The 57,671-nt window shown below is 51.2% G+C and carries 45 protein-coding genes and 6 tRNA genes (1 of these 51 cut by a window edge); 38 read left to right on the top strand and 13 right to left on the bottom strand.

Translation table 11 applies throughout. From position 1 onward, the window contains the following. The first annotated feature begins 272 nt into the window (after positions 1 to 272). From B036_RS0115515 to rplI, 4 genes are all read left to right on the top strand, one after another. On the top strand, positions 273 to 791 hold the full coding sequence (locus B036_RS0115515; RefSeq protein ID WP_020569652.1) for a hypothetical protein: 519 nt from the start codon (positions 273 to 275) through the stop codon (positions 789 to 791). Positions 792 to 1,122: 331 nt separating this feature from the next. After that, positions 1,123 to 1,593, top strand: coding sequence for a 30S ribosomal protein S6 (gene rpsF / locus B036_RS0115520; protein ID WP_020569653.1), 471 nt, complete (start codon positions 1,123 to 1,125; stop codon positions 1,591 to 1,593). Positions 1,594 to 1,629: 36 nt separating this feature from the next. Continuing rightward, positions 1,630 to 1,896: a 30S ribosomal protein S18 gene (rpsR, locus tag B036_RS0115525; RefSeq protein WP_020569654.1), complete on the top strand. Its 267-nt coding sequence runs from the start codon at positions 1,630 to 1,632 to the stop codon at positions 1,894 to 1,896. A gap of 142 nt (positions 1,897 to 2,038) precedes the next feature. Further along, on the top strand, positions 2,039 to 2,485 hold the full coding sequence (rplI, locus tag B036_RS0115530; RefSeq protein WP_020569655.1) for a 50S ribosomal protein L9: 447 nt from the start codon (positions 2,039 to 2,041) through the stop codon (positions 2,483 to 2,485). 309 nt (positions 2,486 to 2,794) lie between these two features. On the opposite strand, the gene B036_RS0115535 is transcribed toward rplI, so the two are convergent. After that, positions 2,795 to 4,045, bottom strand: coding sequence for an ABC transporter permease (locus tag B036_RS0115535; RefSeq protein ID WP_026232030.1), 1,251 nt, complete (start codon positions 4,043 to 4,045; stop codon positions 2,795 to 2,797). A gap of 223 nt (positions 4,046 to 4,268) precedes the next feature. On the opposite strand from B036_RS0115535, the gene queA reads away from it, so the two are divergent. After that, positions 4,269 to 5,333 (top strand): tRNA preQ1(34) S-adenosylmethionine ribosyltransferase-isomerase QueA, encoded by a 1,065-nt coding sequence (gene queA / locus B036_RS0115540; protein WP_020569657.1) that lies wholly within the window; start codon positions 4,269 to 4,271, stop codon positions 5,331 to 5,333. A gap of 94 nt (positions 5,334 to 5,427) precedes the next feature. Here queA and B036_RS0115545 read toward each other — a convergent pair. After that, positions 5,428 to 5,499: transfer RNA gene (locus tag B036_RS0115545), tRNA-Phe, on the bottom strand. A gap of 378 nt (positions 5,500 to 5,877) precedes the next feature. Between B036_RS0115545 and B036_RS0115550 the strand changes: the two genes are divergently transcribed. After that, positions 5,878 to 7,548, top strand: coding sequence for a long-chain-fatty-acid--CoA ligase (locus tag B036_RS0115550; protein ID WP_020569658.1), 1,671 nt, complete (start codon positions 5,878 to 5,880; stop codon positions 7,546 to 7,548). 290 nt (positions 7,549 to 7,838) lie between these two features. Here the strand turns inward: B036_RS0115550 and rplS are convergent, their stop codons facing one another. After that, entirely contained in the window at positions 7,839 to 8,189 is a 351-nt protein-coding gene (rplS, locus tag B036_RS0115555; RefSeq protein ID WP_020569659.1) for a 50S ribosomal protein L19, read from the bottom strand. A gap of 427 nt (positions 8,190 to 8,616) precedes the next feature. Between rplS and B036_RS0115560 the strand changes: the two genes are divergently transcribed. Then, positions 8,617 to 10,557: a tetratricopeptide repeat-containing sensor histidine kinase gene (locus B036_RS0115560; protein ID WP_083926220.1), complete on the top strand. Its 1,941-nt coding sequence runs from the start codon at positions 8,617 to 8,619 to the stop codon at positions 10,555 to 10,557. Continuing rightward, on the top strand, positions 10,554 to 11,201 hold the full coding sequence (locus tag B036_RS0115565) for a response regulator (protein ID WP_020569661.1): 648 nt from the start codon (positions 10,554 to 10,556) through the stop codon (positions 11,199 to 11,201). The genes B036_RS0115560 and B036_RS0115565 overlap by 4 nt, the downstream gene beginning before the upstream one ends. Before the next feature lie 28 nt (positions 11,202 to 11,229). On the opposite strand, the gene B036_RS0115570 is transcribed toward B036_RS0115565, so the two are convergent. After that, entirely contained in the window at positions 11,230 to 12,696 is a 1,467-nt protein-coding gene (locus tag B036_RS0115570) for a DUF92 domain-containing protein (RefSeq protein ID WP_169435070.1), read from the bottom strand. Positions 12,697 to 12,801: 105 nt separating this feature from the next. Between B036_RS0115570 and B036_RS0115575 the strand changes: the two genes are divergently transcribed. Further along, complete coding sequence (locus tag B036_RS0115575; protein ID WP_020569663.1) at positions 12,802 to 13,470, top strand: GDSL-type esterase/lipase family protein; 669 nt, start codon at positions 12,802 to 12,804, stop codon at positions 13,468 to 13,470. Positions 13,471 to 13,628: 158 nt separating this feature from the next. On the opposite strand, the gene B036_RS0115580 is transcribed toward B036_RS0115575, so the two are convergent. Beyond that, the gene (locus B036_RS0115580; RefSeq protein WP_020569664.1) at positions 13,629 to 14,315 is read right to left on the bottom strand and encodes a hypothetical protein; all 687 of its coding nucleotides are present in this window, start codon (positions 14,313 to 14,315) and stop codon (positions 13,629 to 13,631) included. Positions 14,316 to 14,575: 260 nt separating this feature from the next. On the opposite strand from B036_RS0115580, the gene B036_RS0115585 reads away from it, so the two are divergent. The 7 genes from B036_RS0115585 to B036_RS32215 all read left to right on the top strand — a co-directional run bounded on the left by B036_RS0115585 (position 14,576) and on the right by B036_RS32215 (position 27,562). Then, a complete protein-coding gene (locus B036_RS0115585) occupies positions 14,576 to 17,182 on the top strand; it encodes a T9SS type A sorting domain-containing protein (protein WP_020569665.1) in 2,607 nt (868 codons plus the stop codon). Positions 17,183 to 17,461: 279 nt separating this feature from the next. Continuing rightward, positions 17,462 to 18,742 (top strand): hypothetical protein, encoded by a 1,281-nt coding sequence (locus B036_RS0115590; RefSeq protein WP_020569666.1) that lies wholly within the window; start codon positions 17,462 to 17,464, stop codon positions 18,740 to 18,742. A gap of 165 nt (positions 18,743 to 18,907) precedes the next feature. Then, on the top strand, positions 18,908 to 19,735 hold the full coding sequence (locus tag B036_RS0115595; RefSeq protein WP_020569667.1) for a mechanosensitive ion channel family protein: 828 nt from the start codon (positions 18,908 to 18,910) through the stop codon (positions 19,733 to 19,735). 355 nt (positions 19,736 to 20,090) lie between these two features. Next, a complete protein-coding gene (locus B036_RS32210; protein ID WP_020569668.1) occupies positions 20,091 to 23,957 on the top strand; it encodes a DUF5060 domain-containing protein in 3,867 nt (1,288 codons plus the stop codon). Positions 23,958 to 24,335: 378 nt separating this feature from the next. Then, a complete protein-coding gene (locus B036_RS0115605) occupies positions 24,336 to 25,631 on the top strand; it encodes a ThuA domain-containing protein (RefSeq protein WP_020569669.1) in 1,296 nt (431 codons plus the stop codon). Between the two features lie 75 nt (positions 25,632 to 25,706). Further along, complete coding sequence (locus B036_RS0115610) at positions 25,707 to 26,846, top strand: S1C family serine protease (RefSeq protein ID WP_245557479.1); 1,140 nt, start codon at positions 25,707 to 25,709, stop codon at positions 26,844 to 26,846. A gap of 257 nt (positions 26,847 to 27,103) precedes the next feature. Further along, on the top strand, positions 27,104 to 27,562 hold the full coding sequence (locus tag B036_RS32215) for a YbjN domain-containing protein (RefSeq protein ID WP_052333966.1): 459 nt from the start codon (positions 27,104 to 27,106) through the stop codon (positions 27,560 to 27,562). A gap of 81 nt (positions 27,563 to 27,643) precedes the next feature. On the opposite strand, the gene B036_RS0115620 is transcribed toward B036_RS32215, so the two are convergent. Continuing rightward, positions 27,644 to 29,266: a M28 family metallopeptidase gene (locus B036_RS0115620; protein ID WP_020569672.1), complete on the bottom strand. Its 1,623-nt coding sequence runs from the start codon at positions 29,264 to 29,266 to the stop codon at positions 27,644 to 27,646. Between the two features lie 139 nt (positions 29,267 to 29,405). On the opposite strand from B036_RS0115620, the gene B036_RS0115625 reads away from it, so the two are divergent. Then, positions 29,406 to 30,521 carry a peroxiredoxin family protein gene (locus B036_RS0115625; RefSeq protein WP_020569673.1) on the top strand — a complete coding sequence of 372 codons (1,116 nt, stop codon included), beginning with the start codon at positions 29,406 to 29,408 and terminating at the stop codon, positions 30,519 to 30,521. A gap of 267 nt (positions 30,522 to 30,788) precedes the next feature. Here B036_RS0115625 and B036_RS0115630 read toward each other — a convergent pair whose 3' ends face one another. From B036_RS0115630 to B036_RS0115640, 3 genes are all read right to left on the bottom strand, one after another. Then, positions 30,789 to 31,307 carry a GNAT family N-acetyltransferase gene (locus tag B036_RS0115630; protein WP_020569674.1) on the bottom strand — a complete coding sequence of 173 codons (519 nt, stop codon included), beginning with the start codon at positions 31,305 to 31,307 and terminating at the stop codon, positions 30,789 to 30,791. Between the two features lie 101 nt (positions 31,308 to 31,408). Continuing rightward, complete coding sequence (locus B036_RS29605) at positions 31,409 to 31,678, bottom strand: chaperone modulator CbpM (protein ID WP_020569675.1); 270 nt, start codon at positions 31,676 to 31,678, stop codon at positions 31,409 to 31,411. Positions 31,679 to 31,683: 5 nt separating this feature from the next. Then, positions 31,684 to 32,607 (bottom strand): J domain-containing protein, encoded by a 924-nt coding sequence (locus B036_RS0115640; protein ID WP_020569676.1) that lies wholly within the window; start codon positions 32,605 to 32,607, stop codon positions 31,684 to 31,686. A 325-nt stretch (positions 32,608 to 32,932) separates the two neighbouring features. Between B036_RS0115640 and B036_RS0115645 the strand changes: the two genes are divergently transcribed. The 4 genes from B036_RS0115645 (at position 32,933) to B036_RS32220 (ending at position 37,718) form a co-directional block, all read left to right on the top strand. Next, positions 32,933 to 33,301, top strand: coding sequence for a hypothetical protein (locus B036_RS0115645; RefSeq protein WP_157472176.1), 369 nt, complete (start codon positions 32,933 to 32,935; stop codon positions 33,299 to 33,301). Between the two features lie 152 nt (positions 33,302 to 33,453). Further along, positions 33,454 to 33,822, top strand: a complete 369-nt coding sequence (locus B036_RS0115650) for a hypothetical protein (RefSeq protein ID WP_020569678.1) — start codon at positions 33,454 to 33,456, stop codon at positions 33,820 to 33,822. Positions 33,823 to 33,894: 72 nt separating this feature from the next. Beyond that, positions 33,895 to 34,959, top strand: coding sequence for an isoaspartyl peptidase/L-asparaginase family protein (locus B036_RS0115655; RefSeq protein WP_020569679.1), 1,065 nt, complete (start codon positions 33,895 to 33,897; stop codon positions 34,957 to 34,959). Positions 34,960 to 35,258: 299 nt separating this feature from the next. Next, on the top strand, positions 35,259 to 37,718 hold the full coding sequence (locus B036_RS32220; RefSeq protein ID WP_020569680.1) for a zinc-dependent metalloprotease: 2,460 nt from the start codon (positions 35,259 to 35,261) through the stop codon (positions 37,716 to 37,718). Here B036_RS32220 and B036_RS0115665 read toward each other — a convergent pair. Then, entirely contained in the window at positions 37,715 to 38,071 is a 357-nt protein-coding gene (locus B036_RS0115665; RefSeq protein WP_020569681.1) for an MmcQ/YjbR family DNA-binding protein, read from the bottom strand. The two genes, B036_RS32220 and B036_RS0115665, sit on opposite strands and share 4 nt — an antisense overlap. 311 nt (positions 38,072 to 38,382) lie before the next feature. After that, a complete protein-coding gene (locus tag B036_RS0115675) occupies positions 38,383 to 38,730 on the bottom strand; it encodes a hypothetical protein (RefSeq protein ID WP_020569682.1) in 348 nt (115 codons plus the stop codon). A 302-nt stretch (positions 38,731 to 39,032) separates the two neighbouring features. On the opposite strand from B036_RS0115675, the gene B036_RS0115680 reads away from it, so the two are divergent. Continuing rightward, complete coding sequence (locus B036_RS0115680) at positions 39,033 to 40,316, top strand: metal-dependent hydrolase family protein (protein WP_026232034.1); 1,284 nt, start codon at positions 39,033 to 39,035, stop codon at positions 40,314 to 40,316. Positions 40,317 to 40,498: 182 nt separating this feature from the next. Here B036_RS0115680 and B036_RS29615 read toward each other — a convergent pair whose 3' ends face one another. Next, positions 40,499 to 40,975: an ankyrin repeat domain-containing protein gene (locus tag B036_RS29615; RefSeq protein WP_020569684.1), complete on the bottom strand. Its 477-nt coding sequence runs from the start codon at positions 40,973 to 40,975 to the stop codon at positions 40,499 to 40,501. Positions 40,976 to 41,393: 418 nt separating this feature from the next. Here B036_RS29615 and B036_RS0115690 point away from each other — a divergent pair, with 418 nt between their 5' ends. After that, positions 41,394 to 44,948, top strand: a complete 3,555-nt coding sequence (locus B036_RS0115690) for a hypothetical protein (RefSeq protein WP_020569685.1) — start codon at positions 41,394 to 41,396, stop codon at positions 44,946 to 44,948. Positions 44,949 to 45,079: 131 nt separating this feature from the next. On the opposite strand, the gene ftcD is transcribed toward B036_RS0115690, so the two are convergent. Further along, positions 45,080 to 46,069 carry a glutamate formimidoyltransferase gene (gene ftcD / locus B036_RS29620; RefSeq protein WP_020569686.1) on the bottom strand — a complete coding sequence of 330 codons (990 nt, stop codon included), beginning with the start codon at positions 46,067 to 46,069 and terminating at the stop codon, positions 45,080 to 45,082. 320 nt (positions 46,070 to 46,389) lie between these two features. On the opposite strand from ftcD, the gene B036_RS0115700 reads away from it, so the two are divergent. From B036_RS0115700 to rpoB, 15 genes are all read left to right on the top strand, one after another. Continuing rightward, complete coding sequence (locus tag B036_RS0115700) at positions 46,390 to 47,457, top strand: tetratricopeptide repeat protein (protein WP_020569688.1); 1,068 nt, start codon at positions 46,390 to 46,392, stop codon at positions 47,455 to 47,457. A gap of 238 nt (positions 47,458 to 47,695) precedes the next feature. Next, positions 47,696 to 48,616, top strand: a complete 921-nt coding sequence (locus tag B036_RS0115705; protein ID WP_020569689.1) for a tyrosine-type recombinase/integrase — start codon at positions 47,696 to 47,698, stop codon at positions 48,614 to 48,616. 193 nt (positions 48,617 to 48,809) lie between these two features. Beyond that, positions 48,810 to 48,883, top strand: a tRNA-Thr gene (locus tag B036_RS0115710). A 47-nt stretch (positions 48,884 to 48,930) separates the two neighbouring features. Next, positions 48,931 to 49,012 (top strand) — tRNA-Tyr (locus B036_RS0115715). An 81-nt stretch (positions 49,013 to 49,093) separates the two neighbouring features. After that, a tRNA-Gly gene (locus B036_RS0115720) sits at positions 49,094 to 49,169 on the top strand. 48 nt (positions 49,170 to 49,217) lie between these two features. After that, positions 49,218 to 49,289: transfer RNA gene (locus tag B036_RS0115725), tRNA-Thr, on the top strand. A 179-nt stretch (positions 49,290 to 49,468) separates the two neighbouring features. Continuing rightward, a complete protein-coding gene (gene tuf / locus B036_RS0115730) occupies positions 49,469 to 50,662 on the top strand; it encodes an elongation factor Tu (protein ID WP_020569690.1) in 1,194 nt (397 codons plus the stop codon). A gap of 286 nt (positions 50,663 to 50,948) precedes the next feature. Continuing rightward, positions 50,949 to 51,021 (top strand) — tRNA-Trp (locus tag B036_RS0115735). An 86-nt stretch (positions 51,022 to 51,107) separates the two neighbouring features. Further along, positions 51,108 to 51,299: a preprotein translocase subunit SecE gene (gene secE / locus B036_RS0115740; protein ID WP_020569691.1), complete on the top strand. Its 192-nt coding sequence runs from the start codon at positions 51,108 to 51,110 to the stop codon at positions 51,297 to 51,299. 13 nt (positions 51,300 to 51,312) lie between these two features. Further along, positions 51,313 to 51,858 (top strand): transcription termination/antitermination protein NusG, encoded by a 546-nt coding sequence (nusG, locus tag B036_RS0115745; protein ID WP_020569692.1) that lies wholly within the window; start codon positions 51,313 to 51,315, stop codon positions 51,856 to 51,858. Positions 51,859 to 51,937: 79 nt separating this feature from the next. Continuing rightward, positions 51,938 to 52,384 carry a 50S ribosomal protein L11 gene (rplK, locus tag B036_RS0115750; protein ID WP_020569693.1) on the top strand — a complete coding sequence of 149 codons (447 nt, stop codon included), beginning with the start codon at positions 51,938 to 51,940 and terminating at the stop codon, positions 52,382 to 52,384. A 171-nt stretch (positions 52,385 to 52,555) separates the two neighbouring features. Further along, on the top strand, positions 52,556 to 53,248 hold the full coding sequence (rplA, locus tag B036_RS0115755) for a 50S ribosomal protein L1 (RefSeq protein WP_020569694.1): 693 nt from the start codon (positions 52,556 to 52,558) through the stop codon (positions 53,246 to 53,248). Positions 53,249 to 53,270: 22 nt separating this feature from the next. Beyond that, on the top strand, positions 53,271 to 53,801 hold the full coding sequence (rplJ, locus tag B036_RS0115760; RefSeq protein ID WP_020569695.1) for a 50S ribosomal protein L10: 531 nt from the start codon (positions 53,271 to 53,273) through the stop codon (positions 53,799 to 53,801). A 148-nt stretch (positions 53,802 to 53,949) separates the two neighbouring features. Continuing rightward, entirely contained in the window at positions 53,950 to 54,327 is a 378-nt protein-coding gene (gene rplL, locus B036_RS0115765) for a 50S ribosomal protein L7/L12 (RefSeq protein ID WP_020569696.1), read from the top strand. A gap of 302 nt (positions 54,328 to 54,629) precedes the next feature. Beyond that, a protein-coding gene (gene rpoB, locus B036_RS0115770; RefSeq protein ID WP_044102840.1) for a DNA-directed RNA polymerase subunit beta crosses the window boundary here: on the top strand, positions 54,630 to 57,671 show its 5' portion. It continues 783 nt past the right edge of the window; the window shows 3,042 of its 3,825 coding nt (coding positions 1–3,042); the start codon lies at positions 54,630 to 54,632; its stop codon lies off the right edge, out of view.

A 57,671-nucleotide genomic window follows, 5' to 3' on the forward strand; every position in this document is an offset into this window, starting at 1 on the left:
GGTCGCTTAGGCTCCCGTTGCAGGTTGCAGCNAGTCGCTTCGCTCCTTGTTGCAGAGGTCGCTTAGGCTCCCGTTNCAGNTTGCAGCCAGTCGCTTCGCTCGTTTTGGCGATGCTTGAAAATAAAACATAATAAATTTGGCAAAACAGTCTGTGGCAATTTTCTTGTGCAACCTGCAACCTGCAACCTGCAACCTGCAACCTGCAACCTGCAACCTGCAACCTGCAACCTGCAACCTGCAACCTGCAACCTGCAACCTGCAACCTGCCTGCCATGAACTACCGCGATCAACTCCTCTCCGAACATTCCCGCGCTAATGCCGACCTGGTACTGAACCATGTTCTCAAGGATCGCCAGCGGGTGGCGAATCTGATGGATGTCTTTTTGAGCGATGAGTACCGGGCGGTACAGCGTTCTGCTATGGTGGTGGGAGATTTGGGGCGTTTGCGGCCCGCCTGGCTGCAACCTTGGCATAAACATATGATCCTGGCGGCTAAGGAGCCAGAGCACGACTCGGTGGTGCGCAACGTGATGCGATACTTTTCGGAATTACCGCTGGAACAGGTTGGCGAAGACGACCAGGGAGCATTACTGGAGTTGGCTTTTCGACTTACGGAAAGTCCGTTGCAGGCAGTGGCCATCCGGGTATTTTCTATGACGGTGGCGGCTAATTTTTGTCAGTTGTACCCAGAGCTTAAGGAGGAGTTGCGGGGCATCATCGAATTGTCGCTAGCGGAGGGGGCGACGGCCGGGTTTCGGAGCCGGGGGAATAAGATTTTACGGAAGCTGTAGCAGGCGCGGCCGCAGGTGCAGTGTTTAGGAGCCAGGAACAAGAAATTAGGAGTTATGGAACCGGGCTGGTGCATGGACTACCTGGTGCGCTCCACTTCCTGGCTTCGGGTGAGCAAGCGAAGCGTTGTGAACGGTACTGCGTCGTCCTGGTTGCTAGTTCATTAGCTCGTGGCTCTTAGTTTTTAGCTCCTTCTCCCTGCCCCTTGAAAAGCAACGACAGAAAATGCTGTTATTTCCCAGAATAAACCATATCTTTGCACCCGCTTAGGACTGACCTGTTTGGTGCTAAGCGATTCACCCCTCTTTTTAACCATCAGTACGACTGATCCATATGAGAAATTACGAGACTACTTTCATCGTAGATCCAGTGCTGTCGACCGAAGATATCAAGGCGACGGCTCAGGCGTATGTAGAGAACCTCCGCAAGGAAGGTTGCGAAATCGTCTTTGTTGACGAGATGGGCTTGCGCACGCTTGCCTATGACATCAACCGACGCAGCAACGGTATCTACTACAGCATTGAATATACTTCGCCCAACGGCGCTTTCCTTAACACGTACGAGTTGGCCCTGCGCCGCGACGAGCGTATCCTTCGGTTCCTGACCGTTGCTCTCGATAAGTACGGTGTGCAGTACAACGCAGATAAGCGTGCCGGCAAAATCGGCAAGGCTAAGCGTAAGAAGCAAGAGAAGCCAGCCAAGAGCGAACCGGCAGCCCACGGCATCAGCCGTAAGAAGGCCGATTCTCCTTCCCTTTCTGGTGTGCCTTCTGGCGACGCCGAAAGCTTCAAGGAAGAAGAGTAACCCCAACCATTCAATCACCGTTAAAAAGACCATACTATGGCCTCTAGAGACGATATCAAGTTCCTTTCCAATCCTAAGATTGGTGGACGCAAAAAGAAGTACTGCCGTTTTAAGCGTTACGGCATCAAGTACATCGATTACAAAGATCCTGACTTCCTCCTCACTTTCGTGAACGAGCAGGGCAAGATCCTCCCACGCCGGATCACCGGTAACTCCCTCAAGTACCAGCGTAAGATGGGCACAGCCATCAAGCGTGCTCGCCACCTGGCGATGCTGCCGTACCTGACGGACCTTTTGAAATAAGTCAACCAGTCGATAGTCAAGTAGTCAGATAGTCATAGGAGTCCGCTCTTTGACTACCTGACTCTTTGGCTATTTGACTTTTATTCCTAACCACTCACCGAACGGGGCACTGCCCCAAAAGGGTGGGACAACATAAATTACCATGAAAGTAATTATGCTGAAAGATGTCGACAAAGTCGGCGACAAGCACGAAGTAATCACTGTAAAGAACGGTTTCGGCCGCAATTACCTTCTTCCCCGTGGCCTGGCCATCATCGGCAACGATTCCAATATGGGACGTTTGAACGAGATGATCCGTCGCGAAGAAGCACAAGAGCAGAAGAAGCTCGATGTGTACCGGGTAATCGCCAAGCAACTGGAAGGTAAGACGCTGAAGATTGGCGCCAAAGCCGGTACTAGCGGTCGTATCTTCGGTTCTATTACAGAACTCTCCGTTAAGCAGCAGCTGCAGGAGCAGTTTGGTGTAGAAATCGAGCGTAAGAAAATCAACTTACCTGAAGATGCCAAAGAACTTGGCACCTACACCCTTATTCTCAAGCTCCACCCCGAGGTGACGCACGAGATGCAGATGGAGGTAGCGCAGGACTAAAAACTCCAGCACTGTTTTTAAAGACTCAGGAGGTCGCCGTGATTTGGTTCGCGGCGGCCTTTTTTTGTCGCTTCGCTCCTTGTTGCAGAGCGCCTTCGGCGCGTTGCAGGTTGCAGCTATCGCATCAGGCAGCTCGCTCCGATCATTTTGGATGTTTCTTTTGAAATAATGCCGGAAAATTTGGCCGAATTGCCTGCGGCAATTTTCTTACCTGAATCCTGAATCCTGAATCCTGAATCCTGAATCCTGAATCCTGAATCCTGAATCCTGAATCCTGAATCCTGAATCCTGAATCCTGAATCCTGAATTTTAACTCCGCATCGCCTCCACCGGATCCATCTTGGCTGCCAGTCCGGCGGGGACGGCACCGGCAAGGATACCGACAACGGCCGAGAGTACAACACCGATGACGGCATACTTTAAGCTGAGGTTAATGGCAAAGCTTTCAAAGGACATGTTGATGATGGAGGTTACCCCCACGACAAGGCCGAGACCGATAACGCCACCGATGATACAGAGTATCACCGATTCCGTAAGGAACTCGAGTAGGATGACGAACTGCCGGGCACCGAGAGCCTTTTTCACTCCAATCAGGCTCGTACGTTCCTTCACGGAGACAAACATGATGTTGGCCACGCTGATGGCACCTACGATCATGGAGAAAAGGCCAATGAGACCGCCGACCATGTTCAAAACACCGAAGAAGCCACCTATAGAGTCGGCGATCATGGTGAGTTGATTTAGGGAGAAATTGTCTTCCTCGCGTGGCCTGAGTCCGCGACCGGAACGTAAAATTCCCCGGATATCGTCTTCAAGTTGCTGCAACGGTACGCCTTCTTTAGCCTTTACGGCTAAGCGGCCGCCGAAGCGCCTACTATTTTTCAGGTTCATGAAGCGCGCCGCATTGGTATAGGTAATGGCCACGGTATAATCATAGTCAATAATATTAATGAGGTCTCCGCCCGTTTTATCAAAGACGCCGATCACCTCATACTTTTGGCTGCCCATTTTCATAGTTTTTCCTACTGGTGGGATGGCGCCAAACAGCTCTGCCGCTACTTCGTGGCCGATAATCGCCTTGTCTGCTCCGGATGAATATTCTGAAGGTGTCCAATAACGCCCCCTTTGAATCTCGACATTGTACATTCGATCCAGTTCGTAAGTCGTCACCAATACAGAGGCGCCCTCAACTGCCGAGCGGTTGTACTTGACTACCTTTCGCCCCGCTTCGGTAGAATAATTAATGACGGAGGCAGTCGGCATGCGCTCTTTTAATCTTTCGTAATCGTCATGATCAGGGTGAGGCCGCTGAAAATATTCCCACCAGTCGCCGCTGTTATCTTTCCATGGCCATTTGTCAACGTAAACCACGTCTTCTCCCAGTTTAGCGAAACTGCCCTGAACACTACTTTCCAAAGACTCGACGGCCGATAGCACCCCGATGATACAGAAGATGCCGATAGATATACCGAGAAGAGAAAGGAACGTCCTCAGTTTATTGCCAATGAGCTGAGCCATGGCCTGACGGATACTTTCGGAGAAAACTTTGAGAAATAGCATGCGGAAATATTGGGTCATTAAAGGTAGCAAAACACACCGCTTAGAACCTCTGAGATAGACTAAAGGCAGGGAATGATGGACAAACGGACGTTTTTAGGGCCAGAGAATCAACTTTAGCTCGCTGAACGACTTCTTAAAGGTGTGGTATTATATGATTTCTTAAAATACCCCTACCTTTGCGCGCTGTTTCGTAATTAACACGACACTAAAATTAGTACCGGGAATGAGGACAAAGCTGTCACAATTTAAGTTCGAACTAAATGAAAAACTCATCGCTAAAACGCCTAGTAAGCGTAGGGATGATAGTCGGCTAATGGTCGTTAACCGGGCAACTGGTGAGATCGAGCACAAGATGTTTACTGACTTACTCGATTTCTATGACGAAGGAGATACCCTCGTTTTCAACAACACTAAGGTTTTTCCCGCCCGCCTCTACGGGTTGAAGGAAAAGACCCAGGCACGAATCGAGGTTTTCCTTCTGCGGGAACTCAATACCCAAGCTCGTCTCTGGGACGTCCTGGTGGACCCCGCCCGTAAGATCCGGGTTGGAAACAAACTTTACTTCAATGATAAGCGTGGTGTCACCCGCCTGGTTGCTGAAGTAGTGGATAATACGACCAGTCGTGGACGTACCATCCGTTTCCTTTTTGATGGCCCCAACGACGAATTCCTCAAGGAGCTCCACAGCCTCGGTAATACCCCATTACCAAAACTGCTGGAACGTGAGGCCGATGCCCGCGATGCTGAGCGCTATCAAACGGTATTCGCCAGCGAAATAGGTGCGGTTGCAGCTCCTACCGCCGGACTCCATTTCAGTCGGGAGACCCTGATGCGAATGGAACTCAAAGGTGTTAAGAAAGCAGACATCACTCTACACTTAGGTTTGGGAACCTTCCGGGACATTGAAGTGGAAGACCTCTCCAAGCATAAAATGGACGCGGAGTATTTCCGGGTGGAACAGGCCGCCTGTGACATCGTCAATGCTACCAAGGTCGACGGAGGTAAAATCTGTGCAATTGGCACTACTGCCATCCGGGCCTGTGAAAACAGCGTAAGCGCCGAGCGTCTGCTGGCACCGAATGAAGGATGGACCAATAAATTCATTTTCCCGCCTTACGACTTCCACATTCCTGATCACCTGCTGACCAATTTCCATCTGCCGAAGAGCAGTCTCTTCATCACTACCTGTGCCTTTGGTGGTATTGACCTGATCCTGGAAGCTTACGCTATCGCCCAGAAAGAGAAGTATCGCTTTTTCGCCTATGGCGATGCGATGCTGGTAGTCTGATAAACCTACTGGTCTTAAAGCTACTAAGCGCAATGAGCCCCGAATCGTCTGATGATGATTCGGGGCTTTTGCTCTGGTAAAGGGATGAAAATAGTGTGGACAAAAGGGCTCGAACCTCTATCTCCGGCGTTTCAAACCGGCGCTCTGCCTGTTGAGCTATGTCCGCAGTGGGTAGAAAAAAACTCGCATTACGCGCTTCGTCGGTAACCTATTCCCTGAGCGCAGTGAATTATTGCACCGTCGGAGTTGTGAGTTTCAGGTTATGGCCTGCAGGGATATAATGGGAGGAGGAGGGAAGTAAGTTGCAAGGCCGGTTAACTTAACGGGTGTTTTCTTTGGCGGGGCCGCAGGTGCAAGGATAGTAGCTGGGAGCCAGAGGCCAGGTAACTGGTTCCCCTGCTTCCAGTTCCTGAACACTGCACCTGCGGCCCCGCCCCGAAAAGAATGTTGAAATTCGTAGATATTCCCTTTCTTTCTTTGCTACTTTTTTCTCCCTTACTTTTTCGTACTTTGCGCAGTAACGCAAGCTCTTAAAATATAGACTATGTCCGCCGACCAGCGCCCCTGGCTAGCTCAGTACCCCTCCGGAATCCCCGCTAATGTTGATACGGAAGTTTTTTCTACGTTAAAAGACCTCCTTGGGGAGGCCATGAAAAAGTTTGCCAAACATCCGGCTTACGCTTGTATGGGTAAAGAAATCACCTATGCGGAGCTGGATCGTCAAAGCACAGCTTTCGGCGCCTACCTCCATTACCGGGGCCTGCAACCGGGAGACCGGGTAGCACTGATGATGCCAAATATGTTGCAATACCCGATTGCATTATACGGCCTGCTAAAGGCGGGGTTGGTCATTGTTAATACCAACCCGCTTTATACGCCCCGGGAGATGAAGCACCAGTTCAATGACGCTGAGGTTTCTGCGGTGGTGATCTGCGAAAATTTTGCCAATAACCTGGAAGAAATCATTGGAGAGACTGGCGTTAAAACCGTCATCACTACCTCTATAGGTGAGCTGCTTGGTACGGTGAAGGGGGCAATTACCAATTTCGTGGTCCGTAAGATCAAGAAAATGGTACCGGCTTATAACCTGCCCGGTACTGTAAACTTCAAGACTGCCCTGTCTGAAGGAGCTAAGTATAAGTTGCCAGAGTTTATCGGTCAAAAGGACGACACCATTGCCCTACAGTACACCGGCGGAACTACCGGTGTTTCTAAAGGTGCTATGCTGACCAACGGCAACCTGGTCGCCAACGCCCTTCAGTCTAAAGCCTGGATGACCCAGAAATTGGAAGAGGGCGGTGATCTCCGGATGCTTTGCCCATTGCCGTTGTACCACATTTTTGCCTTTACGGTCAATGCAGTCGCCATCTTTGGGCACGGGATATGTAATGTTCTGATCACGAATCCTCGTGACCTCAAAACGATAGTTGATGCCTTTAAGGACAATAAAATCGGCGGGCTCACGGGGGTTAACACGTTATACAATGCCCTGACTAATAATCCTGGCTTCAAAGCGCTAGACTTCCGCCACCTGGAAATCGCCGTGGGCGGCGGAATGGCCGTACAACGTCCGGTAGCAGAGGCATGGCAGAAGCTGACTGGTGTCCCCCTGAGTGAAGGCTACGGCCTGACGGAAAGTAGCCCTTCGGCCAGCATGAACCCCCTCAACGATAACCTCCGTATTGGCACCATTGGCGTTCCACTGCCCAGCACCTTGATGCGGGTGTGGAATGAGGATGAAAACCGGTTGGCGACTCCTGAGGAGCGCGGAGAAATACAGATCAAAGGCCCCCAGGTAATGAAAGGGTACCTGAACCGGCCAGAAGAAACCGCAGAAGTCATGCTCGACGGCTGGCTGCGTACCGGAGACATCGGTATGATGAGTGAAGACGGCTTCTTCCGAATCGTAGACAGGAAGAAGGACATGATTCTTGTTTCTGGGTTCAATGTGTTTCCTAATGAGGTGGAAGACGTAATTGCCGGTCACCCGATGGTCCTTGAAGTTGCGGCCATCGGTATACCCAGTGAGAAATCCGGGGAAGTCGTCAAGGTCTTCGTAGTAAAGAAGGATAAGTCACTCACCGAAGAAGAAGTAATTACCTACGCACGGGAGAACCTGACGGGGTATAAAGTCCCTAAGGCAGTAGAATTCCGGGAAGATTTACCAAAGAGTAACGTTGGTAAGATCATCCGGAGGCATTTGCGGGAAGAATAATGAGGTAGTCAGAGAGTCGCTGCCGCAAGTACTTTTCGCGGAGCGGTGCTTGCTCGCCTGCTTGTAGCCTGATTTGAGGATCTGCTATAATCAGGCGGGCATAGTTGCTGTATGCAGGTTTAGGGTAATCCAGTAGCGGGGAAGGCATTAGCCGGTTACTCTCCCATCCATTAATCCTCCCAATTACTCAAAATAGAACAACCCGACCACTCCGCAGGGGAGTGATCGGGTTGCCAGGTGCAATGATTTTGCCACTGTTTGCTTTCCTGAAACAGGAAAACGAACAAGTTTTACTTGATGCGACGCTCCTTGATACGGGCCTTCTTACCAACGCGGTCACGCAGGTAGAACAGGCGGCTGCGACGAACCTTACCGTGCTTGACGATAGCAATACCGTCGATGGCAGGAGAGGATAATGGGAAGATACGCTCAACACCAATACCGTTGGAGATTTTGCGAACCGTGAAGGTCTTGGTCAGGCCTTCACCTTTGATCTGGATTACGTCACCACGGAATTGCTGGATCCGGGACTTCTCGCCCTCGGTAATTCTGTAGTCTACCACAACGGTGTCGCCGGCGCGGAAGGCTGGAAGATCGGTCTTGTTGCTAACTTGCTCGTGAATGAAGGAAATAGCGTCCATGGCTGTAATAATTTTTGAACTCGCTTCTTGCGGCCCGCAAAGGTAACGCTTTCTTTTTGGTTGGACAAGAGTCCGGGGGAAATAGACGAAAAATTGCTTCGCTCGTGGGGTATTGATGTGCGATATCTGATGTGATATAGGTGATTGGCTGCCGTATTTGGTAGCTCACCTCGTTTGTGTTAGGGTGTTTTTTTTAAAAAAGGTCCAAGAAAAACTTTGCTGAATTGCCTGCGGCAATTTTCTTACCTGATACCTGATACCTGATACCTGATACCTGATACCTGATACCTGATACCTGATACCTGATACCTGATACCTGATACCTGATACCTGTATGAATTCATAGAGTAAACCAATACCCCCGCTTTCGGGTAGGTTAACCCGAAAAAAAAAGCTAACTTTTGCTTTTACTTAGAGCTAAAATGCCATGCGTCTATCATGTTTCTTCCTGATTTGCCTTTTAGGCTGCTTGTCGCCTCAAGGAATGGTGTTCGGGCAAGCTGACAGCTTAAGGATGGTAGTGGCCAACCCACCGAATGATACGGCGGACTTGGCGGCACTGTATGCCTTGGTCCGCGTTAACCTACGCAAAGCTCCTGCTGCTTCGATGCAAAATGCCCGGGACCTTGCCCGCCTTGCCAGGGCAAGAGAGAAAACTCACTGGGCGGCCCTTGGCTATCGGACCGTAGGGACCTTACATTGGTTGAACAATACACCGGACTCTTCCAGGTATTACAATGAACTTGCCCTGAAAGCCCTGGGTGACCCTGCCAACGATCCGCGCGTTGGGGTTGGCATTTTGGTGAACCTGGGCAGCTACTACACACTACACGAAAAATATGATGAGGCCGCCGGCTATTTTTCCGGAGCATATGAACTGGCTATCGAGAGTGGCTACGACCGGGACCTTCCCAAAATTCTGAACAACCTCGGTGTGCTGTTTAAGCGGCTCGGCAGAAACCGCTCTGCCCTGCGGACCTACGAAAAAGCCTTACGTCTCAAAGAACAGGAAGCAGACACCATCGGAGTCGCTAATACCTTACTCAACCTGGGGAGGCTTCGCCTGGAGTTAGACCAAGTGGAAGCGGCGTTGACAGATTTTGAGCGGGCGTCAGCGCTTTACCGGGCCGTTGGTCGGGAAGGGGAGGTCGCTGGCGTGGAGTTAAGCCGGGGAGTGGCGTATTATGATCGTGATGAATTTGACCTGGCCGAAAGAACCATAAAGGCCGCTATGGCCTTGCCCGAAGTAGAGATGGAAGATTACGTCAGGGCGAATGCGCTCCTGGTCCTGGCCGATTTGGCCAGAAGGAAGGAAGACGCTACAGCATCCCTAGCCTACCTCCGGGAAGGTTACCCGCTGGCCAAAGCTTCAGAGATCAGCAGTTTACTGACAAATTACGAACGCTCCTTTGGACATACCTACCGCCTACTGGACCGGGAAAAAGAGGCCTCTGCACACTTTGCGGTATTTGCACAGTCCATTGACGGAGTACATGAGAAGCAGAAGTTGGATGTTTACCAGGAAACCGTCAATGAATTTCAGGCCCAGCTGCGGGAGGCGGAGATTGAGCGGCAGGAATTGACCATTGCCCGGCAACGACAACGGCAACAACTGATGGGACTTGGACTGGCTTGCCTGGGCTTGCTGGCAACGGGTATTTGGTTGCTCCTGCGTTCGCGCCTGAACGTACAGAGGAGTGAAGCGCTACGCCTGGAATCTGAAAGAAAAGCAGAAGTAGATGCGCTCAACCGGCAAGCCGAATTGAATGGCCTGCGATCAATGATTGAAGGGCAGGAGGTGGAACGTAAACGCGTAGCTAAAGACCTGCACGACGGCCTGGGTGGGCTCCTGGCTACGGTAAAAGCCCGTCTGTCTATGGAAGCTCCAACGGCCGCCGCTGCTAATCAGTTGATCGACCGGGCCTGTACGGAAGTACGCCGTATCGCCCACAACATGATGCCCCAAACCCTGGCCCTTTCCGGTCTTTCCGGTTCAGTCCGGGACATTGTCGCCCAATTGAACCAACGTGGCATCGACACTGAACTGGAGATCATCGGCCAGCCTGATCTGCGCCTTAATGAAGATGGCCAGGCCATGCTGCTGCGCATCCTGCAGGAACTTACCCATAACGTGGTAAAACACGCGGGGGCCGAAAAGCTTTTCATCCAGTTACTCGATCAGCCGAACCAGTTGTTACTCACCGTTGAAGACGACGGGAAGGGCTTTAATGCCGACTACGTCCGCTCGGCGAAAAAGGGCATCGGCCTGGAAAATATAGACAGTCGGGTAGCCTATTTGCGCGGCGATATTCAGTACGACAGTAGTCCGGGCCACGGTACCACGGTTACCTTAACTTTACCACTATGACCCACCTAGCCATCGTTGACGACCACTCCATCGTACTCCAGGGACTAGAGCTAATGCTTCGAGATGCTCCAGACCTGACGCTCGCGGGTTTATACCAAAACGGAGATCAACTGCTTTCAGCGCTTCAGCAAGGCGAAACCATTAACACCATACTAATGGATATCCACATGCCCAGCATTAACGGTGTGGAACTGTGTAAAATGGTGAAGCGGGATTACCCCTCGGTGGCAGTAATTGGCCTTTCTATGGTAAGTGAAATGAGTCTGGTGCGGCTCATGATCAAAAACGGGGCGAGTGGTTACCTGCACAAAAATGCCGGTAAAGATGAGGTGCTGAAGGCGCTGGAGAAAGTGCGTCGAGGAAAGCGATATTTCAGCGAGGAGATCAATGACATGCTGATTGAAGGAAAGAGCCGGGGAGAAAAAACCGTGCGAAAAAGCCCATTCCCACGGTTGAGCCGACGAGAGAAAGAGGTGCTGGGGTTGATTGTGGATGAGCATACCACCCAGGAGATTGCCGATAAATTGTTTATCAGTTTTGGCACCGTAGAGACGCATCGACGGAATATTCTATCCAAGCTTGGTGCACGAAATACCGCGGGGTTAGTCCGGATTGCCCTGGAATATAGGCTGCTGGAAGATTAGCCTTCGGATTAGTACCCAAAGGGCTTATTCAAACTATGGTGAGAAGAGCGTCAACTATTGTTACGCCAACCAAAATTGCGATAAAATTAACCAGGTCGTTCGTTGCCCAGCTAAAGCCACTGGCGAGTTCGGTATTGGGTCCGGGAGTATCGGACAGGGCTCCGGTTTTAAGGTCGCGGTATTTTGCCTGAAACAGGGAGCCGATGACGCTGTCAATCAACATACCCAAAAAACCGCCGGCAACGATTATCCCTAGAAGATTGGGGTTTTGGTAAGGGATCACCCAAAAGCAACTGATCACGATGAAGCAACTACCTAAGAATCCTGCTAAGGTCCCTGGCCAGCTTATGCCTCCACTCAACCCTGGGGAGACTTTGCGCCATTTAATCAGGTCATAAGTCGGCCACTTGAAATACTGGCCGATTTCGGAGGACCAGGTATCGGCTGTGGCGATGGCCATGGCAGTGATAAGCCAAACTTCGGTGGTCGGCATTATGAGATACAAAAGGTCTTCCGAAGGCCAGGAAAACATAGCCAGGTATCCAAAATACCCCCCATTTGCCAAGACCTGTGTGGCATCCCGTGGTAACTTCTGCTTAGCATCTCCGGCAGCCGTGGTTGCCGGGAACAGCCGGCCGATGAGGGAACTGGAGAAAAGGAATAAAAAAAGTGGTAATAGCCAAAGAAAAGAATGGCTGCCGATGACGACTGCAATACCAAGCAAAGATGCCGTCAGTGCGCCACCTGCCGTCAGGCTCCCCCTGCTCACCATCCACCACGAAAACAGGGCGCCCCCGAGAATCAGGGGTAATAGCAGGGCGTACTGTCCGGCATCTACGCCCAGCCACAGCCAGGCGGTCAGAAGAGGAACGATCAGGTTGTCGAGTCCTTTAGAGCCCAGGCTTTCTCCGGTAGCCAGAATTACCGCCATTCCAAGAATCCCCGGCCAGCCGATGAGCTGGACAACGGAAAAATAATCATGCGCATCCTCAGGAGCTACGGAGAATTGGACGGGAAGGAAAAAAAGAAGGGACAGCAGCAGGAAGCTCCCCGCAAAAGCGAGGCTACCGATCAGCGACTTTTCATCACCCGTTAAATTGTAAGTCTTACGGGCGCAAAGCTTTCCGACAATTGTCGCTGCTGGATCACATAAAGCCAACACCCACATCGAAAAAGCAATTACTGGCCGAGGAGTCGGACTGATAAGCAGGACCAGGAAGGCCAGGGGAAACCAGATGATTCCCCACGCTCTCCTGCCGGACTCCTCCCGCATGAGTTGATTGGTCAAAATCAGTACCAGTAGCAGTACTTCAGCACCGGCCACAATCCAGGTAAGCAGCTCCCGGTCAATGTGAAAGGTGGCGACTGCGCAGGCACCTACCGCAATGATGTGTAAGATCTTTCGGGTTTGCCAATAGGGGAGCCAATCCTGTCGGGCGGCTAATTCGGTAATCAGCGTCGTGATGAGGACAATGGAGACTAGAATTAAATGCACGGCGGCAAGATAGGACATGGAAACGTTTACCATTGGCAATGGCCGCATTTTGTCCTCCTGTCTTTAACCACTCATACCTTAACTTACCTCCCTGAATTATTTACTATGCGCTTCCTATTCTTACTCCTGTTACTTGGAACCCTCCAGGCCCACGCTCAGAATGCCGATGATCCCGCGCGCTGGGAGTCCACCATTCAGCAATTTGAAATGGCGGACAAAAAGGAAGCGCCGGTTACTGATGCCATCTTATTTGTCGGTAGTTCCTCCATCGTTAAGTGGGACACTATGGCAGAAGATTTGGCCGGTCACGCAACCATAAACCGGGGATTTGGCGGGTCGACTTTTCATGACCTCATTTACTACGCCGATCGCGTTATCTATCCTTATCAGCCCAAAGTGGTTTTCGTGTACGAGGGGGATAACGATATTTTCGCCGGAGATACGCCTGAAGAAGTACTCAAGTCGGCTAAGAAACTTAGGAAAATGATCGCTAAAAACCTGGGGAAAGATGTTCCGGTGGTCTTTATCTCCCCTAAGCCCAGCGTCGCACGCTGGGAGCTGAAGGCAGAATATGAAGTTACCAATGCTTTGCTTCGGTCCTTTACGGAAAGTAAGAAAAGCACCTATTTTGTTGATGTCTGGACACCGGCTTTACAGCAAAACGGAGCGGTAAGGGACGACATTTTTGTTGGTGACAACCTTCACCTCAACGCCGCCGGCTACGATATCTGGGAGGCTGCGATCAAGCCGGTGGTGGAGCGGCTAGAGGATTAGTTTGTAGTTCATAGTCTAGTAGTTCATAGTGCTGCCGCAAAGCGATGCTCGCTATCGCTCGTGGCATTATTGCTTGGATTAAATCGCCTACGGGCGTAGGGAGCAGAAATCAGCGGCAGCAACTACGAACTACCGACTGTGAAGGCGCTGTGCACCGGCTACTTCTTCGCAATAAGCTTTTGCTCATTATTAGAGTCATAGATGCAGTAAGCATCGTACTTGGTCCGATCGGTTTCGGCCCAGATGTCTTTACCGATGTCGCAGACCTTGATCATCTCGTCGTAAAGAATATTACCGATATCGATGCGGTTTTCGACGGCAATGTCGCGGTCCGCGACCTTGTCTTGCTGCACGTTCATGGCCAGTTCGAATTTCTGACAGGCATCGGCCAGTTTTTTCAGGTGGCTTTCATTGAGGCCGGTGTCTGACAGGAAGTCCCACTGGGCGCGGGCAACGCGGATGACGCGGCGGCCGCAGAAGAGGAGCTGGGCGTCGGTCATGTCACCGATTTTGGCGGTGCCAAACTTACGGTAGCGACCGGTCCGGTTACTAAAAACCATGCGCACGCGGGTCATGATACTGCGGATGGCGTGCCTGACTTTTTCGGAGGCCTCGTACTTCTTGTCGGTCACCACCATCTGATCCCCGAGTAGCTCATCATCATCGGGAACGGACATGAATTTCTGGCACCGGTCGTGAAAGCCCTTCAGACGTCGCCCGTCATATTCGTAGCCATTGAATTTAGCCAGGTCGCGTTTGGCCAGCCGGATGGCGTCCATACACATTTGGTAAAGATCAGCATCAGGAAAATTGTACTTGCGGTTAACCTTTTGTTTCTTCTTCATGGCCGGTAAGTGGAGAGGTAGACAAATGTAGGTGTTTTTGACTAATAACACAAATTGTGTGCATTGGGCGGGGCCGCAGGTGCAAGCGTAAGGGGTAAAAGGAGCAAAGGAAAAAAGGGCGGTAATCCCCTGGCCCTTTCCCCTGCTCCTTTCCGCCTTGATTTTGCACCTGCGGCCCCGCCTACCCGAATACCTGAATGTGCCCGGCCCGACAATTGGAAAGCTCTGTCTTAAAGTATCTTAGCCGCAAAGCCCCCGGAATGAGAATTTTTACCCTGTTGTTTGCCCTTTCCGTTTTGATTCTTGGTTGTGAACCAGTTGTAAAGGAGGTGCCGCGTCTGCTGCCCATCGAAATTGGTGCAGATGGAGAGGCCGACGGAGAGGAGAAAGAAAATGCTCGTGAGCGTTGGGAGGCCGCCATTCACCGGGCTGCGCCCGGCACCGATTGGCGTAAACTCGAAGCCCGTAACGCCATGGCCCGGCACCGTAAACGTCGTAATGCTCCCGGCCGAAAAGCTGTAGAAACCTTTGCCGACGGCCTCTTACTCGGAGAATGGTTTGAACGTGGTAGTAAATATACTGCCGGGAGCATCCATGATGTGGTGCAGGATCCGACGGACCCGAATAACCTTTTCATCATGTCCGCCGGCGGTGCCATCTGGCAAATGGATTACGATAAGGAGGAATTTGCCCTTGTGAATCACGACATCTACTTCAGCGAGGAATACCTCGGTCTGGTGCCGACAATGGCTGGTCGCAACCTGATTGCTTTTACCGAAAACCGGCCGATGTATTCTACCGATGATGGCGATAACTGGGAGTACGCTACCGTTCGGCGGGGGAATGACCGGATAAGTGGCGATCAACTCACCAATTTTTTCAGCCCGCTGGTTGCTGACAGTACCATGCTTACTACCCTGCAGATCGATAACGGGCGCTATGAGATTTTCCGTTCGAGAAACGGAGGTACTAGCTACAGCTTCATTAAACAACCGCCGTTTACAACCGCTGCCGGCGACCAGACCATCACCCACTTGTACCGCCCACCCGGCGTGGAACGGACCTTTGTTCTGATGAAAAAAATGTTCGATGATCCGCAGATCACTCTTTATGAAATGAAGGAGGATGCAGCGGGTATTCGTTACGATTCGGTAGCTAACCTAGCTATTGCTACTACGGGCAGTTTCAGGGCACGCCTCTCCGCCGCAAAGCAGCCCGGAACGGATAGTTTACGAATTTTCATGCAAGCCGACGATCAGTTGTTTCGGAGCGACGACGATGGTGTCAGCTGGCGGGAAATGCCGATGCTGGAAAAGAAACCGTGGCGAAATCAGGCGATCTATGTCCGTCCTTCCGATCCTGACTTTGTTGCCTACGGCGCCGTCGAACTCTGGGTAAGCCGGGATGGCGGAGAGACCTTTACTCCACCAAATTTCTGGTGGGAATATTACGACGACATCACCAAATACTTACACGCCGATATCATGCGTCTCACTGAGATCACCGATTCTGAAGGTGCAAAGCAAATGCTGGTGAGCAGCCACGGTGGACTCAATCGCCTGGACCCATCGGATGGTATGTGGTATAATGTCGCTAATGAGGGTTTAAACGTGGCACAATACTACGACGTAAGAACCAACCCGGGTGACCCTGACATCATCTACGCTGGTTCTCAGGATCAGGGCTTCCAGATATTGGAGGAGGATGAAACCAGTCGGCGCGACATTCTGGGCGGTTTCCAGGACTTTAGTGGTGATTACGGGCACCTGGCTTTTGCCGAGAGGGGTAATGTATTCTTTACCGCCTACCCCTTTGGCAGCATCTATGCTTTTTATGACGTGTTGTCTTTTGGCGGCTTCAACGAGGGATGGAGTAATTACCGCATTGAAAGCCCCGACGAGTTTACCTGGATCACGCCGATGATGTCGCCCCCGACCATAGGAGGAAACGTAGAACTGTACGTAGCCGGGGGAAGTGCCGATACCGCGAAAAGCGGTTCTTACCTCGTGCAGGTCACCCTTGACCGGGATATAGACAGTGGTAACTTCGGGAAGATGACTGGCCAGGATAAACCTTTCGACTTCATCGACGCCGGAGCGGGTAATCTTTCCGCCATGACCTATTCTCCCATCAACCCGGACCGCTTTTACGTGGCGACCACGGAGGGCAGGTTCTTTACTTCTACGGACCGGGGGGACAGCTGGACGGAAACGCTCAACTTCCTTCCCGATGGCTGGTACTTATACGGACAGGCGATCCACGCGTCTAAAACCGAAGAAGAAACGGTTTGGCTGGGCGGCTCCGGTTACAGTAATCCTCCGGTCTGGCGGTCAACCGACGGCGGTGAAAATTTCTTCCCAGCCAGTGAGGGGTTGCCACCGACCATCGTGCATGGTCTGACGGCCAATGCTACGGAGACACTTTTGTTTGCCGCTACCGAGGCGGGGCCGTTCGTATACGTTGTCGATGAAGAGCGCTGGTATGATCTGGCCGGCCAGTTTGCTCCCACGATGCGGTACTACTCGGTCGAATTCCTCGATGACCGGAACCTTGCACGTTTCGGGACCTATGGTCGTGGTGCCTGGGACTTTCAGGTAGAAGAACTGGTGCCGACCGATGAGCCATTCGCGGTATCAGAGCAACTGAAAATATATCCTAATCCGGCCAGTGTCGCTGCTACGATTGAAGGCGCCGCAGTTGGGTATCGGGTGTACGACATTGCCGGAAGGGAGGTGGTGAGGGTGAAAGCTTCGCCGGATCGGACAAGATTGTCGTTGGCGGGGGTCCGGCCGGGACTTTACTTTGTCCAACCCCTTGATGCGGATGGACGGGCAGCGGGACTGGGGCAACGATTGATAGTCAACTAACGCGGATCAAGAGCTAAAGTGAGTTCCCCTACTTCAAAAGTAGCTTGGGATTCACCGTTTGATTGCCGTCGCGACTGTTTCAACAGATAAATACTCATTTTAGCTCTTGATTCGTGTAACGAGTCAAAGCGTAAACGAACGCAGCGAGTAATACCATGCGGTAGCAACTATTTGACTCTTGGACTATTTATCTACCTGACTGTTTGACTTACTGACGATGGCACTATTTGCCTTCCCCAAACGTTATCTTTACCCTACAAGAATTTTACCGCCCCAAATATGTCGTTAAGTAAACTATCTCTTATCCTGTTGCTCCTTTGCGGCAGCGCCGCGCTGCAGGCGAGTACCATGCTCATCCCGATGGATGAAAAGCAATCTGATCACCTTAAAGCTTATGGCATCGCCTATTGGGTGCTCGAAAACCAGGTGGACGCCTGGTGGTTGCTCAATTACCGGGGCGGAAGTTTCGCCTTTACCCACAGCCGGGCTTTTGAGCGTGAGTGTCTGACCCGGGGAGTAAAATATGAAGTGATCCCCGACGCAAAATTCAACGCCATTCTGGAGGACATAGCGAACCCTGAAAAGAATATGGACGCGATGAAGTTGGAGAAGGCTCCGAAGATCGCGGTTTATACGCCGGAGTACAATTTTAAAAAAGGAACCAAAGTCCAGCCCTGGGACGATGCGGTGACGCTGGTGCTCGCTTATGCCGAAATCCCCTACGAAACGGTCTACGATAATGAAGTTCTTGGCGATAGACTTGCCGAATACGACTGGCTGCACCTGCATCACGAAGATTTTACTGGCCAGTTCGGTCGGTTTTACCGCAGTTTTCATACCGCACCCTGGTATCGCCGACAGGTAGAGTACCAGGAAGCATTAGCTGCGGAGAATGGTTACGAAAAGGTTAGCCAACTGAAACTTGGTGTGGTGAAGAAAGTACGCGAATTTGTCGGTGGCGGCGGCTTTATGTTTGCCATGTGCTCTGCAACAGATAGCTATGATATTGCCCTGGCGGCCGAAGGAGTGGACATCTGTGCACAGTATTATGATGGTGACCCGATTGATCCCAATGCCCAGGAGAAACTGGACTTTAGTAAGACATTTGTTTTTGAGAATTTCAAACTGCAGCGCAATCCACTGGAGTACGAATTCAGCAGCATCGATCATAATCCTCGTCGCGTTGGAGAGAAGGAGGACTACTTCTCCCTCTTTGAGTTTAGTGCCAAGTGGGATCCGGTACCGACAATGCTTACCCAAAATCATACCCGTACGGTGAAGGGATTTATGGGGCAAACGACAGCCTTCCGTAAGGAGCACATCAAATCTAGTGCCCTGATTCTCGGAGAAAACAAAGCCGCAGGTGAAGCCCGTTACCTGCATGGCAATTTCGGGGAAGGCTTCTTCAGCTTCTACGCCGGTCATGACCCTGCCGACTACCGACACTTGGTCAATGATCCGGAAACCGACCTCAGCCTTCATCCAAATAGTGCTGGCTACCGCCTTATTTTGAACAATATCTTGTTCCCTGCGGCTAAGAAACAGAAGCGGAAAACGTAGCCTTCTAGTCAAACAGGCAGATAGTCAAACAGTCAGAGAGCAGCTACCGTAAGGGGTTGCTCTTTGCGTTCGTTTTAGGAGGTGATTACTACCTGACGGCTTGATTACCTGACCATCCAACTGTTTGACTCCTTAACTTTCTGACGCTTTCACTACTTTCGCGGTATGGAAACAGAACAGTTTAACTCCTACCTGGAAACCGCCACCACTATGGTCATCGAATACGCCCCGAAGGTGGTGATGGCTATTATAATTCTGTTCATCGGCATTCGGATCATCAATAAGTTGGTCAGTATTGCCATTAAGACCATGCAACGCAATGGCCTGGGGGCGGACCTTGCTCCTTTTTTGGGCTCTATAGCCGGCATCGGGTTGAAGATTCTTTTGATGTTCACGGTGGCGGGTGTCCTTGGCATTGATGTCGCAGCTTTTGTAGGGGTTCTTGCGGCAGCGAGCTTTGCCGTAGGGCTGGCCTTGCAGGGGAGCCTGAGTAATTTCGCCGCAGGAATTCTGATCATTCTCTTCAAACCATATAAGGTTGGAGACTGGATTAAAATACCCGACGAGTTCTTCGGACAAGTCGAATCAATCCAGATATTCAACACCATCCTGGTAACCCCCGGTAAAAAGACATTGATTGTGCCCAACGGCGAAGTGATCAGCGGAGTGGTAACAAACTTTAGCGATAAAGGGCATATTCGCCTCGAACTAACGCTTATGCTTGGGTATGAAGAAAGCTTTCCCAAAATAAAAAAAGTCATTCATGACGCGCTGCAGGACGTCAACGGCATCCTGCACGACCCGGAACCAGAGATCGGTATTGAATCATTTGATACGCACAATGTGGTGATTGCCGTACGGCCTTACGTTTCCCCCGATGCTTACTGGGAAGGGACCTTCGCAGTACACGAGCGGATAAAGTCAGCGCTTTCCGCCGCCGGCATTAAGATGGCCTATAGCGAAGGGGTAGAACTTGGTCCGATTGGGGAGTAGCGGGCTCGATCATTTATTTCAAATCCGCCCATTATTACCCTTTCTGTGGAACCAAACTAGCCGGTATGGTCCTGGCCGGATATTTGGTCAAGCCTCCAAACGAAGCTACGTTGGCTGGTGTTCCCAACTTTAGCAAAATTGAATACTCAGCATTTTAAATAATAAATCTCACTTATTTTTATAAAAAATATGTTTTTTGGGCATAACTTTGAATTCACTATCTACGGTATGGATTTATATCCTGCCAGTCGGTAGCCAAACTCAGTTGAAACAACACCCCAGTTATTTTCATTTGCCGGCAGTAAGCCTTCCTTAAGGGAATGCTTATGAGATGGCGATTTAAATAACTCCCTTAGTGAACTTCATTCGTACTGCTTCTCTTCTGTTTGCTTTTTGCAGCAGCTTATTTCTATTTCCCGGGTGGGCTAAAGCCCAGTCTGCCTACCTCGAACAAAACGGCCTGGTCGTTATCGAGCCTGAAAATGTGGCCGCTTTGAATGGCTGGGAAATTTCCAATGCCATCTCCGGAGCTACTGGCCCGGGATACATCCACTGGACGGGCAGCCAATTTTTCAACCAGACTGGAAACGGAGTACTTCGCTACTACGTAAACATCTCTACCGTCGGGACCTACCGTTTCGAGTGGCGGGTGGCCGTTGGCTTTGGCACCAACGGTACGGAACACAATGACTCCTGGCTGAAGATCGGAGCCGGCAATTTCTACGGCGAAAAAACCAACTCCAGGGTCAAACCCAAGCCAGCCTGTAATAACGACCCGGACTACAACTGCCCGGCCGGATCAAGCCTAAACGGCTTTTTCAAGATCTATGGGGGAGGAGTGAACCAGTTTCAGTGGGCCGCCCGCACCAGCGACAACGACGCGCACAACGTCTTCGCCACTTTTGACGCACCGGGCGTTTACGAGATCGAGGTCAATGCCCGTTCTTCTTACCACAGCATCGACCGACTGGTCATGTATCACTCAAGCGTCACCGGCAATACGGCTCGCGCGCTGTCTAACCCAGAGTCTCCACAAGAGAACGTAACGACGGGTGTTGCCGAACTAACGGGGGAACTCAAGACCTGGCACGACGTGCAGCTGACTTTCGATGGCCCCGCGACTTCGGAGGAGGCCAGCCCTAACCCATTTGCCGATTACCGGCTCGACGTCACCTTCACCAACGGGGAGAAATCTTACGTCGTGCCCGGTTATTATGCCGCCGACGGTAACGCGGCTGAAACCAGTGCCACTGCTGGAAATAAATGGCGGGTCCACTTCGCTCCGGATACCGTCGGCGACTGGTCCTGGTCTGCGGCCTTTACCACGGGCAATGACGTAGCCGTCAATGAAGGTGGTACTCCCGCTGGATTTTTTGATGGAGCCACCGGTTCCTTCACCGTAACGGCAACCGACAAAACTGGGCGGGATCACCGGGGGAAAGGCCGTTTACAGTATGTTGGGCAGCATTACCTCCAGTATGCCGAAACCGGAGAGTGGTTCGTCAAAGCCGGCGCGGACGCGCCGGAAAATACCCTCGCCTACGAGGACTTTGACGAGGTGCCCAATCAGGGCAATCGTCGTAAAACCTGGCAACCCCATCAGCAAGATTACCTCGCTGCCGAGGCAGCGCCATACACCTGGCAAAACGGTAAGGGCTCCGAGCTGCTCGGCGTTGTCAATTACCTTTCAACCGTAGGCGTCAACGCCTTCAGTTTTCTTACCTTCAATACGCAGGGAGACGACAACAATGTCTTCCCTCACCTACTCATCGCAGGGCAAAACTACGGTGGTAATAACAGCTGGCAGGAACTCCACCACGACCGCTTTGATGTTAGTCGTACGGCTCAGTGGGAGCGCATCTTCAGCTATGCTGACGTGAAGGGGATGTACCTCCATTTCAAGCTTCAAGAAACGGAGAACGACCAGCTGATGGACGGTGGTAACGTGGGCCGCGAACGCAAACTATACTATCGCGAACTCATTGCCCGCTTTAGCCATCACCTTGCGCTGAATTGGAATATGGGCGAGGAAAATACCCAGACCACCCAGCAACGGAAAGATATGGCGGCGTACTTCGCCCAAACCGACCCCTACAATCACCTTCGCGTTCTTCATACCTATCCTGGTCAGAAAGACCAGGTGTACACTCCCTTACTGGATACTGCCTCGCAATATACGGGCCTGTCTCTGCAAACCTCCAGCAACGCGCAGTCCCAGAACTTCGGTGATACCAAAACCTGGGTGGAGAAATCCGCTAACGCCGGTAAGAAATGGGTAGTGGCCGTTGATGAACCCGGCAGTGCGAACATCGGCGTGGATAGTGACCCCCGAGACCGTAAACTTACCCGCCACCGGGTAGTCTGGGCCAACTTTATGGCTGGTGGGGCAGGCACCGAATTCTATTATGGCTACCAAAGCGGTTGCGGAGATCTCGAATGTCAGGACCATCGTAGCCGCGAGGAGAAATATACCGACGCAGCGATCGCCCTTCGGTTCTTCCAGACCTACTTCCAGGCCTATCTGCCCAATGTCATAAATGATGATGAGCTGACTTCAGCCAACGATGACTGGGTCCTTAACGCCAATAATCAGGCTTACGCTGTTTACCTGCCTGACGGTGGCAGTACCGACATAACCCTGCCAACTACCGGTGGCGATACGGTATGGCAGGTGCGCTGGTACAACCCCCGAGACGGTTCCCTCTCCGGCCCAATCGACATCACCAATAGTATCACCGCTCCGGATAATAACGACTGGGCAGCCCTCATCGAAATAAATGCTTGTATTCTTGGTACTGCGTGTGACGACGGAGACAGTTGCACGACCAATGACCTGATTGACGCAGACTGTAATTGTGTGGGCACCTTCGCTGACGCTGATGCCGATACGGTCTGTGATGCCGAAGACCAATGCCCCGGCGAAAATGACCTCGCTGATGCCGATAACGACGATGTTCCCGACACCTGCGACGATTGTGACAATAGGACTTCCGGAATGCCTTGTGATGACAGTAACCCTGACACCACTAACGACGTCATCGACGTTAACTGTAACTGTGTAGGTACCCCAGTTCCCGGGGCGAATGATTACTGGCTGGAAGCAGAGTGCTCCACCTTCGGTAGTGGATGGACCGAGGTCGCTGATCCTGCTGCGAGTAATGGGAGTTACCTGACGCCAACCGGTAACGATATTTTTACCGCCAACGTTTCTGCCAGCGAAGAATACCGCGTTACCTTCCGCGTTGCTGTCGTCAACCCAGGGACGTATAACATCTTTGCCCGCGTTCGTACTACGGCTGATGCCGACGACTCCTTTTGGGTTCGTACCGGTTGTAGCTCAACCTGGACGCGATGGAACAAGGTAGGGTTTGATTACGGCTATACCGGCTACGTCTGGGAGCAGGTGGCCCAGTGGGAAAGCGGCGACAACGTCAGTCCGGTATCTTTTGAGTTGACGGCAGGGGTTAATGTCATAGAATTTGCGGTGCGGGAGCCCGGCATTCAACTCGATAGGATAATAATAACCCCCAATTCCGCCGCCCCAACGACGATGGGAGCCGCCGCCCTCAACTGTTCCACAGCCTGTACACCCGGTACCCCCTGTGATGACGGAGACGCAGCCACCTTCAATGACTCCTGGGACGATGGGTGCAACTGCGCTGGTAGTTCGGAAACTACCGATTGCCTCGGTATTACTGCTTTGCCCGTTACCCTTACTGATTTCTCCGGCCGGGCCGAAAAAACAACTGCCATATTAAACTGGTCAACCGCTACGGAGAACGGCGCTGATCGCTTTATTGTAGAGCGATCTCTGGATGGCCGCAGTTTCCATCAAATCGGTGAAGTCGGTGCGGCCGGAAATACCACTGCAACAACCAACTATGATTTTAAGGATGAAAGTACCACTGCTTCACGGCATTACTATCGCCTGCGAATGGTTGACCTGGACAGAGCAGAGACGTTTTCAAGGATAATAACCCTTGACTTTGTGGATAATTTTAGTGTGTGGCCTAACCCGGCAAGCGATATCATTCACTTGGCCTTTGGCCAGGAAGCTACCCGGCGGGTAGTTTTAGTTGACCTGCTCGGTCGACATGTTAGATCCAAAGAAGTCACCGGAACCAACAATACGTTATCGGTAATTGGGCTGCCCAGGGGAGTATACCTGCTGATGGTGGAAGGAGCGAAGGAGCCACGTGTAAAACGGGTGGTTTTGGAATAAGGTAAGTCTTATCCCTCCTCAGAGTCGTTGTTAGCCTAACGCATTGGGCTACTTGCAGGGAAAGTATCGTCCTGATCCTGGTTGCCTCATCTGTTACCTGGTTATTGCCTGACAGCGTACGCAGCCGAAGAAAGGAGCCGCAGATTGTGTGGCAAAATTGGCCTGACAAGTCACTAGTGACCTGTCAGGCCTTAACCAGAGCGGTAGGGAGTAAACAAATTGTCGTACTGACCCGTAGCACTGGAGTGCTTACGCCGGGTCAGTACGACAATTTGGTTTGCTCCCGGGTGGTATTTCCCAATAGTCGCCTTAAAATCTAAATTTATATAGTCGCTAAGGCCTATCATTTTTTCACGAGTTTTAAAACCTGCTTTCACTATGAAACAACTATTGAAGGACTATCGATTATTTGCCCTTTTTGCCCTGCTTTTTTTTACCCCAGACCTCTTTGCTCAGGTAGCGTGTGGTGGCACCACTTCGTTTCAAATCCTCCATTTTACCCGGACGGAAGGCTTTAACCACGGAACTAAGTCGGAAAGCCGGACGATGTTCGAGGAAATTGGGGCAGCGCAAAATTTCACGGTGGTAAACAGTGATAGCGAAAGTGCTTTTGATGACCTGGCTACCCTGATGAACTATGAAGTGATCGTATTCGCCAATACCAGTGGTAACATCTCTTTCTCTGCAACTCAGAAAATGAACCTCGAAAGCTACGTGGCTGGTGGCGGTGGCGTGCTCGGTATCCATGCGGCTACCGACATGTACCGTAACGCCAGCTATCCGTTCTATACGCAGTTGATGGGTGGCTCCCGCCGGAACTCTCCCGCGCATACGAGCAATAATTTCATGGGCACAATGGATAAGGTCGGGACACATCCCAGTACCGCCAACCTCCCTGACCCGTGGATGAAAGAGGAGGAATATTATTACTGGCCGGACACTGGCCTGGTGGCCAACATCGTGCCCGTGCTGGAGGTTCGTTCCACGGGCTCCAACAGCTACGATGCAATACGGCCAGCTAGTTGGTACCAGGAATTTCCTTCCGGTGCGCGCTCTTTTTACACTACCCTGGGGCACAAAAGAGAGAACTATACGGATGCAAATAATGAATTCAGGCAGCACCTGTCCGACGCTCTTTGCTGGCTCGTGGAGGCAGCGCCGATGAGTTTGCCGGTAACGGTACTTAATACCGAATTAGAAACAGTCGAAGGCCTTCACCGTATTAGTTGGGAGATTGGGAGCGATGCGACTGGCAAGGTGGAGTTGCACGGCGGCTACGCTCGGGAAACGGCTACTTTACTGAAGTCTGTTCAAAGCACCGGCGACTTATTCGGGAGCGTGGAGCACCGTCCTGTCCGCCAAAACGAATGGTTCTACTACCGTCTTCGGTTTTTTGACGCTGACGGTTTACCCAACTGGAGCGCTTGGATGGCAGCGGCACCCTCGACGGAGTTTTCGGAGGCGGGGCCGCAGGTGCAATACGGAGTGGAAGGAGCAGTATTGGTCGTGCCAGCCGGAGGACCCTCGCAAGCGATCATCTACGATGCGTCGGGCAAAACGATCGGTGCGTTTGATCTGGTGGAGGGTCAAAATCCGCTCCCAGGCACTGAAACGGGTATTTACGTGATTCGCTTCCCCTTTCAGCTAACGGGGCTGAAGTACACGATTCGTTAAGGTTTATTAACCTTTTCGATTAAACTCAACCCTTGCTTTTTTGCGTTATAGATGACCAGACAAAACATCCAGAACGTGAAGAATTTCCTGCTATCCTTCGTTATTGTCCTGGCGGCCTTCGCCGCCGGTCGGTACGTCTTCCCCACTGCACCTGCGGCCCCGCCTACTGAACAGACGGTGGCAACTACCGAAACGCTTTCCGTTAATCGGGGGAGTAGCCCGGAGTTTACGGCCATGACCCCGGAAGAGGCCCTCACTTATACGCCCTCAGAACTGCATACTATCAAGTTGTTCGAAGAGGCCTCACCATCCGTTTGCTACATCACCACCAAGGCCCAACGGCGCAGTTTCTGGACGCGCGACGTTACGGAAGTGGAGGCGGGGTCCGGCTCAGGTTTTGTTTGGGATAATTCGGGGCACATCATCACCAATTACCACGTGATCAAAGGAGCTAGTAAAGCGATCGTCACGCTGGCTGGCGGTGAAAGTTACGAAGCCACCTTGGTGGGCGTAGCCAAAGAAAAAGACCTCGCCGTACTTAAGGTAGACGCTCCGGCGCGGGAGCTGCAGCCCATTCCTGTCGGGACTTCCGAAGGCGTTCGCGTCGGGCAATCGGTCTATGCTATTGGCAACCCCTTTGGCCTCGACCAAACCCTGACGACGGGCATTGTCTCGGCCCTCGACCGTGAGATCAATAGCCAGGCCAACGTTCCCATCGCCGGAGTAATCCAGTCCGACGCAGCCATTAATCCCGGTAACTCAGGTGGGCCTTTGCTCGACAGTAAAGGGCTGCTGATCGGCGTGAATACCGCCATTTACAGTCCATCCGGTGCTTCTGCGGGCATTGGTTTTAGCATCCCTGTGGATGTAGTTCGCTCCGTAATCCCCGACCTGATTCGCTACGGCGAAATCCGCCGTGCTACCCTGGGGGCCGAATTTTATATGCTGAACCGCGGTGCGGGCCTGGCCTTTTATAAGCTTTCTCCCTCCGGCCCGGCAGCGATCAGCGGCATTCGCGGTATCAGCCGGGATGACCGGGGTAACCTGGTGCTGGGTGATGTGCTTTTGGGCATTAACGGCAAGCCCGTCCGTACCAATACTGAAGTTTTTCTGGAGATGGAAAAGTATAACCCAGGAGAATCCGTTCGGCTGAATGTCATCCGGGATGAACGGGAGGTGGAGATCAAAGTCATGCTTGGTAGTACGGTGGAGTAAGTGCTGGTCCTGTTGACCATTGATCCGTGTTAATTGTGAGAAGCCATGCGGCCTACTGCTGGACGGGAAGACCCAATTGCAGCATTCCTGAATGGTAATTGTAAGTAGGAATAGTATAGGTAGAGGCTAAGGTATTTTACCTGAAGTTTTGCCAGCACTACCTTTACCCTTAATAATATTGGCTTGTCCTTATTTCACTACCAGTGTAAATGGTCAGGATGAGGCATACTCTCATATTCCCTAAATTGGACTTAGTAATGAAATTTTCTCGTTTAATTCTTATGACACTTGTTCTTGCCACCGGCTTTACCCTTCCACTGGCGGCACAATCCGAATCCGACCTGCAGGAGCTCTTCATCGGCATCCTTGCTCAGATCAAAGTCGAAGGAAAAGTCGACGGTGATGGCGACATCGAGTTCGAATACCAAGACCGCTCCTATTTTCTGGAGGTCAATGAAAACGATACCGAATTCTATCGCCTGGTAATGCCTAACATCTGGCCTATTGAGTCAGAGTTGGAACGCCTCAAGGTTTTGAAAGCCGTCAATGAGGTTAATAAGACTAAAAAAGTGGCTAAGGCTTACGCCGTTAACGATAACGTTTGGCTCACCGTAGAAATGTTTATCGACAAGCCCGACAACTTCATCGGTTCGCTTGATCGTCAGTTTAAGGTGATCAACGAAGCGGTAGAGACGTTTGTTGAAGCAATGAAATAGGAGAAGCCTGGTGGCCTGCCAGTCTTAATCGCGGATTAATTCGACAAAGGACTTACAGCCCAAAGCACCAATAGCACCAATTTACCGCTCGCGGTAAAACTCCGACCCCCTATCCCACTTCGGCCAACCTTCACCGTTCGCCAGGCCAAGACCGAGCTTAAATAACAGTTCCCCGTCTTGCACAGCGCCGCCGAGCGGCCAATCACCTGGAGCATACTGGTCTGATGGCTGGTGGTAGCGGGTAGCGACGAACTCATCCTGCTTTCCTTTGGCATAGTCGCGGCCCAGCGTCGCGTGTTCGTAGCCGCCAGTGGCGTATAACACCGGGATGCCGGCTTTGGCGAAATTAAAGTGGTCAGATCGGTAGAAGTAGCCCTTCTCTGGTTCCGGGTCAGCCTGGACGTAGCGCCCCTGCGCCTTTGCTTCAGTTTCGGCCAGGTCATCCATTTCCGAATGCCCCAGGCCGGTAATGGTCAGGTCTTTGGCCGGGCCGATGGGGTTGATGCCATCGATGTTGATGTTGGCGACCGTCTTCGCCAATGGGAAGATCGGATTCCGGACGTAGTAGTCGCTGCCCCAAAGTCCCTGCTCTTCGGCGGTGACGAAGAGGAAAACTACCGTCCGGGCCGGGGGCTCGGGCAGCTTCGTATAAGCTTCGGCAATGGCCAATAGCTGGGAAGTACCCGAAGCGTTATCGAGGGCGCCGTTGTAAATCGAGTCGCCGTTGACGGCGGGACCAACGCCGATGTGGTCCCAGTGGGCGGTATAGACAATGTATTCTTCTGGCCTGGTCGCACCGGGCAGGGTCGCGATGATGTTGTTGGATTTGTCGCGGCGCAGCTCGTTTTTTGCCCAGGTGTTCAATTGGGTGTTCAAAGGGATGGCGGTAAACCCGGGTTTGGTGGCCAGTCCGAACCATCCGGTAACGTCTGGTCGGGTAGTGGCAAACAATTTTCTGGCAGCGTCGAGTGTAATCCATCCGGCAAGGTCAAGCTTCGGGCTGCCGTCCTCTTCCAGTGTCAGGCGGGTTCCGGACCACGAGCTTTCAACGACGAACCAGGGGTAACCAGCCGCACCTTTTTCGTGGATGATCAGGCAGGCTGCGGCACCCTGCCTGGCCGCTTCGGCGTACTTATAATCCCAACGGCCGTAGTAGGTCATTTCCTTGCCTTTAAAGAGCGTGGTGTCTTCGGTGTAATAGCCGGGGTCATTGACCATCACGACAACGGTTTTTCCCTTTACGTCCAACCCTTCGTAATCGTTCCAGCCGTACTCCGGGGCTACGATGCCGAACCCGGCGAAGATCATGTCTGATTGAGTCACGATGTTTTCTTCTTGCGCCTTGTCGCTATAGGTCATGTAGTCCGCCCCGAGCTTCCAAAGCAGGTTTTTACCCTTTGCTTTTATTTCGATCGTTTCCGCAGAGGTTCCGATAATTTCGATCATCGGCACCTCCTGGCGATAACCTTTACCGTTGCCGGGGGATAAACCCAGCGCTTGTAGCTCTGTCTCCAGATAATCCAGTGTGAGGGTTTCACCTTCACTGAAGGGTAGGCGGCCGCCGTACCGGTCAGAGGCTAATTCGGCCAGGTGCCGGTCGATGGTCGCCGAGTCGATGAGGGGCGCGTTGGCATCAGTAACGTTTTCGGGGGCGGGGCCGCAGGATGCAAGCAGGAGGAACAGGAAGCAGGGGAGGAAGCGCATAAGTTGGTCTATTGGTCTGTTGGTGCTGGTCTATTGGGGGACGGAAAGGTAGAACATTCAGGTAATCTTTATAATTGGTAATGGTAACTTACAAAACAAGCACCTATCCCACAGCACTTTTTCAAGTAATACACTCATTATGCATCAAATAATCATCTCGTTACTTGCGGTCTTCTTTTTGACTTCTTGTCAGCAAAGCCCTGAACCCAAAGCCCCCTCTGAACTGCTGCAAGAAGCCCAGCGGACCATTGATGAGGCTCAATCCATCAGCTTCACCAAGCACCTGGTCTACGATAATGCGTTCATTGGATCTGCGGATACCATGCAGACGAACGAGATTTTTTATCGTAACGAGGCTTCACCGATTGGGTATGATTTCCTGGCTGAAGATGAGGCGTATACCTTTTACCTGATTGGTGAACTATCTAATGCCATAAACCACGAGGAGCGACGGATAACGAGTTATACCGCTGAAGAAACCAAAAGCGACTACGAAGATCCCAGGGGTTCCATGATCGTAAGCAATGCACCATTCTATCTACTGAGCAAGGAAGAGTGGGTCTATGATTCGGATACAATATTTCAGGGACAACCTGCCCGGATGTACGCTTATATCGATTATGAAAACCGGGAAGACAGCGTTCATTATTTACGCCAGGCCCGCTTGTTCCTTGATCCGGAAACGGGGCAACCGCTTGGTCACCAAACGTACCTGGCGGCCAATGGTGCGCCACATCAGATCATTACCTGTTGGTACGAGGATTACCGGACTGATCAGGAGGAGCCCTTGACGTTTGTGCTTCCGGAAGGCTACACGAAAATGTCTAACGAGGAGTATGAAGCAGGCCGGCAGGCTGGCGTGTTGACCGTAGGAGAACTCGCCCCAGACTTCTCAGCTACGACCATTACTGGAGAAGAGTTCACCCTTAGCGATTATCGGGGAAAGAAGGTCTTGCTCGATTTTTCTTTTGTTGGTTGCGGCGGCTGTGAGATGGCCATGAAAGAATTTAACCATCCGGATTTCAAACTGCCCGATGATATGGTGGGGGTTTACCTCAGTCACCTGAATACGACCGCAGAAATCAAAAAGCACTTCGCTGAAAAAGGGATGCCTTTTCTTGCGATTCCTCGGGCGGAACGGCCGAATAAGGACTATGGTGTTTACCTGTACCCTACCTTTTTTGTCATCGATAAGCAGGGGGTGATCGAACGGGTGGAGTTGGGGTACGATCAGGGGTTTGGAGCTACGCTATAAACCGGGAAATTCGGTTGTGGGGCTTATTTGTGGGGTTGGCGGTTTGACGGCCTTGCGATGCTGCTGGCCCCAAATGCTATCAACAACGCCGGTGAATAGAACGACCTGTGGGAAGGAGGAACGCTTTTCTACATCGCAGAGCAAGATTAATTCTGGCTTGGTTCTTTGCGCCCGTAGCCAGCAGGCGTGGAAACTTTAATGGTAATTGATAGGTGGACGAATGGGTTTGACGAGGAACCCGTCAATGGTTTGATGAAATAGCGGGCATTATCGCTTACGCCACCGCAACAACATTAACTCTTCCTCATCGCCCTCGATCCGAATCAACTCCGGTTCCCGGGTAAAACCGAGCTTTTCCAGCAACCGGATGCTTGGCTGGTTAATCGGTAAGGTGATGGCCAGTAATTCGGTATGGCCATGTTTTTGGGCATAAGCCATGTTGGAGATGGAAGCCTCGTGGGCGTAACCCTGTCGCTGGTACTGGTCCAGAAAGGCAAAGCCGAAGTCGGGCAGATCCAGCCCCGGGCGATCGTAGACGCCCGTATTCCCGATGATGGTACCGTCGGTTTTCAGGCAGCAGAGCATGGGCCCACAGCCAGGTACTTCATAGCTTTTCAGGATACGGTCCGTGATGTACTCTTTGGCATCCTCCAGGGTATAGACGCCACGGTCGCCGATGTTGTCTAGCCAGCCTTTACTATTGAGGAGCTCCAGAAAAAAGGGAGCGTCTTCGAGGGTGGCCCGGCGGAGGGTAAGGCGTTCGGTAGGCGAGGGTATGTCTATCATAATTGTTACTTGACGGTAAAAGTCACAAATAGAATGTGACAAGCAGGGAAATTAGTTCTTTGTTTCCCTTTTACGTCTTTTGGCAGCTTTTTTAGCACTTATCAATCTATATCCTCAATGGCCATAAACCGCTCTCCTTCCAGCCGGTCGAGCAAATTCAAAATGATGTCTATCCCCGCTGCATTTACGCCAAGGTCGGCGTGCAGCCGATAGGCGCGTTCTAAACGGGGAACTTCTGGTTCGGGGATGACGACCAGGTCATTCTGAAGATGGACTTTGACGATGCCGTGCTCCAGAAACTCTTCGATGATCACCGTGTCGCACTGGTGAAAGGTACAAAACTGTTGAATGGTTACGTAGGTGATTGGCATGGCGCTTAGGCTTTAGCAAGTTGCTCAAAAAGGGATTCTTGTGCCGGAGTGAGGGACTCTGGGAGGCGTACGTGAAGGTCAAGGAACAAATGACCGTCGCCGGAACCTTTGTATACGGGAAGCCCTTTACCCTTGAGGCGGATGCGTTTGCCATTTTGGCTCAGCTTGGGGATCGGAACGTTGACGGAGCCGGTTGGCGTAGTCACCGTCACCTTGCCACCGAGGACCATGGTGGTAAGGTCAACTTCATGTTTCTTGTAAAGGTCGGCACCTTTGCGTTCGTATTCGGAAGGAGTGCTGACCCTGAAAGTTATGTAGAGGTCACCTGCAGGACCGCCACCAGCTCCCGGACCACCCTGACCCCGAAGACGCAAGGTCTGCCCGTCTTCTACACCGGCCGGAATGGTTACACGCAATTGTTTGCCGCCGACGGTCAGTACTTGTTTATTGTCTTTCAGGATGTCCTCCATCCGAACACTCAGCGTTGCCTCAACGTCCTGTCCTCTCAAAGAGGACCTGCGTCGCTGGCCGCCACCGAAGGAGCCACCGCCAGCACCACCGAACATCTGACTGAAGAAGTCTGAAAAATCACCATCGTCACCACCAGTTGTATAGGTGTAAGAACCGCGACCGCCGCCAAAAGGGTTTCCTCTCCCGGAACTGCCTCCGGGCCGCCCGCCAGCTTTCTCGAAGGCTTCGGCATGTTCCCAGTCTTTACCGTATTTATCGTACTTCTTCCGTTTTTCCGGATCAGAGAGCACTTCATTGGCCTCGTTGATCTCTTTGAACTTACGCTCCGCTTCCTGATCACCAGGATTCACATCCGGGTGGAATTTGCGTGCAAGCTTACGGAAGGCCTTTTTAACAGCCTTTTCATCGGCGTCTTTAGGTACGCCGAGGGTCTGGTAGTAATCGATAAAGTTTGCCATATATCTTTTAAAAACGCACGAACCGGCAATGGGTTTCCTTGTTTTACAGGATTAAGGATCCGAATATCATAGTGCCCTGCTTAAGGGACGCCGTATAAATAACTTACTGGTTTTTGACCTGACGTTTTTGTTCTCACCGTTCTTAAAAATCCTTTACATAGCCTCAGTTACGGAAATGATTTTTAAGGACGGTGAGGGCAAAACAAGGCGGTCAAAAGGCGTAAGTTATTTATACGGCGTCCCTAAGGAACCGTTAAAGCGTGACCGTTCACAAACGGCAGCTTATGGCCCCCCGACTAACCAGTCGAACCAATACAATAATACCATGAAACACGTTTTGTCTTTTTGCTTCTTCGGTCTGCTTATCCTTTCGTGTGATAAGAGCCAAAGCCCTCCCGACGGCCTGGAAGTCGGTCAGACGTTTACGGTAAACGATACCCGTATCACCTTCTCCCAGGTTGAAAATGATAGCCGTTGCCCGTGCGAAGCAGATTGTATTTGGGAAGGAGTAGCCACGGTTCGCCTGCTGGCGGGGAGTGACACGCTCAGGGTTTATACCACAGACAACGGGGGATTCTCCAAGACCACGACGTTTGAGGACAAGACCATTCGCCTCGTTTCCTTACTGCCAGAACCCTGTAACGGTCAGCCAGATAGCCAGGACGATTACCGGCTGAAGATTGCAGTGGAGTAAGTTAGGAGCCGGGAGCTAGAAAACCAGAAGTTGGTTTCTTGTTCCCTGGCTCCTGATTTCTAGTAAACCTTGCACCTGCGGCCGCGCCTTATACCCTTCTTCACCAACGCTGGCTAGGCTCCCTACGTCTTGCGAAATACAAACGTCTGGAAATGAAATACCCATTTTATCTGATTGCCCCTTTTTTATTGTTCACCACTTCCTGTGAGAAGGATTCGTTAGAAAGCTGCCGAGATGGCTATCACCTGGGCGATCAGGTCCGGCTGGCGGAGGGATTGAAACTGAACATCGTTGAAGTAAACGATCAGTATTGTCCTTGTGAAGTGGTTTGTGGTTTTGGCGGAAATTTGCAGGTAGTCCTGCAAGTGGAAGGCGGTAATCGAGGTCGGGATACGCTGTGGGCAGGTAGTCCAATCCCTTTTGGAGACCAAACCGTTTTATTGGGAGAAGTATTCAATCGACCTTCATGCGGCGGCATCACGCCAGTAGAAGAATTCTGCTTTGAGATCATAGTACAGTAGACTTACGGCAATGGAGGAAGCGTCACGTGGAGCTATGCGTTGAAAACAACGAAATACCCTAACTTGCCTCCCATGAGAAACACCCTACTGATCTTCCTGGCCCTCGGCCTTTTCGCATGTAATAACGCCGATGTGTCTGAACCTACAGTGCCAACCACGACTACCGCAACGCCTGCAACCTTTGAAGCCCCCGACTACGCGATGGTCATTCACGGCGGTGCCGGCACCATCTTGCCGGAGGACATGACCGACGAACGGGCCGCCAGCATCCGTACAGCTATGAATGCGGCCCTCGATGCCGGCGAGAAAGTCCTGAAAGCCGGCGGCTCCGCCGCCGATGCCGTCGAAGCCACTATCTGGGTGATGGAGGACAGCCCGCATTTCAACGCTGGTAAAGGCGCTGTATTCACCAATGCCGGCATCAACGAAATGGACGCCAGTTTCATGACTGGTCACGATCAGAACGCCGGCGCCGTCGGTGGCATCACCATACTGAAGCACCCCATCAGCGCTGCCCGTGCCGTGCTGGAAAAGTCCGAACACGTTCTGCTGGCCGGCAAGGGAGCCGAAGAGTTTTCTATTCTTCAAGGACTGGAAACCGTTGAGCCTAAATACTTCTGGACGGAACATCGCTGGAGCGCGCTCCAACGCGCACTGGAAGGGGAAAAGGTGGAACAGGAAAAAATCCAGGGGAACCGGATCATCGAAGAAATTGATCGGAAGTACGGAACCGTCGGATGCGTAGCGCTGGACAAATCCGGCAACATTGCTGCGGGCACTTCTACCGGAGGAATGACCAACAAACGCTATAACCGCCTTGGCGATAGTCCGCTGATCGGTGCAGGCACTTACGCCGATAATGCGACCTGTGGCGTAAGCTGCACCGGGTGGGGCGAGTTCTTCATTCGCTACGCCGTTGCCTACGACGTCCATGCGCGGATGGCTTATGGCGGCGCTTCGGTCGCTGATGCCGCCAACGCAGTAATTCATAAAACGCTGGTGGAAAAAGGCGGTACTGGTGGCCTGATTGCCCTGGATGCCAAAGGAAATGTAGCCATGCCGTTTAATACGCCGGGGATGTACCGGGGGTACCTTAAGGCTGGTGGTGAGCGGGAGGTACTTTTTTATAAAGAGTAGGCTATAAAGAGTGCCAGCTCTCCTCAGAGCTCGTATTAAAAGATAAGGATTTCAGCTAAAGGGCTAAAAACAAAGCCCGCCGGTTTTTATGTCGTAAACGAAATTGTCGCACTGACCCGGCGTAAGCACTCCGGTGCTACCGGTCAGTGCGACAATTTGGTTTACGCCCATCTTTTCTGTCGGCAACCTGCGGTTTCAGCCATTAAATCAGTGTTTTTTAGTGGATGGAAGGTTCCTGATGACGCAAAACTTACCTGCTGGTATACTTTCGTCCCAGAATCTTTCACACCTGCTTCATTATGCACACTTTTCTTCGCGCAATCGCGGGCTTACTGCTCGTCGTTTTTGCTTCTTCCGTTTTTGCTCAAACGGATAATAACACCCCTTCTCGTACCTGCATAACTGACGAGATACATACTGAAAAAATGGCTACGGACCCTGCTTACCAACGGGCCTGGCAAAACCGACAAGACCGTTTGCAGCAACGAATGCAATCGGTAACTGACAAAGTCGTAGCAGATTGTCCTGATCCAGTCGTAATGCCGGTTGCTGTACACTTTCAAAATGTGTCTGCAGGGTTCGACCTACAGTGTTTGCGTGACCTGGCCATCGACCAGGTTCAAATTCTGAACGATGATTACCAAGGCATAAATGCCGACATCGTAGATTGGTCGAACGGTACCTCTTCCGCATTCCCTGGTATAAGCAATGGGGAAAGCTGTATACAGTTTTGCCTGGCTACCCGAAACCACCCTGGTGGGTATGACCTCCAGGATGGTGATGTGGCGGTCACGATAAACGGAAGTTCCGGAAGCTTTGACGGCAACTGGTCCGGATACATCAACATCTTTGTGCGCAACATCGGTGCGTTGGGCTTTTCTCCGCTTGGCGGAAACGGAAATGGAGACGGGGTAACTATTGACAACAGGGCATTTGGTAGCGGTGCTGGTTGCTCGGGCTTCTCTCCGGCTTCACCATTTGATCTTGGACGAACGGTCACCCATGAAATGGGCCATTATCTGGATCTGAACCATATTTGGGGAGGCGGTTGTGGCGCTGATGATGGGATCGAGGATACGCCGAACCAGGCCGACAGTTATGGCGGCTGCCCATCCATTAACTCCTCTTCTTGTGGTTCGACGGACATGCACATGAACTACATGGATTACGTCAATGACCGGTGCATGTACATGTTCAGTGCGCTGCAGGTTAGCCGGATGGATAATTACGCTGCAGCCAACCTGCAAAATGTAATTGGTAATAACGATGTCCTGGATTGCGATGGAAGTGGCGGTGGTAATAATAATGCCGTTGTTCAATTTACCGAAGAGTTGCTCAGCGTAGAAGAAGGAACGAGCAGCTGTTTCGAGGGGGGCTTCCGTGTGTTGTCTATACCGGTCAGCGTATTCGGTTTGCCTTCTGCTGCGACTACGGTTGATGTTGAGGTGTCAGGAACAGCCCTGGAGGGTATTGACTTTGATCTCAATACCCCACAACTCATTTTCCCGGCCGAAGGTACCGAGCCGCAGTTTATCGAATTAGTGCTTTATGAAGACGCCGTCCCGGAACAGGATGCAAATATCTTACTGTCTCTCTCAATTAATGCCTTCAGCGCTGGTGAAAGCAATGTGGCTTTGGGAGATATTATCAATACCACGGTAGCATTGACCAATGATGATTTTGCCCCGGGTCTTGAAAGTGAAATCCAGGTGGACGTTAATACCTTCTCGGGCTTTGCAGACCATGAGCTCGGACCACAAAGCACGGTATATTTCCGCGATGCAAATACCGGTGCCTACATGGTGAAACTGACCAACCAAAGTGATTTCTATTACGGTTGTATCACCGTGGAGGTAGACCGCGAAGCGGGGGGCAGCCCTGGCGCAACGGCCAGCTCTGCTGCGGAGTCTGAATGGCTGACCAATAAAACTTTCTTCATTACGCCAGAATTTAACAACCCCAACGGGAGCTACGAAATCTCCCTGTATTACACGGCAGAAGAAATAAGTCGTTGGTCTGCTTCCGTCGCGGAACCGGAGGGAAACCTGAGAATGGTAAAAAGTAATGGTACCATCACCTTCGCACCTGCATTGGAGGTGCTGAACGTCTCAACCGAGTCTGGAGGAGAATTCTTCACCTATACCGCCAATGTTACCACCGGATTTTCCGGCGGCTTTGCGCTTGGTGGAATGCCAGCTTCCTTGCCAGTAGAATGGCTGGGTTTCACCGCCACCGGCGGTGAAAAGACCATCTCCCTTGATTGGCAAACTGCGCTGGAAACAGATAATGATGGCTTCGAAGTACTCCGTTCCACCTCCGGTACCGATGGCTTTACGTCAATTGGCTGGGTGCCCGGAGCCGGAACGTCTACCGAAAGTCAGGCCTATAACCTTGAGGACGAGACGGTGATTCCGGGAGAGACTTATTTCTATCAGTTAAGACAAACGGATGTTGATGGTACGCTTGAGTATTCTTCCATAGTGAGTGCAAGCCTTCCTGCCGGCGCAGGAAGCCGCCTGGAAGTATCTCCCAACCCGTTTGGGGCGGAACTGACCTTTAATCTGGCCGCAGTTAATGCAGGCGCGTACCAACTGCTGCACGTTGACGGACGTATGATTCAGCAGGGCGCATTCAGTCGGGGATTCCAGCGACAAACGATTTCCATGAATACGGTGCCCTCCGGTGTGTATTTCTTGGTCGTACAGATTGGAGAGGAGCGGTTGATCCGGAAAGTGGTTAAGCAGGTCCGGTCCCATTAAAACCCAAACTCCGCCTTCACCTTCTTAGTCAGGGATGATTTGACCAACTCATAACTGTGGTCGATCAACTCGTAGACCAGTTCATCGCTCAGGTCACCATTTTCAATGTAGACGGTATTCCAGTGTGTTTTATTCATGTGCCAACCCGGCTTGATTTCCTCATGCCGTTCGCGGAGCTGAACCGATCGCTCAGGGTCACACTTCAGGTTTACCCGCAGGTCAGCCTCGTCCAGTCCGGTGAGGGCAAACATTTTGCCGGCCACTTTGAAGACCAGCGTATCTGGGCCGAAGGGGAGTTCTTCCGTTACCGCCGTTTTGGCCAGGCAGCGGTTGCGTAAATCGTCGAGGTTCATACAGGAATAGTTAGGCGTGTTGGCAGCAATAATAAATGAAGTTATTTGAGGTGATTTTGCGTTCGCTAAGTGAACGCGATCTTTTCGGGAACCGCCAGCAGGGGAGGTCCCTTGCAGCGTCTATGGTCTACACATCTTTTAGCCCCTCACAGTCCAGGCGTATTCTCCTCCGAGGCATCGAGCTGGCACAGCTGCGAGCTCCTAAGAGGTGTAAAACGGCGGGCGGGATCGCTGATGTAAACTAGTGTGTAAACTCTAATCCCTTCCGATCGCCCCTGCTGGTTCATGCTCTTTGACCGATTCTCTAAGAATTAGTCCAGGCTCCCAGTAGTCAACTTAGGCCAGTGCAAAGCCGCGCCAACGTAGAGAATAATATTGAGCGCAATGCCAACGATCGGTAACTCCGGAACGTGCAGCCAACTGAAGGCAATGATGCCGCCAATGTAGCTGGCAGCTAGCAAGACACCCAACAAGCGGGTCTTAGCCATGACCAACAAGGCGAGAATGGACAGTTGAACTACCGCCAGAATGTATGGTGCACCAGCATTGCCGAATAATTCTACACCATCTTCCGCACCGGCAATCTTAAAGGTGGCCGTGATGCCCATAGCCGCAGCGATGAGGTAGATCATCCAAAGACCGATCTTTTGTTTATTCATTTTTTTGTGTTTAGAACGGCTAATATAATGCAAAATGATTGAAATCGGGTTTTTCAGGTGTCGTGTTGTCAAGTTGTGGGTTTTCCGGCCACTAAGTAATTTATGGATAAAAAAATAACCTGACAACTTGATAACCCGACACCTACACTTCAACCTTCTCAGAACCAGCCAGACCCCATAGGATCATTCCAATTCTTTGTTTAGTCATAATTCGGATAAGTTTCGTGGCTGGTTGAGGAGTAAATAATCGTCAATGTAACGCCTGTGTAGGTACATCCAAATGTGAGGATTATCTTTTCCCCATGAAAACACGCACTTACCTTCTATTTTGTCTGGCTTTTTGTTTGCCGATGTTCACCTTTGCCCAGTCCACCACTTATCTCCATTGTGGTAGAATTCTTGATGGGGTAGGGGGGCAACAGACGAACAGGACGATCGTCGTTGAAGACGGGAAAATAGTACGCGTCGCGGATGGTTTTTTGGGCGCGGCCGCAGGTGCAAAAACGGTTGATTTGAAGCAAGCAACGGTCATGCCCGGGTTCATCGATCTGCACGTTCACGTGGAGTCTGAACTGAACCCCAAAGCTTACATGGAAAGATTTACGATGGACCCATCATTTGTCGCGTTGCGGGCAACGTCTTATATGCGCAAAACTATTGAGGCAGGGTTTACCACCGTTCGTGACCTGGGCGGTTCCGGGGTTAACATCTCTTTGCGGGACGCCATTAACGCCGGCTACGTCGTCGGTCCCCGGATATTCACCGCCGAGAAGGCCATCGCCACCACCGGCGGTCACGCTGACCCGTCCAATGGCCGTAACAAAGAACTCTCCTTCGATGCCGGGCCGGAGGCCGGCGTCATCAACTCCGCCGACGAAGCCTGGAAGGCCGTCCGCACCCGCTACAAAAACGGCGCCGACTGTATCAAGATCACCGCCACCGGCGGTGTCCTCTCCGTCGCCAAAGATGGCCAGGGTGCCCAGTTTCGCGACGACGAGCTGGAAGCCATCGTCGCCGCCGCCAAAGAATACGGCATGCACACCGCCGCCCACGCCCACGGCATCGGCGGCATGCAGCGCGCCATCCGCGCTGGCATCACCACCATCGAGCACGGTACTTTGATGGACGAAGAAACTGCCGACCTGATGATAGCGTACGGTACCTACTGGGTGCCCACACTCAGCGCTGGCAGCTACGTAGCCGAGAAGGCAAAGACGCCCGGCTTCTTCCCACCCATCATCGTTCCCAAAGCCATCAGCATCGGTAGCCAACAGAAGGAGATCTTCACCAAAATGTACAAGAAGGGCGTTAAGATCGCCTTCGGCACCGACTCCGGCGTGAGCCCCCACGGCGATAACGCCAAGGAATTTGGCTACCTCGTCGACTGCGGCGTTACTCCAATGGACGCCATCACTTCGGCCACCAGTACGGCAGCCATGATTCTCGACCAGGGCGAAGCCCTGGGCCAGCTAAAAGCCGGCTTCACCGCCGACATTGTCGCCGTTATGGGCAACCCCCTTGAAGATATCCACTTGTTGGAGAAGGTGGGCTTCGTGATGAAGGATGGTAAGGTGGTCAAGAGGTGACCACGGAGTGGTCAAACAATTTTGCCCCGGGTGAGGCGAAACGCCGAAACCCGGGGTTGATAAGGGGCTGATAATTAGGTGGCGCGCAGCGCCACAAAAAACATCGCATCACTATGCACCCCGGGTAAAAACCCGCTTCGCGGCCTTTCATCCGGGGCAATTAATATTCGATCCCTCCGGGATCACCCTTTCCCCAACAACCCAACAATCTCCTCATACCCAAAAGTCTGCGCAAGATCCAGCGGACTATCGCCATTGTCATTCTTCAGCCCAGCGTCCGCGCCCGCTCCCATCAGGTAGGCCACCATCTCCGCATGCTCCTCAATAACCGCCCGCCCCAGCGGCGTATTCCCAGCGTTATCCTTCACATCAACCGCTGAAAAGACCTCTAGAAGCTGCTTCGCAATCGCCACATTATTGCAGTAGCTGGCGAAGTGCAGCGCCGTCCATCCCTTTTCGTCTCTTGCCAATGGCTCCGGCTGCCGTTCTAGCAGCAAGGAGACCGCCTCCGGCATCTCCGCAATGACGGCACTGCTCAGCAGCATCCGACCGGAAGGGTCGGTTTCGGTGAAGGGATAGTTCCCGGACTTTGCCAGTTTTAGGAACTTGGCTTCGTTTTTGTCGAAGAGGGCCTGGAATAGGGGGAGACTTTTTTTCATAATTGTGTGGTTGGGCGAAAATAGTGGTTTTATGATCGAATTTTTGGGGTCACTAGCGTCCGTGCCGGACAATCGCAAGTTCGCTTAGTCGGCCGAGGCATGACGGAGAAGCTGGCTCGTTCGCCGAGTGAGCGGTGCATAGATGACTAAAAGCCTACCCTCGGCGGACAAGCCAGGTCATTCCACCCCTCTTTGAGGGTGCCTTTAGCAGCAGGCACTTATTGTTTGTCTCGCCAATTTGTACACGGAATACTCCGCTGAATAGCGTATTTCCCCGCTAAGCCGATGAAAAGGTAGGTTAATCACCTAAATAAATTTGTCTGGTAGTAATTATCATTTATTTTGAGCGAATACTTTGGGTAGTAACTGAGGCTTATCACTATTTCTTTCCTGCCTTGACACTTGAAAATCAAATAACATGAAAAAATCAGGTCTATTAAGACTTGCACGCATTGCAGCGGCGCTGGTCTTTTATCTATTACCGATTGGCCCGGCCAATTCCCTCTCTGGTCAGTCCCTCTTTGATCTTGCTGTCGAACTGGATAGCCTTTATGATCGACTTGAAGAAGCAGATGCTACTGCGGCTGAACCGTTTTTTGCCGCATTAAGAAAGGCTGGCAAATTAGCCCCAGATGTTTCTGCCGTTGATATAAAGCAGTCATTATTAGAAAATGAGTTGCTACATCCTAAAGTAGAGTTAGCATTTAATCAACTTAAACTTTTTAATGATATAAAACAAGATTCTATTGAAGCATTGGAATCAAAGCAAGATACCCTCATTATTAAGGCCATACAATCAATAAAGAGTTGCATGTGCCCAGATAGTAGTTTAGGTGAGGATTTTCGTCAGGCGATTGCAATTCGAGGAATACCATTCCGAAATGGTATCGAAATATTGATTTTACTTATTGAGGATGAGAAATCGCCAATGAAGGACGCTGAGCTCAAAAGGAAATTACGTCAAGTACAAGGACAATACAATTTAATTGCTATTAGGTTACGCTGGTTAAAATCTGCAGATTCTACCCAATTTGTCACCGGTGAAGAGGCCTTAGATTTCTTACGTGGTGTGGCCGGTAAAAACGATGGAATAAACTATCCTATCATTATTAATAACCAAAGTGGTGGACTGGGCCAATCGGCGATTATTGATGGTGCGGCTAAATGGATTGCTGATCGACTACGCCAGGAATTGAGTATCGCTTTTTTTGATCGGTTTGAACGCTGGGCTGAAACACAGAACCTAAGCATGCTTTTTCCCAATACGCTTGCTGTTCTCAAGTCCTCGGCTACTACAGATTATTCACTAATGATGGATGTTTATAAAGGAGCTTTTACGAAAGACCTGGATCACCTCACTTTTAATGTGCCCGGATTTCTGGAAAAGGAACTCCTTAACACCCAACGAAGTAGCGAGTTGGTTGAGGATATAGCTAAGAAACAATTATGGATAGATTCGCTTGTTTTTTTCCAGGGTCAAGACAAAGCATATATAGGGACGTTGCATTCTCTTATAGGTTCTAATTCTAATTCTTCAAATGCAAAAGACAAGCGTCTTAGGCGGAGTGCTTATTCATCAATGGATTGGTCTAAACGTTGGATAGTTGATGTTGAAGGCCCTAAGGGTAGATTGGAGCAGCATATTGAAGATCATAAGCGGTACCTTCATAAGGAGAATATGGTCCGCTACCTAAAGTTTTCGTTGCAGGCCGTCAATCAACTTCGAGATGGTGAGCATCCGGCAACATTGTTGAAGTCTCTTTATACGAGCGCAGATGAATTGTTCCCCAATAACCAGAATCTGGAAGCTATTATATTATTACTTAGTGAAATTTCTGAAAGCCTGATTGCTACAGACTTAAACCATAATACCGCTTGGAGAGGCAAAAAGGCGATTAACCATTTGTCCTCTGATATTCAATTTCGTAACATATTCTTCGGATTACTCGGCTTTCGAATTGATAACATTCTTCAGAGAGAAGTTCAGAACTCAACAGATCAGATAAATTTAATGGCCTACCAGTCAGATCAGGATAGCTTAACCAACATGATTAAGGCGGAACAGGCTGGTTTTAATGAATTTTATAATTTTGCTTGGAACGCCTTTGGAAGAGGCATCAATAATGGGTGGAATACTTTTAGTTTTTGGGATGATACCCTGGGTGATTATTATAGCTTTAGTCTCGTGGGTAGTCGTAAAGAAATTAACCAAAATTATGGAGTTTTACTGCAAGCTATGATGTTAGATCGGAAGCTTAAGGAGTATTGCAAGCGTAGAGCTCTACTAATAGATAATACCCGAGCTGGTATTAACCGTATTGAACGCATCGATAGTTTGTATCAGGTTTCAACTACAAATACAGATGGATCCAGAGATCTAACTTACATGCTAAGGCAAAACGCTAACCTCGATGATTTTTTTGTTCGGGGAAATGTGGGGCTTAGCTACATTACTTACGATTGGGAAAAAGGACGATCATTCGACTCAATAAGGAAACAATATTTCATAGACTTCAGCCAAGCAATTTATTCTTTAACTAATACTTTAAATCCCGAGAAAGAATTGGAGATTGTCCGGACCGAAGTTGATAGTATTATTGCTAATTTATTAAAAGAACAGTCCGATTTGCATGAGTACGTGCGGGATAATAAGATTAGTCCACAAGGATTTAAACAGAAATATCGCAAATTTTATTATCAAAACACAATAAGGGTCGATAGCCTTCGCTTGGTCCATGCGCTGGCCGCGAAAGACAAGGTCTTCCTTAGGTTGAACCATCGTCAGCACTCCTTGAAAGAACAGCAAGACTTCCTTCAGAACCTAATCCTATCTCCCGAACAGCAACCCAGGTTCAGCAGACTTTTTAGCAAATTCGTTCAATATACCGACAAGATAGATCGGATCAATACCCAGCTTAAAGAGCTACGAGCTCCGGGAAAAGGTGGTGTTGGTAACGAGGAGTTTATTTACTTAATTAAGAATTCGTTGGACATTTTGGACCTCATCTTCGAGCAAATCGTAGATGGCGATAACGAACATCTGGAGGGAATCCGCTTCGCAACCGACAACTTACTAGATGCCTACATTGAAGGCCTCAACGAAAACTACCACGGAGTGGTGATGAACATCATTCCCGTAGTGCAGCGCATGGTGGAGGACAAATACGATAAACTCATCAGTCCATTGGAGAATGCAGCGCGAGCAACCCTTACCGAAGAGCAGATCCGTTTAGGAATTTTGCCGCGTAGTGATGAGCTGGATTCGCTTCGGTTGTTGCGCGATGATAAACTCCGGAAAATGAACGAAATCTTCAAGTATTGCACATTCGTCGCGGCAATTGCGGAGAGTAAGGATTCAGATCAGGTCAAGAAAGCCATCAACGCCATTGCGCTGCCCGTCGGGAGCTACAGCATCAAACGGAGAGCCTACCGTAACATCAGCCTCAATGCTTACCCCGGAATAACCGGAGGGCTGGAACGGGTAAAGAATGGAGATGTCTCTGAGTGGGCACCAAACGTTGGGTTCACCGCGCCTATCGGCATCGGCATCAATTGGGGATACCGTGGTAAGAAAAATCAGGACAAATATTTACGCAGCGAACGGTACCGAAACCGCTGGAAAAAAGCAGAAATGGGTATTGATGGTCGAGCTTTTACCGGCCACTCCGGTTCCGTTTTCTTTTCTATTTTCGACATTGGGGCACTGGTGTTGTTTCGACTGGAGGACGCCACTGAATCATTACCCCAGGATGTCAAGTTTCGCCAGGTGCTATCCCCGGGCGTAAGCTACGTACACGGCTTTCGGGACGTGCCTATTTCTCTAATGACCGGAGTTCAGCTCACACCCGGCCTACGAACCGTAGGGGAGGATGATAAGGCCAACTCTTTACGTCTTAACCTGTCATTGGTTGTTGACTTGCCGATCGCGAATTTTCACACACGCCGTCGACCACGCCAGGGAGGTAGGAATTGATACACGTGGTTATCATTGATCGAGGCTCAGATTACTCAGGTTAACGCAGATTATGGAACGTAGCATCTGTGTTAATCAGCGTAATCAGCCCAAATCTGCGATTCGAAGCGTTGCACCGGAGAAATCAACAATCAAGTATCACCAATCAACAATCGTGCTTCCAACACTCGCTCCCGCCAATCAAAAGGTGCCAGGTCTGCTAATCCAAGTACTGAAACCGCCGCCTCTAATTCCTCCTCCCGCCCCCCCCCAAAGCAAAAAGACTTCCCCGCCCGCCGCAGGTGTTTTTCCGGGATAAGGCCGATGAGTTCGGACCCGGTGACTTTGGCGCCCAGGGTCTTGGCGAGGCTTGTGGCCGTGAGGTAGACTTTCGCTAAATCAGTAGCGTCGGCATCAACGACGTTGCAACTGATCTGGCAACGACCAAATTCGGGGATGTACCAGCCAATGGCCTTCAGGCCGGGAAATAGGCCAGGTTGGCCCTTACTGCCGGAGCCGCGCAGCCTCTCCGCAAGTTGTTTAGCGATGGAGACCGGGACGCCCCCGGCAAGGTTGATGTTCCAGGCAATGAGGAACGGACGGGCGCCCAGTACGGTGGCTCCGAAGGTTGGGTTCAGCGCAGGCCCGTAGTCCGGCAGCCAGTCCGGGTCGGCGCTGCGCGCCGCCAGGCCTTCATACTCTCCCTTGCGGATGGCCGCAAGGTTAGTCCGGTGTGCTACCGAAGCACTTTTCTCGTAGAGAAAAACGGGGATACCCAGCTCTGCTCCTAAAAACGCTCCCAGCACCTGCGTCCGCGCCACCAACTCCTCCATCGTAACGCCCCGGATCGGGACGAAAGGACAAACATCCACCGCCCCAATGCGTGGATGCTCCCCCGTATGCTGTCGCATATCAATCCGCTCCGCCGCAACCTTATATATATGTTGTGCGGCGGTGAACACGGCCTCGGTCTCCCCGGCAAAAGTGAAGACCGTCCGGTGTGCGCCCGCCCCCGTGTCCTGGTGCAATAACTTGCATCCTGGAACCTGCGAGATGGCCTCCGCCAGGGCCATCAATACGTCTGCGTCCCGCCCTTCGGACACGTTAACGATGCATTCTACCAATGGGCTTACTTCCGGCATAGTACTTTTGCGTTTCTAAACGTTAATTTCTCGCAAAGCTACCTGCTTGTGCGGACTTCCAGCATCTAAGTGAAAACTTTGTCCGGCCGTCTGCCGAATGCTTTTTGGGCCTGACGCAGTCGGACAAAAAGTTCGTCAGCCGGCTCTAGCCCCAGTTAATCCTTCTCCGCCAAATGAATTGTCTTTCCCACCCTTCTTCATCCCTTGCCTTACCAAAGGTGAGCAAGCGCAGCGCCGCGAACGGTACTTGCGGTAGCTCAACCGCATATCGCATATCGCATATCGCATATCGCATATCCTCTCTTTTCCCTTTGACAAAGGTGAGCAAGCGCAGCGCCGCGAACGGCAAAAGCGTTAGCTCAATCCCTTGTCCCTTATCCTCCCGTCTCCCTTTCCTCCTTTTCCCTTTCTTCCTTTTTCTTGTCTCATGTGGGAATGACAAGGCCCCCACGGAAGAGCTCCCCGCCGTAGTAGACAATACGGACCCCGGTGTAGCCAAACTTACCGAAGCCATCCGCGCCGATCCGGAGAACGCCGATCTGTACACCCAGCGAGCCACGATGCAATACGATAAGCAGAATTACGATGCTGCCATTGTTGATATGGTGACCGCGCTTCAGCTGGACAGTACCAACATCGAATATCACTACAACCTGGCTGATGTTTACCTCGACTATTATCGCAGTCGCCTCGCCCTGCGCACCCTGCAGCGAGCTGCGTCGCTTGACCCCGATAACGTGGAGACACAACTGCGGCTGGCCGAAACCCAGTTAACCCTGAAACAGTACGATGGTGCCCTGGAAGCCCTCAACGAAGTGACGCGCATCGATCCCCGAAACCCGGATGCTTACCTGCTGCTGAGCCAGACATTCCTGGAAACGGGAGATACCGCGCGGGCCATTAAATCGGCAGAAGAAGCCACCGAGATTGATCCCGACATGACGGATGCGTTCATTACCCTGGGCCAATTACTATTTGCCAAAGGCCTGCCCCGCGCCGAGCAGTACTTTGATGCCGCGGTAGCAATTGATCCGGAGGATGCCTATGCGCTCCACGCCAAGGCAGATTTTCTGCGCGACAGCGAGCGGTTACCCGAGGCCATCGCCACCTACCAGGCGGCGAGTATGGCCGACCGGCAGTATGTCGCCGGTCACTTCAACGCCGGTTTATTGTTCCTCGAACTGGACAGCATCCAGCGCGGCGTCATCGAATTTGATCTGGTCATCAAAAACGATCCAATTCACATCCGGGCTTATGCCTACCGGGCTTACGCCAAAGAAGTACTGGGCGAAACCGCCGCCGCCTGCAAGGATTACGATATGGCGCTCCGTTTTTCTCCCGATTACCAGTTTGCGCTGGATGGGTACGCTCGGTCGGGGTGTGAGTAGGCGTGCGTTGCAGGTTGCAGTGTCACTGCGCTCCGGTTACAGTAGTGATGTCTGATACCTGATCGCCGGATACTGAACCCTGAGTACTGGATACTGAACCCTGAAACCTGAATTCTTCTTTGGGCGAGGCCGCAGGTGCAGAAATTGGCTGTAAAAGCAAAGTTTTCCCGCGGTTCCCCTTCTTTGTTCTGGGAAAACCGGATATTCCGACAACTTGACAACCCGATAACTTGACAACGTGAAAAACCTGACCCTTCAATTCCTGGCCCACCTAACCCACCAGCGCCGCGTCAGTGAGCATACGGTGACGGCTTACAGAACGGACCTGGCACAATTTGCCCGGTTTTGCGCGGAGGAGTTTGAAGTAAATACTACTACCGGGGTGACCCGGGACATGGTAAAAGCCTGGTTGGCCGGGTTGATGTCGGCCGGACTGGCGCCGGCCAGCATCCGCCGAAAGCTATCTGGGTTAAAAGCTTTTTATGCTTATCTGCAGTCACGCGGCTTGCAAAGTGAGAATCCTACGATAAGGATTCCTACCCCGAAGTTAGGCCGTCGGTTACCTGCCTCCGTGGCAGCCAAGGACATCAAGCGACTCTTTGCCGCCTTCCCTGACCCGATGACCAATACGGACTTCGGCCTGCTGCGTGATCACCTGATGCTCGGGCTGCTCTATCAATGTGGTATGCGCCGGGCCGAGCTCATCGGCCTCAACGAAGTGGATGTCGATATGGACCACCGACGGCTGACACTGCAGGGGAAGGGGAACAAGCAACGGTTGGTCCCCTTCGGCCCCTCGCTCACCGAATTGCTGGAGTGCTACGGCCAGCTAAAGCAGCAAACTTTCCCGGAGGCAGAGACGACCGCGCTGATATTGACAGATCGTGGCAATCGGCTTTACCCTAAATACCTCTATAATAAGGTGGTGGAATACCTGGGCGCTTTCAGTACCGAAGAGAAAAAAAGTCCGCACGTATTACGTCACACATTTGCAACACACCTCCTGGAACAAGGGGCTGACCTTAATGCCGTGAAGGAGTTATTGGGGCACGCAAATCTCGCCGCAACCCAACTCTACACCCATAATAACATTAAACGGCTGCAAGACATTTACCGGCAGGCCCATCCGGAAGGAGAAGAGAAAAAGAAAAAGAAGTAGTTTTTGCTGCCTTTTGTGCAGCGAAACCGCCTGTTTTGTGGGGAAACGGCGGGAGAAACAAAAAGAATTTTCCCGCAACTAAAAAATAAGTTGGTAGTGTTTTGTCAATTGTAAGAAAGAACTTACCTTTGCAATCGCTTTTGGAAAACGACCAGAAGTTGCTTTGAAATTACGGTACAGATTACCAGTTTAAGCCGATATAGCTCAGTCTGGTAGAGCAGCTGATTTGTAATCAGCTGGTCGGCGGTTCGAATCCGTCTATCGGCTCAATTCTAACGGTCTTGCCGTTGAGCGGTAATCTGAAGAATTTCACCGGGGGTGCGCTACAGTTGGAGAGGTAGGTTGGACTGTAAATCCAATGTTTCGGCTGAGTAGGTTCGAATCCTACCACCCCCACACTATTCAGAGTTTAGAAATCAGAGATCAGTATTCAGGTTCGCCTGAAATCTGATCTCTGAAATCTGAATTCTTACCAACGCGGAAGTAGCTCAGTTGGTAGAGCATCAGCCTTCCAAGCTGAGGGTCGCGGGTTCGAGCCTCGTCTTCCGCTCCAAGTAAAAGGGTCACAACGGTGATCTTTCTTTTTGAAAAATCACCATTTGCCGACGTAGCTCAGGGGTAGAGCACTTCCATGGTAAGGAAGGGGTCGTGAGTTCAAATCTCACCGTTGGCTCAAGTCTGAGTAAAAAGACTTGAAGCTGGGCGTACCCCTTTAGTTCACTTTTCGTGACGCTTCATCTCCTTACAGGCAAAAATCAAACTCTTCGGGCTTCCACCGGAGAAGGGGCGGCCGGGGTGCGGTTCGCACCCATGTCCTAACTAGTTTTTTAATCCCCTAAATACTTACCAGTAATGGCTAAGGAAACATTCCAAAGAACAAAGCCGCACGTTAACATCGGCACCATCGGTCACGTTGACCATGGTAAGACAACCCTGACGGCTGCAATCAGCACCGTTCTCGCTAAGACCTCTGGTGGCGAAGTAAAGGATTACTCCTCTATTGACTCCGCTCCTGAAGAAAAAGAGCGTGGTATCACGATTAACACTGCTCACGTTGAGTACGAAACCGAGAACCGTCACTACGCACACGTTGACTGCCCCGGCCACGCTGACTACGTAAAGAACATGGTAACTGGTGCCGCCCAGATGGACGGTGCTATCCTTGTAGTAGCCGCAACTGATGGCCCCATGCCTCAGACCCGTGAGCACATCCTTCTGGCTCGCCAGGTAGGTGTACCTGCTATCGTTGTATTCATGAACAAGGCTGACCTTGTTGATGACGAAGAAATGCTCGAGCTCGTAGAAATGGAAGTTCGTGAACTTCTTTCTTCTTACGATTACGACGGCGACAACGCAAGCATCATCATCGGTTCTGCCCTCAAAGGCCTCGAAGGAGACCCAGAAGGCGAACAGCAGATCCTCGACCTTATGGCCGCAGTTGATGCTGAAATCCCCGAGCCAGAACGTTTGGTCGACCTTCCATTCCTGATGCCAGTAGAGGACGTGTTCTCTATCACTGGTCGTGGTACCGTAGCTACGGGCCGTATCGAGCGTGGTATCGTTAACGTAGGTGACGCCGTTGAAATCATCGGTATGCAGGAGCCTGGTAAGAAACTGACCTCCACCATTACTGGTGTAGAAATGTTCCGCAAGCTCCTTGACCGTGGTGAAGCTGGTGATAACGCCGGTATGCTTCTCCGTGGTATTGACAAAGAGGCCATCAAGCGTGGTATGGTAATCTGTAAGCCAGGTTCCGTAAAGCCGCACACCAAGTTTAAGTGTGAGGTTTACGTTCTGTCTAAAGATGAAGGTGGTCGTCACACACCATTCTTCAACGGCTACCGTCCACAGTTCTACTTCCGTACCACGGACGTAACTGGTGATGTACACCTCCCTGAGAACGTTGAAATGGTAATGCCCGGTGATAATGTTACCCTTACGGTAACCCTCCTCGCTGAGATTGCCATGGAGAAAGGTCTCCGCTTCGCTATCCGCGAAGGTGGCCGTACCGTTGGTGCTGGTCAGGTTACTGAAATCCTCGATTAATAGCTCCTTGGGCACCCCGCCCTCTGACTATTAAGATGACTATTGTGAAAGTTAAGTGCCTGATTGTTGGCACTTAACTTTCACTTTCTTAGGAATTGTGTACTTTTGCAGCCGCTTAGCTACACAACAAGTAAAATCCTGAATGCAGGATTTCAATAATTTGGCGCCTAATTCAAGTTTTTTTGCAGGTAGAGCACTGGTCTCCAACCTCCGAAGGAAGCCACGAAGTGCAACCAGGGGCTGATCCCTAAACTTTGAACGCAAGGTTTAAANATCAAAAATATACACGGGCGTAGCTCAATTGGTAGAGCACTGGTCTCCAAAACCAGGGGCTGGGAGTTCGAGTCTCTCCGCCCGTGCAACGAAGTAAAGTTCTGATATAACAGGTGAGCCTGAAAACTGGCATACTTATTGTAGTCATTACTTTAAATCAAATAATTTAACAATGGACAAAATAGGACTATACCTGCGGGAAAGCTATAACGAGCTGGTGCACAACGTGACCTGGCCTAGCTACTCCTCTCTGCAGACTAACACCATTCTGGTGCTGATCGGATCCGCAATTTTTGCGTTTACAATCATGGCCATGGACGTTGTCTGGAAAAACCTCGTGAGTTTCATTTACGACTTAGGTTAACCGACACTTTATAATGGCAGTAACAAAATGGTACTCACTCCGCGTCATCAGCGGTAAGGAGAAAAAAATCAAGGAGCGCATCGAAAAGGAGATCGCCATGAATGGTTGGGAAAACCATATCATGAAGATCGTTGTGCCTACCGAAAAGGTCTACAAGATCCGCGGTGGTAAAAAGGTGATTTCTGACCGGAACATCCTTCCCGGATACATCCTGGTAGAAGCTGATCCCTACGCACTTAACGGTGAAGTACTTGATACCGTTACTGGTCTGCCTAATGTGATTCACTTCCTCGGAAAGAGCGAGCCTATTGCGATGCGGGATTCTGAAGCTAATCGCCTTTTAGGTAAGGTTGATGAAAGCTTGGAAGCCGGCGATACTATGATCGAACCTTTCATCGAAGGAGAGACCGTAAAGATTATCGACGGTCCGTTCAACGAATTTGTTGGCGATATCCAGGAAGTAAACGAAGAGAAAAAGAAATTGAAAGTAATCGTCAAAATTTTTGGTCGTGGCACCGAGGTTGAACTCAACTTCATGCAGGTCGAAAAGCAGGCGTAACCCAAGAATAAAACAATTCCAAACGTCGGAGAATGCCGGGATCAACCGTTGTTCGTCTGCACGACACAAATAAGCTATCATGGCTAAGGAAGTAGAAGTACAAATCAAACTACAGGTTCGCGGTGGCGGTGCTAATCCAGCTCCTCCCGTAGGCCCCGCACTCGGTGCGAAAGGTGTAAACATCATGGAATTCTGTAAGCGCTTCAACGCGCAAACGCAGGACCAGCAGGGCAAAGTCCTTCCGGTAATCATTTCCGTTTACAAAGACAAGTCGTTTGACTTTGTCATCAAGACTCCACCTGCAGCTATCCAGTTGCTGGAAGCAGCTAAGATTAAGTCTGGCTCTAAGGAATCTAACCGGATCAAAGTTGCCAAAGTAAGCTGGGATCAGGTCCGCGCCATTGCTGAAAGCAAAATGGTTGACCTCAACTGTTTCACCGTTGAAAGCGGCATGAAGATGGTTGCCGGTACGGCTCGCTCTATGGGGATCACCATTGTAGGTGGCCAGTCTCCATACGACGCGTAAGCACTTTTATCCGGCGCGAACGCTGGTGCAAGGTCAGAAACCAGAAGCGAGGAAACTAGCTGACTGGTTTTCTAACTCCTTAGTTCTTATTCGCGCCTCCAAGCACAAATTTTCTCGTAGGGAGCACGTCCGTTTGTGGCGTGCGTCATTCACCTCAAACATCATTTTATTATGGCTAAACTTAGCAAAGCGCGGAAAGCCGCCGAAGGTAAGGTCGACGCCGAAAAGCAGTACGCACTCAACGAGGCCATGGCCCTCGTTAAGCAAGTAAATACTGCTAAATTCGACGCCTCTGTTGACGTACACGTACGTCTCGGAATCGACCCCCGTAAAGCTGACCAGGCGCTACGTGGTACCGTTACCCTGCCTCACGGCACCGGTAAGGTCAAGCGTGTTCTGGCATTTGTAACCCCAGACAAGGAACAGGAAGCCCTCGACGCTGGTGCCGATTTCGTCGGTCTCGACGACATGGTCGCCAAAGTAACTGAGGGTTGGACCGACTTCGACGTTGTTGTGGCAATGCCACAAACGATGGCCAAAGTAGGTCGTCTCGGTCGGGTACTCGGTCCTCGTGGCCTGATGCCTAATCCCAAAACCGGTACGGTAACTATGGATGTAGCTACGGCTATTTCTGACGTAAAGGGTGGTAAAATTGCCTTCCGCGTAGACAAATTCGGTATCATTCACTCCAGCATTGGCCGGGTAGGTTTCTCACCTGAGCAACTACTGGATAACGCAAATGAACTCCTTGGCACCCTGGTTCGCATGAAGCCTTCCAGTGCAAAAGGAATCTACATGAAGTCGGTTGTCGTAGCTTCTACGATGAGCCCCGGCATCAAGGTCGATCCGAAAACCATTGCTTAACCGTCCCTCAAACTAACTTACCATGACTAAGACAGATAAAGCGGCGGCTATCGAACAGCTCAAAGAGCGCTTCGAGAACAATGAGTTCTTCTACATTGCCGACGCCTCGACCCTATCGGCCGAGAAAACCACCGAACTACGCGGAAAATTCTTTGAAAAAGGAATCTCCATGCAGGTCGTAAAGAATACCCTGGCCCGTAAGGCCTTGGAGCAAATGCCGGAAGAAGGCAACTACGCAGCCGTTTTCGACGCGCTGAAAGGCCCTACCGCATTGCTCTTTACTGAGGTAGCTAACGCTCCCGCCAAAGTCATCAAGGAATTCCGTGGTGCAGATGGTGAACGTCCTATCCTCAAGGCTGCCTACATTGCTACAGCAGTCTACTCCGGTGACGATCAGCTTAACGCACTTGCTAAGCTTAAGTCTCGCGAAGAAATGCTTGCCGATGTCCTTACCCTTCTCCAGAGCCCAATGCAGAACCTGCTTGGTGCGCTCAACAGCGGAGGCAGCAAGGTGGCTGGCATTCTTAAAACGCTCGAAGAGCGGGAGGCATAAAACGCCTCGGTCTATTGGTCATTTGGTCTATTGGGCCGTGTAACAACGCCCCAATAGACCAATAGCCCCAGCAGACCAAATTAACCAATTTGGCTTCCAAGCTGATATACGCGATCTACTCGTAAATCACTATTAAATACTTTTTATTATGGCAGATGTAAAATCAATCGCCGAATCGCTCGTAAACCTAACCATTAAGGAGGTGACTGAGCTCGTAACTATCATGAAGGACGAGTATGGCATCGAGCCTGCTGCTGCCGCTGTCGCCGTTGCCGGTGCTGCCGGAGGTGGTGGAGAAGAAGCCGCTGCTGCTAAGACCGACTTCGACATCGAACTGCAATCTGCCGGTGGCAGCAAGCTGAAGGTGGTGAAGGAAGTTAAGACACTGCTCGGTCTCGGACTGAAGGAAGCGAAAGAACTTGTTGACGGTGCTCCAACCGTAATCAAGTCAGGCGTAGCCAAGGACGAAGCCGAAACCATCAAAGCCGCTCTCGAAGAGGCTGGTGCTACGGTTGAACTGAAGTAATTCAGTGCTCCTACCAAGAAATAGTAGGGGGCAGTGCTCCGGTATTGCCCCCGCTACTTCTTACCAGCAAAAAGCGCAACGGGCGTTTTTTGACGGCTTAGCAGGCGTAAATGTCTGACTAGGCTATTTGCGTATAAAGAATTGCCGAAATGGCAAAACTTTTCGGGAAGAATAATTGTCTTATTTATTCGCAATCCCGAATCCCGCGGCCAGGTGTTATACCTGGCTCCCCCATAAATCCCCTCAGGCCCTATCCACCGCGGACGGACCGGACCTGGGCCAAATATAAAGGAAAACTGCTAATGACGTCAAACGGCCAGATCCTTAATGCTGAAGAACAACGGGTAAGCTTCGGCAAAATTAAGCTGACTGATCATTCCCCTGATCTCCTTGAAATCCAACTTAAATCATTCCAGGAATTTTTCCAGCTGGAAACAACGCCCGAGAACCGGGCTTTGGAAGGTTTATATCGGGTATTCCAGGAAAACTTCCCTATTTCCGATACCCGGAACATTTTTAACCTCGAATTCCTCGATTACTTCGTCGACCCGCCTCGATACACCATCCCTGAGTGTATGCAGCGTGGCCTTACTTACAGCGTTCCGCTGAAAGCTAAGCTCCGGTTGTCCTGTAATGATGAGGAACACGTGGACTTTAAGACCATCGAACAGGATGTATTCCTCGGAAACATCCCGTACATGACGCCTAAAGGTACCTTTGTTATCAATGGTGCTGAACGCGTTATTGTCTCTCAGCTGCATCGCAGCCCGGGGGTATTCTTTGGTCAGAACTTCCACCCCAACGGTACGGCAATATACTCTGCACGGGTTATTCCTTTTAAAGGAGCCTGGATGGAATTTGCTACCGACATCAATACGGTGATGTATGCTTACATCGACCGTAAGAAGAAATTCCCCGTTACCACTCTGCTGCGTGCCATCGGTTTCGACAGTGATAAATCCATCCTGGATCTCTTCGGCCTTGCCGATGAAGTACCCAATACCCGTGAAGCCCTTACTGCTGCTATCGACCGCAAGCTGGCTGCTCGTGTACTGCGTGCCTGGACGGAGGACTTCGTTGATGAAGATACCGGTGAACTCGTAATTCTGGAGCGTAACGAAATTATCCTCGAACGTGATACTATCCTTACAGAGGATAACATCGAGGAAATACTTGCTGCCGAAGGTATCGAGAACGTAATCCTGCAGAAGGAAGACGTTGGAATGGACTACAGCATTATCTATAATACGCTGCAGAAAGATCCTTCCAGCTCGGAGATAGAGGCCGTACAGTACATTTACCGTCAGCTACGTGGCAGCGATCCACCCGATGAAGAAACCGCCCGCGGTATCATCGACAAGCTGTTCTTCAGCGATAAGCGTTACAACCTCGGTGAGGTAGGCCGCTATAAGATTAACCGCAAGCTTAATGCCGGCACCGATGATGAAATCCTGGTACTTACTAAGGAAGATATCATCGCCATCGTTAAGTACCTCGTTGCACTGATGAACCAGCGTGCTGAGATCGATGATATCGACCACCTTAGCAACCGTCGTGTTCGTACCGTAGGAGAGCAGCTTTATGCTCAGTTCGGCGTCGGCCTTGCTCGTATGGCGCGTACCATCCGTGAGCGGATGAACGTTCGTGATAACGAAGTATTTACTCCGATCGATCTGATCAACGCCCGGACCCTGTCCAGTGTAATCAACTCTTTCTTTGGTACCAGCCAGCTGAGCCAGTTCCTTGACCAGACGAACCCACTCTCCGAAATCACGCACAAGCGTCGTATTTCTGCACTCGGACCTGGCGGTCTGAGTCGTGAGCGTGCGGGCTTTGAGGTTCGTGACGTTCACTACAGCCACTATGGCCGCCTGTGTACGATCGAAACCCCGGAAGGACCTAACATCGGTCTTATCTCTACGCTTTGCGTTCACGCCAAGGTAAACAAAATGGGCTTCCTCGAAACTCCCTACCGCGCTGTCGAAAACAGCAAGGTAGTGATGGATGGTGAGCCTATTTACCTGAGTGCGGAAGGCGAGGATTTTAAGAAAATCGCCCAGGCGAACTCGCTGATTGACGAAAAAGGAGCCTTCCTGAATACGGAGATCAAAGCCCGTGACCATGGAGATTTCCCCGTCCTCTCTCCCAAAGATCTGGAATTCATGGACGTAGCTCCTAACCAGATTGTGGGTGTTTCCGCCTCCATGATCCCGTTCCTGGAGAACGATGATGCCAACCGTGCCCTGATGGGCTCGAACATGCAGCGTCAGGCCGTTCCACTATTGCGCCCGGCAAGTCCGATCGTAGGAACCGGCCTCGAAGGCAAAGTTGCCCGCGATAGCCGCATGTTGGTAAATGCTGAAGGTGACGGTATCGTCGAGTACGTCGACGCCAACGAAATCATCGTTCGCTACGAACGTACCGAAGAAGACCGCCTGGTTTCTTTCGAAGATGACCGCGTTACTTACACGTTGATCAAGTTCCTCCGTACGAACCAGGGCACCTGCGTGAACCTGAAGCCGATCGTTCGCCGTGGCCAGAAAGTCAGAAAGGGCCAGATCCTTTGTGATGGTTACGCAACAGAAAAAGGCGAACTCGCCCTCGGCCAGAACATGAAGGTTGCCTTCATGCCATGGAAAGGTTACAACTTTGAGGATGCCATCGTACTCTCTGAGCGCGTTGTCCGCGAAGACGTCTTCACTTCACTGCACATCGAGCACTTCGAAATGGACGTGCGCGATACCAAGTTAGGTGAGGAAGAACTGACCAATGACATCCCTAACGTTTCTGAAGAAGCGACTAAGGACCTCGACGAGAACGGTATTATCCGCGTCGGTGCCTGGGTTAAGGAAGGTGACATCCTGATTGGTAAGATTACGCCTAAGGGCGAATCTGATCCTACGCCGGAAGAGAAACTCCTCCGTGCCATCTTCGGTGACAAAGCCGGTGATGTAAAGGATGCTTCCATGAAAGCCAGCCCTTCTTTGAAAGGTGTGGTTATTGGTAAGGACCTCTTTAGCAAGACCAAGAAAGATCAGTCTCAGAAGGACGCCGAAAAGATCAAACTCCAGAAGCTGGAGGATGAGCATAAGGTGAACCTGAACAAGCTTAAGACCTTACTGGTCGATAAGCTCGATAAGCTGGTTCGTGGTCGTGCCTCTCAGGGAGTAAACACCATCTACGGAGAGTCAGTAGTACCAAAGGGAGAGAAGTTCACGCAGTCTCTGCTTCGTGACCTCGATTACACTTCCGTTGACTACACGAACTGGACTACCAGCGAAGACCTCAACAGCCTCATCGCCCGCCTGCTGCATAACTTCAGCATTAAGGTGAACGAGGAAGTT

The organism is Neolewinella persica DSM 23188 (assembly GCF_000373105.1).
Classification (GTDB): domain Bacteria; phylum Bacteroidota; class Bacteroidia; order Chitinophagales; family Saprospiraceae; genus Neolewinella; species Neolewinella persica.

Bases quoted from the DNA above. Each gene is read 5' to 3' on its own strand.
- B036_RS0115590 (WP_020569666.1), top strand. From the start codon at position 17,462: ATGTCGTTAAGTAAACTATCTCTTATCCTGTTGCTCCTTTGCGGCAGC.
- B036_RS0115595 (WP_020569667.1), top strand. From the start codon at position 18,908: ATGGAAACAGAACAGTTTAACTCCTACCTGGAAACCGCCACCACTATG.
- tuf (WP_020569690.1), top strand. From the start codon at position 49,469: ATGGCTAAGGAAACATTCCAAAGAACAAAGCCGCACGTTAACATCGGC.
- B036_RS0115640 (WP_020569676.1), bottom strand. From the start codon at position 32,607: ATGGCAAACTTTATCGATTACTACCAGACCCTCGGCGTACCTAAAGAC.
- B036_RS0115645 (WP_157472176.1), top strand. From the start codon at position 32,933: ATGAAACACGTTTTGTCTTTTTGCTTCTTCGGTCTGCTTATCCTTTCG.
- rpsF (WP_020569653.1), top strand. From the start codon at position 1,123: ATGAGAAATTACGAGACTACTTTCATCGTAGATCCAGTGCTGTCGACC.
- B036_RS0115585 (WP_020569665.1), top strand. From the start codon at position 14,576: ATGAGAATTTTTACCCTGTTGTTTGCCCTTTCCGTTTTGATTCTTGGT.
- B036_RS0115565 (WP_020569661.1), top strand. From the start codon at position 10,554: ATGACCCACCTAGCCATCGTTGACGACCACTCCATCGTACTCCAGGGA.
- B036_RS0115665 (WP_020569681.1), bottom strand. From the start codon at position 38,071: ATGAACCTCGACGATTTACGCAACCGCTGCCTGGCCAAAACGGCGGTA.
- B036_RS0115630 (WP_020569674.1), bottom strand. From the start codon at position 31,307: ATGATAGACATACCCTCGCCTACCGAACGCCTTACCCTCCGCCGGGCC.
- B036_RS32220 (WP_020569680.1), top strand. From the start codon at position 35,259: ATGCACACTTTTCTTCGCGCAATCGCGGGCTTACTGCTCGTCGTTTTT.
- rpsR (WP_020569654.1), top strand. From the start codon at position 1,630: ATGGCCTCTAGAGACGATATCAAGTTCCTTTCCAATCCTAAGATTGGT.
- rplI (WP_020569655.1), top strand. From the start codon at position 2,039: ATGAAAGTAATTATGCTGAAAGATGTCGACAAAGTCGGCGACAAGCAC.
- B036_RS0115650 (WP_020569678.1), top strand. From the start codon at position 33,454: ATGAAATACCCATTTTATCTGATTGCCCCTTTTTTATTGTTCACCACT.
- B036_RS0115680 (WP_026232034.1), top strand. From the start codon at position 39,033: ATGAAAACACGCACTTACCTTCTATTTTGTCTGGCTTTTTGTTTGCCG.
- B036_RS32215 (WP_052333966.1), top strand. From the start codon at position 27,104: ATGAAATTTTCTCGTTTAATTCTTATGACACTTGTTCTTGCCACCGGC.
- B036_RS0115560 (WP_083926220.1), top strand. From the start codon at position 8,617: ATGCGTCTATCATGTTTCTTCCTGATTTGCCTTTTAGGCTGCTTGTCG.
- B036_RS0115655 (WP_020569679.1), top strand. From the start codon at position 33,895: ATGAGAAACACCCTACTGATCTTCCTGGCCCTCGGCCTTTTCGCATGT.
- rplS (WP_020569659.1), bottom strand. From the start codon at position 8,189: ATGGACGCTATTTCCTTCATTCACGAGCAAGTTAGCAACAAGACCGAT.
- rplJ (WP_020569695.1), top strand. From the start codon at position 53,271: ATGACTAAGACAGATAAAGCGGCGGCTATCGAACAGCTCAAAGAGCGC.
- queA (WP_020569657.1), top strand. From the start codon at position 4,269: ATGAGGACAAAGCTGTCACAATTTAAGTTCGAACTAAATGAAAAACTC.
- B036_RS0115550 (WP_020569658.1), top strand. From the start codon at position 5,878: ATGTCCGCCGACCAGCGCCCCTGGCTAGCTCAGTACCCCTCCGGAATC.
- ftcD (WP_020569686.1), bottom strand. From the start codon at position 46,069: ATGCCGGAAGTAAGCCCATTGGTAGAATGCATCGTTAACGTGTCCGAA.
- B036_RS0115675 (WP_020569682.1), bottom strand. From the start codon at position 38,730: ATGAATAAACAAAAGATCGGTCTTTGGATGATCTACCTCATCGCTGCG.
- B036_RS0115620 (WP_020569672.1), bottom strand. From the start codon at position 29,266: ATGCGCTTCCTCCCCTGCTTCCTGTTCCTCCTGCTTGCATCCTGCGGC.
- B036_RS0115580 (WP_020569664.1), bottom strand. From the start codon at position 14,315: ATGAAGAAGAAACAAAAGGTTAACCGCAAGTACAATTTTCCTGATGCT.
- nusG (WP_020569692.1), top strand. From the start codon at position 51,313: ATGGCAGTAACAAAATGGTACTCACTCCGCGTCATCAGCGGTAAGGAG.
- B036_RS0115605 (WP_020569669.1), top strand. From the start codon at position 24,336: ATGAAACAACTATTGAAGGACTATCGATTATTTGCCCTTTTTGCCCTG.
- B036_RS0115575 (WP_020569663.1), top strand. From the start codon at position 12,802: ATGCGCTTCCTATTCTTACTCCTGTTACTTGGAACCCTCCAGGCCCAC.
- B036_RS0115535 (WP_026232030.1), bottom strand. From the start codon at position 4,045: ATGCTATTTCTCAAAGTTTTCTCCGAAAGTATCCGTCAGGCCATGGCT.
- secE (WP_020569691.1), top strand. From the start codon at position 51,108: ATGGACAAAATAGGACTATACCTGCGGGAAAGCTATAACGAGCTGGTG.
- B036_RS0115690 (WP_020569685.1), top strand. From the start codon at position 41,394: ATGAAAAAATCAGGTCTATTAAGACTTGCACGCATTGCAGCGGCGCTG.
- rplA (WP_020569694.1), top strand. From the start codon at position 52,556: ATGGCTAAACTTAGCAAAGCGCGGAAAGCCGCCGAAGGTAAGGTCGAC.
- rplL (WP_020569696.1), top strand. From the start codon at position 53,950: ATGGCAGATGTAAAATCAATCGCCGAATCGCTCGTAAACCTAACCATT.
- B036_RS29605 (WP_020569675.1), bottom strand. From the start codon at position 31,678: ATGCCAATCACCTACGTAACCATTCAACAGTTTTGTACCTTTCACCAG.
- B036_RS0115515 (WP_020569652.1), top strand. From the start codon at position 273: ATGAACTACCGCGATCAACTCCTCTCCGAACATTCCCGCGCTAATGCC.
- B036_RS29615 (WP_020569684.1), bottom strand. From the start codon at position 40,975: ATGAAAAAAAGTCTCCCCCTATTCCAGGCCCTCTTCGACAAAAACGAA.
- B036_RS0115625 (WP_020569673.1), top strand. From the start codon at position 29,406: ATGCATCAAATAATCATCTCGTTACTTGCGGTCTTCTTTTTGACTTCT.
- rplK (WP_020569693.1), top strand. From the start codon at position 51,938: ATGGCTAAGGAAGTAGAAGTACAAATCAAACTACAGGTTCGCGGTGGC.